The following is a 57,671-nucleotide window of genomic DNA, read 5'->3' on the forward strand; positions in this document are numbered from 1 at the left end:
GCGCCCCGGCATGGCTTTGCGCGGCCGCCTGATGGTCAACCCCGTCATCGTGCCGCTCGCCGTGCGCACCGAGGCGATCCAGCCCTTCCGCGACTTCAAGGTGGTCTATGCCAATTTCGGGCAGGACTATGAGGTCCGGATGCTGAAGCTCGGCCGTTCGTCACCCGAATGGACCGAGGTCCTGTCGGGCATCAAGCCCGGCACCCCCTATGTCACCAAGGGCAGTTTCCTCGTTCGCGCCGACATCGAGAAGTCCGGCGCGGGCCACGACCATTGATCGGGGGGCAGGATAATATGCTAGCCAGAACCATAGGCTTTTCGATCCGGCAGCGATGGCTCGTCCTCGCGGTCGTCGCGCTTTTGTGCGCGATCGGCGCGTGGAGCGCGACCAAATTGCCCATCGACGCCGTTCCCGACATCACCAACGTCCAGGTCCAGATCAACACCAAGGCCGAAGGCTATTCGCCGCTCGAATCCGAGCAGCGCATCACCTATCCGATCGAGACCGCGATCGCGGGGATCCCGAACCTCAACTATACCAGGTCGATCTCGCGCTACGGCCTCAGCCAGGTCACTGTCGTTTTCGAGGACGGGACCGACATCTATTTCGCGCGCCAGCAGGTCAACGAGCGGCTCCAGGCCGCGCGCGGCCAGCTTCCACCCGGAATGGAGCCCGAAATGGGCCCGATCTCGACGGGCCTCGGCGAGATCTTCATGTTCTCGATCGAGGCCGAACCGGGCGCACGAAAACCCGACGGTTCGCCATATACGGCGGAAGACTTGCGGACGATGTCCGACTGGGTCATCCGGCCGCAGATGCGCACGATCCCGGGGGTCGCCGAGATCAACACGATCGGCGGCTATGCTAGGCAATATCATGTGACCCCCAACCCGGCATCGCTCGCCTCGCTCAATCTGTCGCTCAACGATGTCGTCACCGCACTCGAGGCCAACAATGCCAACCGGGGCGCCGGTTACGTCGAGCGCAGCGGCGAACAGATTCTGATCCGCGTGCCGGGTCAGGCCAATAATGAGCGGGACCTGTCGCAGATCATCGTCACCACCCGCGGCGGCGTTCCGATCCGGATCGCCGACGTCGCCGATGTCGCAATCGGCTCGGGGCTTCGCACAGGCGCCGCGACCGAGAATGGCAAGGAAGTCGTCCTCGCAACGGTCTCGATGCTGATCGGCGAGAATCCGCGCGTGGTGGCGCAAGCCTCGGCCGAACGCCTCGTCGAAGCCTCGCGTGCGTTGCCGAAGGGCGTCGTTGCCAAGCCGCTCTACGATCGCACCGCGCTCGTCGAGCGGACGATCTCGACGGTGCAGAAAAACCTCGCCGAGGGCGCGCTGCTCGTCATCGTGATCCTCTTTCTGCTGCTCGGCAATTTCCGGGCGGCGCTGATCACGGCGGCGGTCATTCCGGTCGCGATGCTGATGACGCTGACGGGCATGCTCCAGACGCGGACATCGGCGAACCTCATGAGCCTCGGGGCGCTCGACTTCGGCCTCATCGTCGATGGGGCCGTCATCATCGTCGAGAACTGCCTCCGCAGGCTCGGCGAGGCCCAGCACAGGCTCGGACGCCTGCTCGATCGCGACGAACGCTTTGGTCTCGTCGCCTCGGCGAGCGCAGAGGTGATCAAGCCGAGCATCTTCGGCATCATCATCATCACCGCCGTCTATCTGCCGATCTTCGCGCTCGAGGGCGTCGAGGGTAAAACCTTCCATCCGATGGCGATCACCGTCGTCCTCGCGCTTACCGCCGCTCTGCTGCTGTCGCTCACGCTGGTTCCGGCCGCGGTGGCGCTGTTCGTGACCGGCAAGGTCGAAGAGAAGGAAAATTGGCTGATGCGCGGTCTCGGCAAGGGCTATCGCCCAATGCTCGACCGCGTCCTCAACTGGCCGAAGGCGGCGCTTTCGGGCGCGCTGCTGCTCGTCGCGCTCAGCGGCGTAGCGGCGACCAGTCTCGGGTCCGAGTTCATCCCGGACCTCGACGAAGGCGATATCGCGATGCACGCGATGCGCATTCCGGGAACGAGCCTGACCCAGTCGATCGCGATGCAGGAGGCGCTGGAGAAGAGGATCAGGCAGTTCCCCGAAGTCGAACGGGTGTTCGCGAAGATCGGCACGCCCGAAGTCGCGACCGATCCGATGCCGCCATCGGTCGCCGACAATTTCATCATGCTGAAGGACCGGAAGGAGTGGCCCAATCCCAGAAAGACGCGCGACCGGCTCGTCGCCGAGCTCAACAAGGCGGTGAACGAAGTGCCGGGGAATAATTATGAGTTCACCCAGCCGGTGAAGATGCGGATGAATGAACTCATTGCCGGCGTTCGCGCCGACGTGGCGATCAAGCTGTTCGGCGACGATCTCGATCAATTGCTCGAATCCGGGCAGGCGATCGAAGAAGTGGCCGGCGGGATCGCGGGCGCGCAGGACGTGAAGCTCGAACAAGTCACTGGCCTGCCGATGCTTTCGGTCACGCCCGATCGCGACAAGCTTGCGCGCTATGGCGTGAGCATGGAGACGGTCCAGGATGCGGTATCGACCGCAACCGGGGGCCGGCAGGCGGGCGAACTCTTCGAGGGCGACCGGCGTTTCGACGTCATTGTCCGGCTTCCCGAGGCCATTCGCACCGATCTCGCGTCGCTCGGCAATCTTCCCGTTGCACTTCCGGCTGGCGGTTTCGTGCCGCTTTCGCAGCTGGCGGAGATTTCGCTGGCGGCGGGGCCGAACCAGATCAGCCGCGAAAATGGCAAGCGCCGCGCGGTGATCACGGCGAATGTCCGTGGTCGCGATCTCGGCTCGTTCATCGACGAGCTGACCCAGAAGGTCGAAGCCGATGTCGTGCTGCCCGACGGCTATTATATCGAATATGGCGGGACGTTCGAGCAGCTGCAGTCGGCGACCGAGCGCCTCCAGATCGTGGTGCCGCTCGTTCTGCTGCTGATCTTCGGCCTGCTGTTCATGCTGTTCGGGTCGGTTCGCGATGCTGCGATCGTCTTCTCGGGCGTGCCTCTGGCGCTGACGGGAGGCGTCGCGGCGCTGGCGCTTCGCGATATTCCGCTCTCGATCTCGGCGGGCGTCGGGTTCATCGCGCTCTCCGGGGTCGCGGTGCTCAACGGCGTGGTGATGCTATCCTTCATCAAGGATCTGCGCGAACGCGGAAAAGCGCTCGTCGATGCGATCCGCGAAGGCGCGCTGACCCGCCTCAGGCCGGTGATGATGACCGCGCTGGTGGCGTCGCTCGGGTTCGTACCGATGGCGCTCAATGTCGGGGCTGGATCCGAGGTGCAGCGACCGTTGGCGACCGTCGTCATCGGCGGGATCATCTCGTCGACGATCCTGACGCTCCTGGTGCTGCCTGCGCTTTACCTCCTGGTCCATCGACGGACCGCGAAGGCCGAAGAGGAAGAGTTGGGGCGCCCGAGCGGCGTCCCCAGCCCCGCAGGCTGAGACCCTCCCGGATGGCCGCCATTCCCCCTGTCGGCGGCAACCGGGAGTGCTGACTGAGGCGGAACCCAAGCGGGTTCCGCCTCCTTTTAGGGATGGTGAGGATTGAGGAGCTTGCAATGAAAGAAAAAGCATCCGGGAGCGAACGCGAAAAGCGAACGCTCCAGATCGTTCTCGTCCTGAACGCCGCGATCGCGATCGCCTTCCTTGTAACCGGCGCGCTCGGCGATTCGAGCGCGCTCATCGCCAACGGGCTCGACAATCTGTCCGACGCCGCGGTTTATGCGTTGAGCCTAGTTGCGCTCAGCCATGGCCTGAAATGGAAAACCCGTGCTGCAACGGCATCGGGCGTCATGCTGCTGGTCTTCGCAGCCGGCGTCCTGTTCGATGTGGGACGCCGTTATTTCGAAGGCAGCGAACCGATCGGTCCGACGATGATGATCATGTCGGCCGTCGCTGCGGTGGTGAACTATGCTTGTCTGAAGCTCTTGCAGCGCATTCAGGATCCGGACGTCAACCTCAGAGCCGCGACAACCTTCAGCTACAATGACTTCATCTCGAACGGCGGCATCCTCATCGCGGGTGTCCTCGTCTGGTGGCTCGGTACGAACTGGCCGGACCTTCTGGTTGGATTTGCGACTGCGCTGATCGCGATCAAGGGCGGCATCGAAATTCTTCGCGATGCTCGCGCCGAGACTAAAAAGTCGCCCGTCTAATCGGGTTTTTCCGATGTGATTTGACAGAATGAAACACATCGGATAATTCCGATGAATGAACGTTGACACCGCGCTTCCCGCTCTCGCCGCCCTCGCTCATCCGACGCGTCTCGAGGCCTTCCGTTTGCTCGTCCGGCATGAGCCGGAAGGCCTGTCGACGGGGGAGCTTGTCGACGCATCGGGTCTCACGCAAAGCACTTTCTCGACCCATCTCGCTGTACTGGTCAAGACCGGTCTCGTAAAATCAGAAAAGCTGGGCCGGCAGCAAATACAGCGAGCCGACATCGACACGCTCAGAGAGCTGATGCTCTTTCTGGCGAAGGATTGCTGTCTGGGCCGCGCCGAACTCTGCGAGCCCCTCCTCGCCGAACTTGCCTGCTGCTGAACGCCGCGACCGCACCGAAGGAGATTTTCGATGACCGACAAGATTTATAGCGTGCTGTTCCTATGCACCGGCAACAGCGCCCGTTCGATCCTTGCCGAGGCCTTGCTGAACCGCGACGGCAAAGGACGATTCCGCGCCTACAGCGCGGGCAGCTTCCCCAAAGGCGAGGTCCATCCGCAGGCTCTCGCGCTTCTCGGCGAACTTGGCTTCGAGACCGAGGGCCTTCGCTCGAAGAGCTGGGACGAGTTTTCCGGCCCCGATGCCCCGGTCTTCGATTTCATCTTCACCGTCTGCGACAATGCCGCCGGCGAGACCTGCCCGATCTGGCCGGGCAAGCCGAAGAACGCGCATTGGGGGATCGAGGATCCCGCCGCGGTCGAAGGCCCCGGCCAGCGCGAGGCTTTCGAACATGCGCTCCATTATCTTTCGAACCGCATCGCGCTCTTTCTCGCGCTCCCGCACAAAAGCATCGACGAGATGGCGATGGAGCGGCAGCTGAAGGAAATCGGCCGCACCCAAGGCGCCACTGGCGGACAGGAGGCGGGCGCATGACCGCCGACATCATCATCTACCACAATCCCGAATGCGGGACCTCGCGCAACACGCTCGCGCTGATGCGCAAGGCGGGGATCGAGCCGCATGTCGTCGAATATCTGAAGACGCCGCCGTCGCGCGCGCTGCTCGAACAACTCATCGACCGCGCCGGGATCCCACCGCGAGACCTGCTGCGCGAGAAGGGCACGCCCTATGTTGACCTCGGCCTCGGCGACGAGAGCCTCGGCGACGCCGCGCTCATCGAGGCGATGATGGCCCACCCTATCCTTATCAATCGCCCGCTCGTGGTGTCGCCGCTCGGGGTCAAGCTCTGCCGCCCGTCCGAAGCCGTGCTCGACATTCTTCCGGCCCGCCAACTCGGCGCCTTCGCCAAGGAAGACGGTGAACAGGTCGTCGACGCCGCCGGCAATCGCGTTCAGGCCTAGGAGATCGACGTGACTGCCACAGCAAAACGCGAACGCCTGTCGTTCCTCGACCGCTATCTGACGCTCTGGATCTTCCTTGCCATGGGACTGGGCGTGGTGCTGGGGTCGGTCTTCAAGGGGCTGCCCGCCGCGATCGACGCCTTGTCGGTCGGCACGACCAACATCCCGATCGCGATCGGCCTCATCCTGATGATGTATCCGCCGCTCGCGCGCGTGCGCTATGATGAGCTTCCACGCGTCTTCGAGGACAAGCCCGTACTGGCGATTTCGCTGATCCAGAACTGGGTCATCGGGCCGGTGCTGATGTTCACGCTCGCGGTCACCTTCCTCTCGGACAAGCCCGAATATATGACCGGCCTGATCCTCATCGGCCTCGCGCGCTGCATCGCGATGGTGATCGTCTGGAACCAACTCGCCAAGGGTGACAATCAATATGTCGCCGCGCTCGTCGCCTTCAACTCGATCTTCCAGATTCTCTTTTTCAGCGTCTATGCTTGGTTCTTCCTGTCCGTGCTGCCGCCGCTCTTCGGCCTCGAAGGCAGCGTGATCGACGTGAGCTTCTGGACGATTGCCGAAGCGGTTCTCATTTATCTCGGCATTCCCTTCCTCGCCGGCTACCTCACCCGCAAGTTCCTCGCGAAGGCGAAAGGAAATGAGTGGTACGAGACGCACTTCCTGCCGAAGATCGCGCCGATCACCCTAGTCGCCCTGCTCTTCACCATCGTCGCGATGTTCAGTCTTAAGGGTGGCGAGATCGTCACCATCCCCGGCGATGTCATCCGGATTGCGATCCCGCTCTCCATCTATTTTGTCGTCCAGTTCCTCATCAGCTTCTGGATGGGCAAGCTCATCGAGGCCGACTATCCGCGCACGACCGCGGTCGCCTTCACCGCTGCGGGCAATAATTTCGAGCTCGCGATCGCGGTGGCTATCGCTGCCTTCGGGCTCGCTTCGCCGGTCGCCTTCGCGGCCGTGATCGGCCCGCTCGTGGAGGTTCCCGTCCTCATCCTGCTCGTCAGCGTCGCTTTCCGCCTCGGACGCCGCTGGTTTCCCGCGACCGTTCCTTCACAAGCTCAAGTATCATGACAGAACAGACCCACAGCCGCCTGCGCACGCTTACCGATCCCGACCATCTGCCGGCGCTCAGCCCTGAATATCTCCGCACGCAGCCCGCGCTCGGTCTCGGGCCGCTCGATCCTGCGCCGCGCATCCTTCTCCTCTACGGGTCTTTACGCGAACGGTCCTACTCGCGGCTCGTCGTGGAAGAGACAGCGCGCCTGCTCCAGCTTTTCGGCTGCGAGACGCGCATCTTCGATCCGTCCGACCTCCCGCTGCCCGACCAGATCGTTGACGACGACCATCCGGCGGTCGAGGAACTGAGGCAGCACTCCATCTGGTCCGAAGGTCAGGTCTGGTGCAGCCCCGAGCGGCACGGCCAGATCACCGGCATCATGAAGGCGCAGGTCGATCACCTGCCGCTCGCCTATAAGGGGCTCCGTCCGACGCAGGGTCGGACCCTCGCGGTGATGCAGGTGTCGGCAGGATCGCAATCGTTCAACAGCGTCAACACGCTGCGCATCCTTGGTCGCTGGATGCGGATGATCACCATTCCCAACCAGTCGAGCGTCGCCAAGGCCTATCAGGAGTTCGACGAGGGGGGCCGGATGCTGCCGTCGAGCTATTACGACCGGATCGTTGACGTCGCCGAAGAGCTGGTGCGCTTCACCGTGCTGACGCGCGGCCATGCCGACCAGCTCGTCGACCGCTATTCGGAGCGGAAGGATCGACGGGAACCCGTCATCACGCCCGCCGAACTGGCAGGCATCCCAGGCGCCAGCTGAACAGCTCACTCAAGAATTGGCCGCCTGCCCTGTGTGGCTCTCGGAAGCAGCAAAATATAGCTTATGGCGGACTCAACGCCGCCGTAGCTTCGCCAGAAGGCACCCGCAGCTCGCGCAGAACATATTACGTCCTTATTACGCAGCGCGAAATTCGCGCCCGCGTAACAGACCATATTACGCCGCCTCTCGGCGTAAGTGACTAAAACTATTCGGAAAACTGGAGCGGGCGAAGGGATTCGAACCCTCGACCCCAACCTTGGCAAGGTTGCAAAAACGCGTTTTTGGCTGTTTTCCGTTGATTGCCCCTGATTACACAAATCGCAGTTTTCCGCCAATTAGTGCCGTTTTAGCTGCCTGCAAGCGCCAGCGAACAACTTTTCGGTGGTAGCCCGGTGGTAGCCCGGAAATCCCTAAATTTCAACGAGAACGAGCATTTTTCAGATCGTCGGTGGTAGCCCGGCTGACGGAAATCTGCTAAATTTCGTGTATGAAGACGAAACTCACTAAAACTGTAGCGGATGCCGCCCGACCAAAATCGGGTCGCTACACCCTCTGGGACGCAGAGCTTTCGGGGTTTGGCCTGCGCGTTACGCCCACCGGTGCGAAGTCTTGGGTGATCAAATATCGGACGCGCGAGGGCGGTCGAAATGCCCCCGTCCGGTGGTACATGATCGGCCCGCATCCGGAAGTTTCCGCTAGCGAGGCACGAAAGTCTGCTGAAACGGCTCTCGCGCGTGTTCGCATGGGCGAAGACCCTGAGGGAGAGCGGATCGTGAAGCGGGCCGAGATGACGTTGGCGGCGGCGATCGACTTTTATGAGCAGGAAGGGTGCTTCATTCAGCGCGGTATTCGGCAAGGCGAGCCGATGAAGCCAATGACCAAGGCCTATACGTTGGCGCGTCTCCGCCACCACGCCGTGCGTTTGCTGGGCAAAAGGCATGTGACGGAAATCGACGAGGGGGACATCACGACGTTTGTCCGGGATGTGACTGCGGGCAAGACGGCACGCGACGAGTGGGTTGTCGATTCCGAGACAGGCAAGCGCAAGCGCGTGATCGTGCGGGGCGGCGACGGCGCCGCGCGTAAGGTCGTGCGAGACCTCTCCGCCGTCTATTCTTTTCTAAAAACGCACAAGCGCAAAACGCGCGTCACGCACAATCCTGTCGAGGATGCGGCGGTTCGCAAGACAGACAACAAGCGGACGCGCTTCCTGTCAATGGAAGAAGTGAAGAGGTTGGGCGAAGCGCTTGATGCCGTCGAGCGCGAAGGCGCGAACCCCAAGGCGGTAAACATCGCGCGCCTGTGGGCCCTCTCCGGCTGCCGTCGCAATGAAATCGCGGGTCTGAAATGGTCCGAGGTCGACCTGGAACGCGGATTGCTGATTTTCGATTACTCGAAGACAGGCCGGAGTGTCCGCCCGCTCGGCGCTGCTGCGACCGCCCTCCTCGAAGCGCTGAAGCCTGATCCTGCAGAAGGCTATGTCTTTCCCGCGGAGCGTGGTGACGGCTTTTATCAGGGCACGAAGACGGCGTGGCAGGTTGCGATCAAGAAGGCGGGGTTGCCGGGTGTGACGCCTCACGTCCTGCGTCACACGTTGGGCAGCGCCGCCGCCTCGGCCGGCGAAGCGCTTCTAATGGTCGGTTCGCTCTTGGGACATTCCAATGCGCGCTCGACCGCGATCTACGCACATGTCTCGTACGACCCAGCCCGAATGGCGGCGGATCGCGTGACCGCTCCGATCGCCGCGGCCTTGGGCCGCCCCTCTCCAGTGGAAAAACAGGACGGCGCACCGGTTGCCGTCTGAACTCTGGGCTCCCGAACATTTCTGCAGCCGGAAGAAATCCCGCCCGGCTTACGGGCGGGATCTACCTGTGACGTCATTCCCCGCCGCGCCGGTTCGAGCGCGACCAGATGAGGCTGTAGGTCTCGCCCCCCTTGCCGTCGAACAGGTTCGCGTAGATCGGCGCTGTGAACGAAGGATCGTCGATCTTGAGCCCGAGATAGGCTCGGCCTTCGCTCGACTGCTTGGACCTAGCGGCACCGATTTCGGCGCGGCCGACTAAGATGCGGTGCGACGGGGCATTTTCGCGCGGGGGATTTTCGTCGGGAAGGATACGAACGTCCTTGGCCTGGACGCCGAGGGTCGTGATGTCGCCGACATATTCGCCGTTGGCGGCTTTCTTGAAGTTTCCGATGGTAGCCATTTCATTTGCCTTTTTGTCCTCGACCATGACCGTCATGGCCTCGATGGCTTGCGGCATGACCGGGACGGCCGCGGCCGCAGCCAAAGGCCCGCAAGCGCAGCTGGAGGAGGGAAGAACCGCGCCTTTTTGCCTCGCGAGGAATGACGGCGCTTGTCGCCGGCAGAGGAAAAAGAGCGGACTTGCCGTTGCGGCCCCGAGCGGCAGAGACAAAGCCGGTCACGGTCATCAAGCCATTTCGAGAGGCCGTGGGGGTTCGAGGTCTCGGACATGCCAAAGGCGAGGTGGCGATTCTCGGCGCGTTCCGGAAGGAAACGCCGGCGGCGGCCGCAAGGTCGGCGACGTCGGCGGCCATTGTCACGGAAAAACCGCTCCTCTTCCCGCCCTCCCTTGTCGGCAAAGGCCCCAACCAGTCAGATCGGCTGCGTTGTAAAGCGGCGGCGCGCGATCAGATAGGCGGTCAGCGCCGCGCCCGCTCCGGGCCGATCGACATCGATCCCGGCCTACGCCGCCGTGAGCGCCGCACCAAATAACCCGCGAGGGCGGCAGGCCCGAAGACGAGGGCATGTCGAGCCCTGCCAGCGCGGGCGAGTTGGCAAGAGCAAGCACCGCCGACCATGGCGGTGTCGGCGGCGAGCGTCGCCACGACCAAAGAGCAGCTCGCTGCCTCGACCACGAAAGCGGCGCAGACGGCGGCGCTGATCGACGCCGCGCGTAATGAGGCGACAAGCAGCAGGTGGAACAAGGCGGCAGGCCCGACCGGGACGCAGGGCAGCAGCAACATGGCGGACGTCCATCCAAATCGAACGCCCGCGCCGCCCGCCGGTGTGCGCAGGCGGGCGGCACGGTCCACGTCGCGCGGCCGTGGCTGTCAGGCGCTCGCTTTACCGCGTGGGCGCGGTCTTCGTGGCAGCCGTCTTGGCGGCGGGTTTGCGGCCGCCGCCGCGGCCCTTGGTGCCGAGGCCGAATTCCTTGGCAAGAGCGCGACGCCTCTCGGCATAGGCGGGCGCGACCATCGGGTAATCCTTGGGCAGGTTCCACTTGGCGCGATAGTCTTCGGGGGTCATGCCATAGTGCGTCATCAAGTGACGGCGCAGCATCTTAAGTTTCTTGCCATCCTCGAGACAGACGATGTAGTCGGTTTTCACCGAAGAGCGGATCGACACAGCGGGCTTTAGTTCTTCGACTGGCGCTTCGGTATCGCCGCCAAGTCCCGCGAGCGCGCCATGAACGCGTCCGATCAGATCGGGAAGGTCCGTCATCGAGACACTGTTGTTCGATACATGGGCCGCAACAATATCGGCAGTGAGCGTCAGCAACATATCCTGGGTTTCGTCGGCCATCGAATATCTCCTCTACGCCGCCGCCCTACCAACTGTCCTTGCGTGCTGCCACGATTATTCTTGTCGGGAGGGCATCGCGCCGCTCGTCCCGCGGCGCGGCGATTTCCAAGCTTCCTGATTAGCAAGACTTATCCCGTCGTAAGCCGGCACCCACAGAGACGTTTTCACGGTGTTCGCGCCCCTTTTCGATATGCGCTTATCGAGAAGCATCCACTATTCCGTAGACAGTCCCTTGTCGCGGTATGAAAAGTTATGACTGCGCGCGGCTTCGGCGACGTCCTCTTTTTTTTGGCAAGTCTCCTCGCGCGCGCCTCAGCGCCGCCGCCCGGCGCGCGCTCATATCACGACCGGTTTAAATGGCACCAGGCGGACAGTCGGACGAACATCCAATGTCAGGATCACTTCCTCACCCTTTTCTGCTCGATGGATCAGCTAATCGAGCATGCCGGGCGCGTCGGTCACGCAGATTCTCGTCGGGTCGTCCATAGCTCAAAGTCTCAAAACGGATTCACGATCCTCAACTGTTCACCGATTCCCAGTCCGTCATGCATGTCTTCCGAATATAGTATGTCGCATCCTGCTTGAATTGCGGACGCAACGATAAGCCCATCATAAATTGAGATCCCGTATCGCTCCGCTAGTGCGATCCCCTCGATATAGGTTTCTACGTTGAGGGGATTAACGCGGCTTGCGAGACCCCGAACGATACCCAGCGCTTCGCCGAGGTGTTGCCAATCGAACTGAAGTTTCTTCCGGGCGACGTTCGAGAATTCGTTCAGAACTTGAACGCTGATTTCGCCCCCGTCCGACAAGAGTTTCTCAGCTGTGCTGGTGCGCGGATCGTCGCTGAACGCGTAGATGAGGATATTCGTATCGAGAAAGACGGGCATCGGCTCAGCGTTCGTTGGCGTCGTCGCGATCAAAGCGCCAACCGGCAGGCAAAGGCTTGCGCAACATGCGCATGCGTTCCACCAGCTTCTCGCGAGACCTATCCCGATCGATCTCGAAACGGTGAGTCCCGGCGACATTGACCTCAATATCGTCGCCTTCCTTGAGACCAAGCAATTCGACGATGGATGCCGGTATCCGAAGGGCGAGGCTATTTCCCCAGCGCGCGAGCTGCATTATCAATCTCCTCATGGATATACATGAAATACATGTATATCATTCTGCATGGATGAGCAAGCGAGGGCGGTTTGACAGCCGCCCTCGCCCTCACCAACAGGCAGCCTCCCGAAGGGAAGGCATAATCTCCGCACACATTGCGGACATTAGGGCGCTAATCTCCGCATCCGGTGCAGTCCATCTCTTTGCCTCCCGCCGGGCAGGCCGTACGAGACGCAATGTAACGGCGGCTTCCGCCGCCGTCCCGCCTTGTGGCACTAGGCCGTAAACTCATAAACTGACTTGCGCGGCGCGGGCGCGGTTGATTCAAGGCTTCGGGAAGGAGCTTTGGATGACGCGTCGTAGATTTGAACTGACCGATGATGAGTGGCTGGTGATCGAGCCGTTGTTGCCGAACAAGCCTCGCGGGGTTCCGCGTGTGGATGACCGGCGGGTCATCGACGGGATATTGTGGCGCTTTCGCACGGGCAGTCCTTGGGCTGATATTCCCGAGCGCTATGGCCCACATACCACCTGCTACAACCGTTTCGTGCGCTGGCGCAAAGCCGGTGTGTGGGACCGCCTTCTCGAAGCGGTGAGCCAAGCCTTCGACGGCGAGTTGGTCATGATCGACAGTTCTTCCATCCGGGTCCACCAGCACGGTGCGACCCTAAAAAGGGGGACCCAAATCGCTGCATGGGACGTTCCCGGGGCGGTTTGACAACCAAGATCCATGCCCTGGTTGATGGTCGCGGCCTGCCGATCCAACTGCATCTGTCCGAAGGCCAGGCGAGCGATTGCCGTGAGGCCGAGAGGCTGCTGGCCGCCGTGCCGAACGCCACCACCTTTCTCGCCGATAAGGCTTATGACAGCGATGCCATTCGCAGTCAGATCACCGCGCAGGGTGGCTTCGCCAACATCCCAGCCAAGCGCAATCGTCGCAAAGGCTTCGCGTTCAGCAGCTTCCTGTATCGCTACCGTAATCTGGTCGAGCGTTTCTTCGGGAAACTCAAAAACGCCAGAGGCTTGGCCACCAGATACGACAAACGAAGCGATAACTTCCTCGCTGCCATCAAGCTCTTCTGCACACGCCTATGGATCGCCGCTAATGAGTCTACGCCCTAAGCCGCTTCCCGCTCGGCCTCTGCTTCGGCGGAACGCGCCCAGAAGGAAGCGCCGCCCACTCCCGCGATCGACGGGAGGCCCATGAAAACGCCGCCGCGCCCGGAAGCGCGGCGCCACCTATCAGCCGCTAGGCCATGTCTCCATGGCCCCCGATCCGACACGACGGATCGAGAAGGCAAACGCGCTCTCGGCGCAGCCGCCGGCGGGGCGGCGTCCGTGAGCAAATGTGCTTAGCCGCCGCACCGCCAAGACAGCCGCGACGAGTGCGCAGCGCGGCCAGAACAAAGGTGCGCCCCCTGCCGGCCCTTTTGGCGGCAGCGAGCCCTCATCGGCAACTGCGCTCATTTTCTGGGCGCGTCACAGGGGCGGCCAGCCATGTGGAAGCTCCGACCGGCGAAATAGGGAGAACGTTCAGGTGCAGTGATGCCCTAATGCATCTGCTCCTATGGTTGCCGATAAATTTGCTTTCCCGTGGTTCTCGATCGGCGGGTCAAATAGTCACCCGGCATCAGCAAGCGGATCCGCAACCCACTACTTGTGATCACTCTCCCGAAGCGGGGAAAGAAAAGTGTGGTCTGCCGCCAGGAATATTGGTCGCGATCATCATCCGCCATTGTGCGAATCCCCCTGAAACGACCCCGCATTCGCTGCTCTTATCGCCTCAGAGAGTCAACCATGTTACGGTATCGCAGAGAAAAGGCGCAGATAAAGTTCTGCACGCGCCCCTCATGCTCGACGGCGATCTCGAACGGCATTGGAACGATTCTGTAACGGTTGTTACGGATTGCTCTCCAACCGGTCAATTTTTCTAAAATCAGAAACTCCAGCCACTCCCGTTTAGCACGCTCCACAGATTGGCGGCCATCAACAACGCGACGAGGGCGAAGATCGACCAGAACAAGAATTCACGATACGGGTTCGGCGGCGGTTTTCCTTCGGGCAGACCAGCTGGGCGCTTCAATGCGACAATCCTACATCCCCAAAATCTTGCGCGCCGGCATTTTCATTATTCGCCCGATGCCAGTCAGGAAGCAGACGGAAAACTGGAGCTTTCCTGAACTTTCTGCGTCGCACTATGACTGATTGTCAAAGGCAACGATGCGAAGCTGCGCCTACAGTTCGATATATATTTTCACTCGCTCGGGCGCAACGCCCGCAAGCTGGGCAATTTCCAAACGGACCCGGCTTACCGTCTCGGTCAACGTGCCGGTTCGGGAAGACCCGACAAGATCGCAGCTATTCACGCCCAGCACATCTGCAATCCTCGCGAGGCGCTTTGGCCTAGGGCGGGCATGACCCAGCTCCCAGTTGCAGACAGCTGGAATGCTCACGCCAACGGCCGTCGCGAACTCCGACGCCGTCAACCCGCTCGCGCGGCGCATGCGGCGCAAGCTTGCTCCGAAGCTTTCTTCCGCCCCGTAGACGGCATCCGTGTCAAGGTTGCCTGTCGCCTCACCAGCGACTTCTTTAGCAGGCGAAGCCTGTTTGAGACCTTCCGTGTCGCCGATGCCTGTCATCCTAAGACTTGTCATCCTGAACCAGCAAGCGCTGCTATGCAATCACCAACGCTAGCGAGCTCTTTCAACAGCATTTCGCCGATGCCTCGAGTATTGGTAACCCAACCGCGGCACCGCAGAGGCGCGAGCCGTGAGTTCGCCGAAAATGGACTTGCAGCCGGCTGTACACCAGAGGAAAATGAAGTAGAAAAATAAAAATATAATAGGAATAATTAATCCAAAACGCGCCATTTTAATGAAGTTACAGCGTTACCTAATGAATTACACAAATAATCAACAAATTCTGGATCTAAATCAGATTGAAAATATCTTGACCCATTTTCCCCGTCAATGAAAATCGACAAATTGACAATTCCACTTCCTCTCAACATCGATTATTTGTAATTACTAAATATAATTTCAATATTTCTTTCGGGGTTAGTTTCAAGCCAATGCTCTATCGCAACCGCGGCCAAGGATGATGAATTGTAAATATGCTCCAGTGCGCTGAGAGTTCGGAGATACCAAGCTGAGCCCGGCGCACCGGTAGTCACCGATACGCCGCCGATCGTGAAGCGGCCTGCTACCGTGCTAAACGCCATGCGCTTCTCATCCTTTTCAAGGCGATAAAAGCGTCTTTTGAATAACCGCCATATTAATGGCCTCTCCTCATAGCAGGAAATGCATGGCAAAGGTCATCAATTATCGCCCGAAGCCCGGAAGAATGGAAAGACTCCCTGCTTATCGAGAGCAGATCTCGCGGGCCCTACGTGACACCACTGCGAAGCGCTTCACATCGATCGGTCCGAGTGTTGCAGTACAGGCGCTTCGCCCACAGACAGAAGCTGACAACTAGCACGGTTTAGTGGCGAGTCCCCATGATCAGAAGCGGGCTGGCTGCATCACGCAGACCGCTCGGCGGTTGATGTTGCCGTTAGATCCGGCCGCGCGACCAATGTTTCAGGGCTCGATGCCCCATGTAGCGACGCCAACATGCCGGCAATCTGCCGGCCGAACGTCCGCCATCTTAACGGGCAGCGAAATCTCCATGATCACATGCGTTGCCGGCTGGAGTCATCGCATCTCCGATGGATCTTTCTGCCCCAGCGTGAGTGGTCAGAAACAAGCTGTCGACCGAACTCTCCCCGTCACCCGCCTGAACACTATCGAAGTAATTGCTTCTCATGTCGCGGAGCCAGTCTTCAAAAGATTCTTCACCTGGGATATCGAGACCCTCGAGAAATTCGCCACCATAGGCGGTTTCGCTCACTTCACGCCGAACGTCCGATTCGACAAAAGGGAGGTTAAGCCGCACAGCCCGAAAGTCGCTCTGCAGCAGAGGAATTCCAAAGCCGTTAGTCAGTTTGCGCAAGCGGTGCAGTTCCCGGCGAAGGCCTGCCTGAGCCTGTTGGAGATCGAGGGAGCCCCACAATCTTTCCTGTATCCAAGACCGCCAGCGCTCTCCTGTTTCTGCTGTCGACAGAAGTGCCAACAGCGCAATCGACTTCTTGCTGGTTATTTCCAGACGCTGCCCATCGGGCGCAGTCAGGCGGAAGGCACCCAAAAAGGAAAGGCGATAGCGCGGCGCTGGATGCGTCAGCTTGACGACGTCACCGCGATGGCGTTCGACGAACTGACAATCGTCGACGAATCCTTCAAACTTCTTCCGAGCAATTGAATGCGGCACCAAACACCCCCCAAAGCAATCGAACGAGCACGACAAATGCCCTGCCGGAACGGAATTTCCGTTCCTTCACTCGACCCACTGATGATGCGCCCACCCGCGGAATGACGGATTCGTCTTCCGCATTGTTATCATAGATTATAACGTATTTACCGCGCTTCCACCTAGAAATTCTTTAGGGTTCCAAATCCTTAGCGTCCTCGCGGGCTCAAAATGAGCGCGATCCGGCATCGCCAAGCCTGATCGCGCTCACAATAGGTTCCATTCACGCGCGCGCGGGATAATGGCACTGTCGCTCCGGACCTCGAGCCTTCGCATCAACTCAGAGAGATGGAAGGAGACCGTCGGCGCGGCGATCGCCAAGCGCCCGGAAATTTCCTTGTTGGACGCTCCTTCGGCGAGAAAATGCAGGATTGCCATCTGACGGGCCGACAGGGTGATGGCAGGAGGCGAGAAACCGGAAAGCGACGTCTTCATCGCAGATGATATATAAGTATCTCCCGACAGCGCGGCGTCGCATGCCGCAAGGATTTCCCTTGTCGCATCGGCCTTGCTGACGACGGCCCGTACGCCCAGTCGCATCGCGTAATCAACCTCCGCAAAGCTTGCCGCTCCGGTGAGGATAACCACCGTCATGTCATGCGCTCCGATCAGTTCGGCAACGACATTGACGCCTCTGGTATCCGGCAGTTGCAGATCGAGAATGATGAGGTCCACCGCTTCCGAAGCGAGAAAAGCCCCAACGAGCATACCACGCTGAAGGCAGCCGATGACCTGGTAACGGAGATCGGCGGCAAAGAGAAGGCGCAGGCCGAGATGCGTAACCGCGTGATTATCAACGACGAGAACGCGCGCAGCATCGGGCATATCGCCGATGCGGTCCATATTGATCCCGGCCTCGACCTCAAGCAACTGGACATGCTCCCAATCGCTCGAGCAGGGGAAGGAGCCGTTCTTCGACGTCCGCGCGAATCTTCCTGATTTCTCCGAGATTTTCTTCCTCGGTCTCCAGGACATTGCCCTCGCGCATCAATCTTTCATTCTGCGCCGAAAGCCAATTCCAGACTGCCCCATCGATATCCTTCTCGCCTTCCCAAAGGGCGAGCAGCACAAGCTGCTGGACCCGCCCGACGGTCACAGCCGCCCCAATGCGCGGCGCCGCGAGACTGCTTGCGCCTGCAATATACTTGGATCGACGGCATAATTCGTGGTTCAGGGCCACGGATGCAGCAACATCGCCGTCTGGGTCGGCGGATCGGGTGGCTGGCGCTAAATCGCCCCGTCCGGTGAGCACGAAAAGTGCCTCGGCCAGTTGCGTTCGCGAAATCCCATCGGCGGTGACGGTCTCACAGAGCTTCGAGAAGGAAATGAGTTCGCCAGCCGCCGACCGTATTGCGGTCCATACCGGCTTGTAGATGTCTTCGCGTAACGTCGCCGACCCGGCGGCGGTGGCGAGCGAAAGTGGCAGCTCTTCAGCATCGGCGAGAGCAAGGAAATTATAGGCTTCGAGCCGGTCTGCGACCTCGGCTCCGGTCAGATGTCGCTTGCCTTTGACATAGATATCGCGGCGAAACTGCCGATTGACCAGATAATCTCTCGTCGTCTCGTAAAGCGCGAGGTCCGATATTCCAGCAAGAAGATCCTGGCAGTGCGCGGGCACGCCGAGACCCGGCATATTATCGATCAAGCTCGCCGACGCCGCAAAATCCATCTTCGCCTCGGCAAGCCTCGCCGAGACCTCGGAAAAGGACTCCGGGAGCCAGTGCCGGTTGAAATATTCATGCGAGACATAATTCCGGTCGAGCTTGCCGATCGACTTCACCATTTCACCGATTGCCGGATATTGCGCGAAGTACCCCGAATTGGTGTCGACAAGCCGCTGCGCGAAATCGAGTGACTCGCCGACTCGCGAAATCAATCCGCCAGTCGCGGCTTTCGCCGCATGAAGATTGAGAAGATGCCGCAAGGGCTCGATCGGCGACCAGCCGGGCTTGCAATTGTAGCTGACGTAGAGGATTCCTCCCGGTTTCAGATTTGTCCGTACAACATCGACGATAGCCTGCCTCGCGTCTTCCGAAACCCATGACCAGATTCCGTGCAGAACGATGATGTCGAACTGCGGCAGGTCGCTGCGGCGCGCAAACTCTTCGAAGCTGTCGTCGAATATGCGGATCGGTTTCCCGCCGGCGCGCGCAACTTGAGCGGTATAGGCCGCCTGCGACGGGTTGAAGTCGGTGCCGTAGAACTGTCCAGAAGAGGTTGCCGCATTTATATTGAGCGACAGTCCCTGGCCGAATCCGAGTTCGAGATAATTCGGACGTTCTCCGACATCATGCGAGATACCGCGCGAAAGAAGCGCGAACTCGAGCCGGATCGGGGCAAGTTCGGAGAAATAGCCGTAGATGTAATCGACCTCCGAAACATAGCCGGCGTTCCACATTTCAACTCTCCAAAAAGAAGGGGGCGCGCCACCGACGCGCCCCCGAGGGTTCCCAGTGGATTATTATCGGATTCAGAACTGGAACGTCACACCGCCCCTGAGACCCGTCACCTTGTTGTCGCCGCCGAAGGTCTGGCTCCCGGAGAAGAACAGGTTGAGGCGTTCGGCCATCTTCGCTTCGAATCCGGCTTCGACCGCCCCGAAGCTGTCCGGCTCCACCCCGCGCAGGACGAACGAGTCTCCGCCGCCGACATAACGAACGCTGACGTCGTTCGGGAGATTGCCCTGGAAGGTGTAGGAAGCCCGGGCGAAGGGACGAAGCGTGACGGTATCCGAGAGTTCGGTTTCCGTTCCGATCTTGACGCCGATGACGGGCGAGAAGACCGTCTTCTTGCGACCTTCGACATCGAGGCTGAACGCGCCTGCACCGGTTTCGGTGAAGCCTTCCAGCGACGAACGACGCAGGACGAGCTTGCCGTAGGGCGTAACCGTGAGGCTGCCGGCGCGATAGTCGTAGCCCAATTCGAGGCTGGCATCGAGCTGCTTGGCATTGACCGATGCTTCCGCCGTTCGAGCCAGGAGGCTCATCTTACGGGTCACATCATAGTTGGTCCAGCCGAAGGCGACCTTGGCATTGGCGTAGATCGGTCCGAAGCCCTGCGTGACATAGGCACCGACGGTCCAGGTGCGGCCATCGACCGCTTCCGGCGTGCCGCGCGCGGCGATGTCATGCTCGGCATAGGCACCACCGAAGCCGAAGGCACCGTCGGGCGCATAGGCGAAGTCGAGGCCGCCGGCGAGACCGTAGCTGTTGGCGCGGATATCCGAAGCGCCAAAGGCGTCGCCGTCACCATATTTGCCCCAGCGACCGACCGGGTTGAGCCACAGCTGGGTCGCGAAATCGCCACCGAAGGAACGGCGATTGGTCAGCATGTCAAGCGTCTGGCCGAAGACCCCGTTCTGGTCGACCGCCGCGAGCGAGCCGTAGACCTCGCCCGACGACAGCTCGTTGAAGAGCTGCGCTGCCTGATCCCCCGAGAGGCGGAAGTCGAGCGCCGTCGCGACGTTGGCGATATCCTGGGCATAGCCAAGCTCGGTTACCGAGCCGAAGCCTGCGCCGCCTGCCGCGTCGGTGCGGATGCGGGTCACCGCCGAGGCCAGCGCGGAGTCTAGGCCAGCCGCCGCTGCCTGGGCGTTGGGGTTGGTCGCACCGGCAGTGTAGCTCGACCGGGTCACTTCCAGCCGGACTTCCTTCGTCGCCGCGTCGTGGACGAGTTCGAACCCGACATAGGGCGACGTCAGCGTTGGCGTGGCGTCGGCCGAAACAGCACCCGTCCCGGTGTAGGTGAACAGCGTATAGCCGTCGCCATCGGCATACAGGCTGTCGCGGTAGACGTTGACCGCCACCGTACCTGCGAGATTGAGGTCACCCGTAATGTTCACCTGCGACGGATCGACATCGATCCCCGCCAGTTCCGGGGTGGTGAAGTAGCCGACATAGACGCCGCCGACCACCGGACCCAGGGGCTCGGGCAGGACGGAGCCGTCGCTGACTTCGCTGCGGTATACGCGAACCAGCGTCGGCGTGATCCCGACGACGGTCGTACCCGTCGCGGTCTGGTTGAAATTGCCGACCTGATTGACGGTGATCCCGTCGATCAGCTCGGTCTGTCCGACCAGGTTATTCCCGAAGAGATTCTGTCCCGGCGTGATGCGGCGGCCGATAACCAGCGTTGCGGCGTTATTGACGTTACCGCGGATCCCGAATTCCGCGCCCTCGAAATCGCTCGTGGTGAGCTGGACTTCACCCGCCTTGATGTTGAAGTTGCCCACGTCGAGCGTGTAGATCGGCTCGCCTCCCGGCACGGCCGGGACATATTCGGCGCCGTTGATCACGAAGGTGCCGGCACCTTCCTTGTTCAGCGTTTCGATGCCGATCACCCGGACCTGATAGTTCGAGCCGCCGAAGAGCTCCTGCGCATCCTTGCCCAGGGACAGGACCTGGTTGGGCTTGTCGCTCCCGACCGGCCATTTCTGGTTCGGGTAGAGGATGGCGTCGGCTCCGAGGAAGCCCGAGCCATTCAGATTGACCGTGGTGTTTGTGGTGCGGTTACCATCTTCGTCGATTTCGCCGAAGATGCTGCCGAGCGTCGCCGAACCCGAGTTCAGATTGATCGTCGCGTTGACGTCGCTGGTCTTCACCGCTCCTTCGCCGGTCGGATCGTTGTCGAGACCGCCGGTAACCACGAAGCCGCCCGAAACGCCGTTCTGATTGGCCGTGTAGGTCTGGGCCAGCAATTCCGCGCCCGGCGCATAGCTGGTTTCGGTCGTCGTGTCGGTGCGAACCTCGGTGACGGAAGCGGTATCGATGTTGCGACCGAAGATCGTGGTCCCGCCAATCGTGCCATTGTTCGTCAGCGTACCCTCGCCGCCTTCGATGGCAACATTGCCGACGATGACCGCACCCGGCGCGTTCGTTACGCTGGCCTTGCCGAGCGCGACGACCGGAGTGAAAGTTTCGGTCACCGTCTGCAGCGATGCTTTGCCGAAGTTTGTCGTTTCGCTGCTCGAATTCGAGCCGATCACGATCGCCGAGGCCAAGACGTCATCGACAGAGTCCGCATCGCCGATCCGTCCGGTGTTGGTCACCGTAGCCGACGTCGCGCTGATGGCGCTGACATCTTCAGTAATGATGCCGGCATTGCTGACGACTGCCGGACCGCCGACAATTGTCGTCGTTGTCGTGCTCGACAGATTTACCGTTCCCTTGCCGTCATCGCTCTTGGTGCTGGTCTGGACAGTATTGAAGGCAGCACTCTGCGCTTCGACACTGCCGTCGATGATCGAACCTGCGGTCACCGTGACCGTCGCGCCCTCGATGCCGAAAGCATAGACCGATTCGGTTGCCGAGACGGCCTTGTCCTTGAGCGCCTGCGCCGAATCGACAAGCACGCTTGCCTTGCCGCCGACGGCTGTGGTCTCGGTCGTCACGCTTTCTTCGAGCGTGCGCCCAGCCAGGCTGCCGACCAGCGTCCCGAAGTTATCCGACGCCGAATCGGATTTACCGGTCCATGTCCGCTCGATCTCGACGCTGGTGACACTCCCCGAGGCGACAGCGGAGACATAGTCTTCCGACACACCCGTGAGCGTGACCGTCGCATCGCCGCGACCAGCCGTCACATAGGTGCCGCCTTCGACGGCTCCTGCGATCGTTGCCGACGCATCACCCTGTGCCGCGGAGGCACCGTAGGAAACACTCTGCGTTTCGGTAGCCGTTGCGACACCCGTCTCGGCATCACGTACATAGCTGCGCTCAAGAGTCGTCTGGCTGTCGGTGCCGTTAGCGGCGTTGACAGTCAAGTTACCGCCGACGACCGCCTTGCTGGCGACCTCGGCCGATGCGGATTTGACACCATTCACATCGACGTTGCCGCCAACCGTATCCTGGTTCGCGGTGGCCTTGCCGGTAATCGTAACCGAGCTCGCACCGTCGGTGACCACTGACGTGCTGCTGTATTTCCCGGCCAGCGTGTCGGTCACATAGACGCCCTCGGTGATCGTCTGGGCGACGCTGCCCGATTCCTCGGTCACGTTCGCGGTTGCGCCAGTCGCATTACTGGCCACATCGTCCTCGACCGAGCCGCTGATCGCCACAGTCGACGAGTTGGTTCCCTGCGAGTAGACACCCGCCGAACCGCCAGCGTTGCTGCGCGCAACCTTCCCGGACACTACGACCTTGCTGTCGCCACCGCTGATCGCGGTCGTCTCGGAGCTTTCGCTATACCCACCAGTGAAGGAACCCGTGCCGTCGACGTCAACAATCGTCGTGCCCTTGCCGCTGGTTTCAGACGAAGAACTCGCCACGCCTGCATTACCAGCAACCGAGCTCACATTCCCGAGCACCGCACCGGTGATTGTCACCGTGCTCGCCTGATCGGCGACCTGGGTGACGTTACCGATTGCGGCCGGCGAGAAATTCAGCGTGCCGTTCGCACCGGCATAGGTGCCGGTCACGCTGCCGCCCGTCGACACATAGGAGGTGCTTTGCGTACCCTGCTCGGTGAAGCTGCTACCACCCTTGCCATCGTCGATGCTGGTCGTGCTGTAGGACGAGCTGCTCACCGACTTGCCGCCAGTGCTTTGCGCATAGGTGGCACCGCGGACATCGCCCTGGTTCAGGATCGTGATGTCCCCGCCGGCGGTCAGGTTGACGTTGCCAACGCCATTGAAGCCGACGGTTCCGCCAGCCGAATTGGTAAAGTCGATCGCGCCGGTGGTTGCGGTTGCGGTCGATTCCGAAGTCACCGAATATTGGCTTGTCGTCGTCCCCGCCTTCGCGTCGACCACGGGTGTCGGCGTCTGCTCGGAATAGCTGTAGGTCGTGTCGCTACCCGACGACGAAGCGTTCACGCCGCTGCCGATCATGCCAGCGTTGACGATCGTGACATTTTCCGTCGCCGTAGCATTGACCGCGCCGCCGATCGAGCCGGTCGCGGCGACATCCACGCTTGCGTCACCAGCGAGGTGGGTCGAGCTTTCGCTATAGACGTCGCTGATCTGACTTCCCTTGCCGTCATAGCTGACGAGCCGTTCGTTCGCATAGGCCGAGCCGCCGGTGCCCGCATTGACCGTAGCCGACCCCTCAACGGCGCCGGCGTTGACGACCGATGCGCTGTTCGACGCCGTGGCGACGACATTGCCGCCAACTTTGCCGGTTTCGGTGATATCGATCGACGCATTGCCCGCGGTCCGGGTGCTGGTCGACGTCGTCGCGTTGCTGAGAATGTTGCCCTTGCCGTCGAAGACCAGTTCCTGACTGGACGTCGTGGCGTTGCCGGTGCCCGCGCTTGCGGTCACCGAACCATCGATGGCACCGGCGTTAACCACCGTTGCGTCCTTGGTGCCGCTGGCCTGCACGCCGCCGCCGACCACACCAGTGCCAGCGACACTCACCGATGCGCTACCGATCGCGCTGGTCAGCGAATTTGCCGTCACATTTTTGAGCACGCCGCCAAGCCCGTCCTCGGTCCGGGTGCTGCTATTGCTGCTCGTCAGCCCGCCATTGCCAGCGAATGCGTTAAGCGCGCCTTCTACCTCACCGGCGTTGCTGATCGACGCGTCCCGCGTCGCTACCGCGCGCGCGAAACCTCCGACCTTTCCGGTCGCGGCGATATCGATGGTCGAATTGCCCGCGACGGCGCCGCCGCCGGACGTCTGGACCTCCTCGAGCAAGCCGCCCTTGTCGTCGAGGGTAACGGTGGTCTTGGTTGCGAAGCTGTTATTGCCAAGAGGAACCGCCTGAACATTATTTTCGACGCTTCCAGCCACCGCGACTTCGACATTACCGTTGGCCACCCCGACGATATCGTCCACCGCGCTCGTGCTTGTGGTCGTGAGATTGACGTTCGTCGCACCATAGGTGTCACTATAGTCGTTGGTGACCGTCGTCTTTCCGGCCGGCGGCGCTACGCTCGTAGCTACGACCGTGCGCGTCCCGCCCGAATAGCCGACGATGTTACCAGCCGTGCCCGAGACAGTCGCGTCGACATTGCCATATTCGGAATAGAAAGTCGCATTGCCCTTCGTCTTGCCGTCGGCGCTGGCGATGTTGGCCACTGCCGCGGCCACATCGCCGCTGGCGAAGCCGTTGGTCGTGGTGTCGCCGGCCACGGTCGTCGTCTGCGTGCCCGCAGCTGCGACGAGAACATCGCCTGAACGCACCGACCCTGAAGAGGCGAGCGAAACGTCGCCCTTGCCGGCGAGCGTCACGCCATTGTGGATCGCGCCGCTGTTATCAAGCGACACGGTCCCGCCAAATCCGGTCGCCGAAAAGCCACCGGTAATCAGGCCGGCGTTGCTTGCTGCGAGCTTGTTATCTGCCTTGGAGGAAGACCCGTTCAACACGACCCCGACATTGTCAGTCACGGCCCCGGTCGCGTCGGTCGCGCCGATGCTGCCAGCGTTGCTGAAGCCGATTGCGCCATCGCCTTGCCCAGCGATAGGCGTGATGCCGATCGTTCCAGGACCGGTCACTTCGCCCTTCGAGGTCACCGAGATCGTGATATCGCGATCGGGCGTCGCCTTGGCTGCATCGATCTTGGCCTGAACGCTGACCGCCGCTTCGGCACCATTCACTTCGACCGTCTGCTCGGCGTGGGCGCTGCCCGCGATAACAAGCGCCGAAATCGGGAAGGCCGCGGAAACAAGCAGAGCGCCTTTTGCAAAGCGACGTGCCCGAGAAGTGGATTTGGTCGTCATGATTATTCCTCTACTTATGAGTATGACTGAGTATGACAATTGGCTGACCGCGCATGGAAATGCGCGCGGCAGTTAAATCTGCTGATGATTCATTAGATACTGAAGCATTCCCCCTGATTCAGACCGGTCGCCCGATTGATCAGGAAGCAGATGCCAATCTGTGCGTTCCCGCAGCGTTACTCGAACGTTTTCTGGACGTTTCCACAGCGTTATTAATTCGTCGGGTGGTTATTCGGCGTTGCTCATTCGCGCACCGAGACCCTATCCGGATTTCAGAGGCTTGCTTTTGGCCTGTGGGAGGACCGGAAAAAAAGGGGATTGGGGGGTGAACGGAACGAGTCGCTATCAGCTTCGGCTTTTGGGAGCCTTTCAGCTGACAGCACCGAACGGGCAACGGATCGACGTGACCAGCAAGAAGGGTATTGCGCTGCTTGGACTACTGGCGAGCGCCAATTCCGGCGAGCGATGGCGGGCTTGGATTCAGGCGAAGCTCTGGGGATCGCGGGAACTACGTCAGGCTCAGGCGAGCCTTCGGCGCGAACTTCACGGTCTTCGCAGGCTTACCGCCGATGCGTCGGTCTCGCTGGTCGAGGCGACATCACGTACCGTCCGCCTTAACCTGCAAGCGATCGACGTCGATATACGGAGCCGGGAGGTGATCGCCCGATCGTCGGGGGAGTTTCTCGAGGGAATCGACATCGCCGGTGAGGAATCATTCGAAGAATGGCTGCGCGAAATGCGGATCAGCCTCGCACACCTGGCCAATGAAGGGGCGGTCAACGACACAAGCTTCAACTCAGTCGCTGCGCCGCAACAGCCAAATTGACCTCGATCGACCCGTCTTCCGGACAACGAAAGGGGATCGGCGTCCGCAACGCCTGATCAGCGCTAACAGCTCCACCTCACCGTCCGCTTCTGAGCGCTTAATATTGGCGATCGAAGTAGCAGTCTTCACACTCCGAAACGTCTGGGCCGGTAGCGTTACCGTGTTGGCAGGTTTCAGGGGCAATATTCTTCGCCCGGAACAGCCGGCGCAACAGCGCGCTCAGGGACGGAAGGGGCTCGGAAGAACGGTCAAGGATTGACTGCATCGCTAGGGCCTATTCCGCAATTGGAGACGTTGTCAATTTTGCATCTAAAGCCGGGCGAAATTCCGCAGAAGATCTTAGAACCAAATACGGAAAGTTCTCGCCTGGGCGTCGCCCGATCTATCGGCGCCCTCATCAAATCCCTATGTCCTAATTAGTGCCTGCTCTCATCGTCGTGCCCAGCTTGAACAGAATGACGTAACTTGGACGCCCCAGCCGGCCACTTGCAGCGCGCCAGCCGATTTCCCATATCGCTCCGATGAGCGACCAGAACACGCACCGCGCCGCGCCCTGGCACGGCACCACCATCCTCTCCGCGCGCAGCGACGGCAAAGTCGTCATCATCGGCGACGGCCAAGTCTCGATGGGCCAGACGGTGATGAAACCGAACGCGCGCAAGGTCCGCCGCCTCCACGACGGCAGCGTGATCGGCGGCTTCGCCGGAGCCACTGCCGACGCCTTCACGCTGTTCGAACGGCTCGAGGCGAAGCTGGAACGCCACAATGGCCAACTCCTCCGCGCGGCGGTCGAACTCGCGAAGGACTGGCGCACCGACAAATATCTGCGCAACCTCGAGGCGATGATGATCGTCGCCGACAAGGAGGTCACGCTCGTCATCACCGGCAACGGCGACGTCCTCGAACCCAAGGGCGGGATCGCCGCGATCGGTTCGGGAGGCAATTTCGCGCTGTCGGCGGCGCGGGCGCTGGTCGATTATGAAAAGGATCCCGAGGTGCTGGTGCGCAAGGCGATGGAGGTCGCGGCCGACATCTGCGTCTATACCAACGACCAGTTCACCCACGAAGTCATCGACATAAAGAGCTGACCGCTTATGGTCGGGGTGTGATTCACGCCCTGCCCCGCCGCCATTTCGTCGCCGCCTCCGCGGCGCTCGCCCTCCCCGGCTGCGCAACGACGACGGAGCGCACCGTGGCGGCGAAGCCCGCCTGCCTGCACCCCGTCGATGCCGCACCCGACCGCGTGATTCGCACCGCGGCCGGGCTCCGTCCCTACCGCCGCAGCGGCTTCGTCGTCCGCGCCGATACGCTCGGGACGAAACGGCTTGTTCATAACTACGGCCATGGCGGCTCGGGCATCACGATGAGTTGGGGAACGTCGAAGCTCGCGGTCGACATGGGGATCGCAGGGCATCGCGGCCCGGTCGCGGTCATCGGCGCTGGAATCGTCGGCCTGTCGACCGCGCGGCTGGTGCAGGAAGCCGGTTTCCCGGTGACCGTTTACGCCAAGGCGCTGCCGCCCGACACGACCTCGAACGTCGCCGGAGGACAATTCCACCCCTTCGGCCTGTTCGACAACGATGCCGTCACACCCGAATGGCGGCGGCAGTTCGCCGCCGCACTCGACTATAGCTGGCGGCGCTTCCAGATCATGGTCGGCGGCGATTATGGCGTCCGCTGGCTCACCACCTATGTCGAAGGCATGCCCGAAGAGCCTCTGATGGCTACCTTCCCGCCAGCGGCACGCATCGTCCGCGCGGAAGAGCATCCTTTCCCAGTCGAGCGATTGTGGCGTTACGATACGATGTATGTCGAAACCGGACGCTATCTCCGCCAGATGATCCGCGACATCGAGGGCGCCGCCGGCCGGATCGCCATCCGCAATTTCTCCGCGCCCGCCGAGCTTCAGACGCTCCCCGAAACCCTTGTCTTCAACTGCACCGGACTCGGCTCGCACGGCCTGTTCGGTGACACCGAACTTACCCCGATCCGCGGCCAGCTCGCGATCCTGCTGCCGCAGCCCGAGGTCGATTATGCCTTCAATGGCCGCGCCGGCTATATGTTCCCGCGCGCCGACGGCATCGTTCTCGGCGGCAGTTTCGAGCGCGGCGAATGGCTCGCCGAGCCGCAGCCCGAACGCATCGCCCGGATCGTCGCGGCGCATCAGGCGCTGTTCGGCGGCTTTCGCTGTCCCGCCTGAGCCCGGCGCTTGACTTGCACTGGCCCGCTCCCATCTAGCGGCGACATGACCTTCTCTGTGGAACTCTCCGACATATGAACAAGGATTTGACGCCGAAGGCGATCGTTGCGGCGCTCGACACCCATATCATCGGCCAAGACGCCGCGAAGCGTGCGGTCGCGGTGGCGCTGCGCAATCGCTGGCGCCGCCAGCAACTGTCCCCTGACCTGCGCGACGAAGTGAGCCCGAAGAACATCCTGATGATCGGCCCGACGGGCTGCGGCAAGACCGAGATTTCGCGCCGCCTCGCCAAGCTCGCCGACGCACCGTTCATCAAGGTCGAGGCAACCAAGTTCACGGAGGTCGGCTATGTCGGCCGCGACGTCGAACAGATCGCCCGCGACCTCGTCGAGGAAGCGGTACGGCTCGAAAAGGACCGCCGCCGCGACGCGGTGCGCGCCGCCGCCGAAGAGGCCGCGATGGAACGGCTGCTCGACGCGCTGACCGGCAAGGGCGCGAGCGAGGCGACCCGCCAGAGTTTCCGCCAGCGCATCCGGGAGGGCCATCTCGACGACAGCGAGGTCGAGATCGAGGTCGCCGACGCACCCGGCATGCCGTTCGAGCTGCCCGGGCAGCCGGGCCAGATGAGCATGATCAACCTCTCCGACATGCTCGGCAAGGCGATGGGCGGCATGCCGAAGAAGCGCCGCAAGCTGAAGGTCATCGATGCCGCCACGCGGCTGATCGAGGAAGAACAGGACAAGCGCCTCGACCAGGACGATGTCGCGCGCGTCGCGCTCGCCGACGCCGAAGCCAATGGCATCGTCTTCCTCGACGAGATCGACAAGATCGCGGTCAGCGACGTGCGCGGCGGCTCGATAAGCCGCGAGGGCGTGCAGCGCGATCTGTTGCCGCTGATCGAGGGCACGACGGTCGCAACCAAATATGGCCCGATGAAGACCGACCATATCCTGTTCATCGCGAGCGGCGCCTTCCACGTCGCCAAGCCGAGCGACCTGCTCCCCGAACTGCAGGGCCGCCTGCCGATCCGCGTTGAACTGGGTGCGCTCAGCGAGGCCGATTTCGTGCGCATCCTTTCCGAAACCAAGGCCGGGCTGCCCGAACAATATGTCGCGCTGCTCGGCACCGAGGGGGTGACCCTGAACTTCCGGCCCGATGCGATCGCGCGCGTCGCGAAGCTGGCGGCAGAGGTCAACGAAAAGGTAGAGAATATCGGTGCGCGGCGGCTCCAGACGATCATGGAACGGCTGGTCGAGGAGATCAGCTTCACCGCGGAGGATGCGCCCGGCACGACGCTCGATATCGACGCAGCCTATGTCGACAAGCAGCTTGCCGATGTCGTCGGCGACACCGATCTCAGCAAATATGTGCTATGATCGGCGGTCTGCCGTGCCGGCTTTCGGACGGACCGAATAGCGCCGCGTTATCCGTCGTTCGTTAGCCGAACTCCATTTGACTTTCGCGCATCGTCAGTGCGATGAACAATGAATACACGGCCGAACTGGGTCAAACGGCTGGCACGGAGACAGTAATGGCAGACGAAGAGGTCGCCGAGCAAGGCGAACTGGCGATCACGCGCACCGGCGATCGGCTTCGCCTAGCCCGCGAGGCGGCGGGACTGTCGCTTGCCGACGTCGCGACGCGGACGCGCATCACCCAGCGCCACCTCAAAGCCATTGAAAAATCCGATTTTTCCGAGCTTCCGGGCCGGACTTACGTGACCGGATTCGCGCGCGCCTACGCTCGCGCCGTCGACCTTCCCGAAGCCGAAATCGGTGCCTCGGTCCGCCGCGAGCTCGAAGAGGACGAACATGGTTCGCGGCCGCTTTACGAGGCCTATGAGCCAACCGATCCCGCCCGCCTGCCGACCGCCCGGCTGACCTGGACTTTGGTTATCGTCACCGCCCTCCTCGCTTCGGCCTATGGCGTCTGGCGCTTCCTGTCGGTCGAGCCCGACGAGGCGCTGATTGCCGCGCAGAATCGCGCCGCCGAAGAATCCGAAGCGCCATCGACGGCCGCTGCAGCAACGGTTCCAGCCAAAGCCGGCCCTGCCGGCGCGGCGGTCGCCGCCGATGCGCCGGTGGTCCTGACCGGCGTCTCGGAGGTCTGGATCGGTTTCGACGATGCGACCGGCAAGACCGAGAATTGGCGCACCCTCGATCCGGGCGAAACTTATCAGGTACCGCCTGCCTATATAGAACAGTTCACGCTGCGCACCAGCATCCCGCAGGCGCTCAAGGTCACCGTCGGCGGCCGCGACGTCGGAGCGATCGGCCCCGCCGACACGCTGGTCAAGGGCATCTCGCTGAAGCCCGCCGACCTGGTCGCGCGCGCCGGCGCGAGTGCGCCCGCGACAACGCCCGCACCGAAAACCAACCGCTGACCATAGGAATATTCGTCCGGCGGGAGCGGCAGCGCGCCGAAATGGATTTGCGCAGCCGCGCCTTGCGGCGCTATGAATCGCAGGATAGAATGGTTAATAGGTGGGGGCCGACAGGCAGATGACAAAACGCCATATTATTTTCCTTGGAACCGCCGCGCTGGCGCTGGGCGCCGTCGTGCCCGCCGCGCAGGCGCAGGACGCCGAGATCGGCAAACGCGTCGATCGGTTGGAAAAGGAAATGCGCGCGGTCCAGCGCTCGGTGTTCCCGGGCGGTAGCCCCGCTTTCTTCGAAGGCGAGATCGCGCCCGACAACACGCCCGGCGAGCGCGTCAAGAGCACGGCGCCGGTCGCCGACCTGACCGCGCGCGTCGATGCGCTCGAGGCGCAGCTCCAGACGCTGACTGGTCAGAGCGAGCAAAACAGCTATCAGCTGCGCGAACTCGAAAAACAGTTCGCCGCCTACAAGGCCGAAATGGACAAGAGGTTCGCGGCCCCCGCGGCCGAGGTCGAAGCCACGCCAGCCGGTCTGGCGCCGGTCCCAGGAGCAAGGCCGGCAGCGACGCCGACCACCGCCGCGGCGACGCCGGTCAAAAAACCCGCGACGCCCAAGCCGGCGGCAGCGGCAGCCGCGACCCCCGACGCGGCGCGATTGGCGCTGGTCAAGAAGGTCGAAATTCCCGCAACAGGTAACGAGACCGAAGACGGCTACAACTATGGCTTTCGGCTATGGCAGGCCAAACTCTATCCCGAGGCGCAGGCGCAGCTCAAGCAGGTGGTCACCAAATGGCCGAAGAGCAGCCAGGCGAGCTACGCGCAGAATTTGCTGGGCCGCGCCTATCTCGACGAGGGAAAGCCCAGCCTGGCCGCGGTCGCCTTCTACAATAATTACAAGGATCGCCCGAGCGGCGCGCGCGCGCCGCACAGCCTGATGTATATGGGCGTCGCGCTCGACAAGCTCGGCCGCAAGGCCGATGCATGCAAGGCGTTCCGCGAATTCGACGAAGTGTACGGGGACAAGGCCCCACAGGATGTCCGCACCGATGCTGCCGCCGCAAAAACAAAAGCAGGCTGCTGACACCGACGCCGTCGAACGGCTCGGGCGCGACCTTTCCGCGCTGCTCGGCCCCGACTGGCAACGGCTCGATTATGGCGTCGCCGTTTCGGGCGGTCCCGACAGCATGGCCTTGTTATGGTTGATGGCATCGCTGCTGCCCGGCCAGGTCCGGGCGGCGACGGTCGATCACGGGCTGCGCAAAGGCTCCGACGAGGAAGCACGCATGGTATCGGGCTTCTGCGCACGCGAGCATATTCCGCACGCGACGCTCGCACCGCCGGCACCGCTCAAGGGATCTTTGCAGGCTGCGGCCCGCACCGAACGCTACCGCCTGCTCGAAGAGTGGCGGCAGGCGAACGCGCTCGACCATATCGTGACCGCGCATCATGCCGACGATCAGCTCGAAACGATCGTCATGCGGCTGAACCGCAGCAGCGGGGTCGGCGGGCTCGCCGCGATCCGCGCCCGCAACGGTGTCGTGCTCCGTCCGCTCCTGCACTGGCGCCGCGCGCAGCTTGTCGAACTTGCGCTCGAAAACGACCTGCCCTTCGTCGACGATCCGTCGAATTGCGACAATCGCTTCGACCGTGCCCGGCTCCGCCATGCTTTGCGCTCGCAGACCGCGCTCGATCCCGAAGCGGCGGCACGCTCGGCGGGTTGGCTCGCCGAAGCCGACGACGCGATCGACTGGGCAGTCGAGCGGCTGATCGCTTCCTGGCCCGACGCCTCGGACATCGCGGTGATCCGCGACGAGCGCTATCCGCCCGAAATTTTCCGCCGCATCGTCACCCAGCGGCTGCGTGCCAACGATCCCGGGCTGGCGCTGCGCGGCGCATCGCTCGACGGCGTCATCGCGGCAATGAAAGACGGGCGTCGGGCAATGGTCGGCGCGCTGCTGATCGACGCGGTTCGCGGGCTCGAAGGTACGATTTGGAGAGTTTCGCCTGCGCCGCGTCGACGGCCGCCCGGAGGTGGACAATCGCGAGTTAGCGAAACTTAGTCACTTTCTGCCTTTCATCGCCCGTGCCGCCAGCGGAAGGGCGAGTAAAAGCCATTTCGGGTTATGGCTCCCGAACTTTCCTCCTGGATGTCTTCAATTCGTGCGGCATGGTAATGCGAAACCGGTCACGAAGGCTGCTGCTCCTCTCGCGAAAGACGCTACGTCGCTTTTCGAGCGTGTCGCGGTCACCCGTAAGCGCTGCAAGCAATCCCGACCTTGATCCAGTTATCGATATTTTCTCTTCAGTGACCTTGATCTCGTCGATCGCCAGTTTGGCGAAGCCGCGATATGAGACCGTGTGATCGAGCAAATCACTGCGGATTTGGAGCGCCGTGCGCGCTAGATCATCGAAGCCCATGACCTTCCTCGGGAAGAGGTTCCGCTGTTGTCGGGCATGCTCCGCTCCGCGAAGATGTCCGTCGCGGGAGGTCTGTAGGAAAGGGAGCTGTTTCCGGGCGGAAAGATCGTCGCAGCCTGGCCGCCCATCCTCGATCGCGCCAAGATGGCGCGCAATCTCGATGCTGTCCTTTTCGGCAGCGGCGTGCAATTCACCAACCTGCTGGTCGAAGCTCTCAAACATCGCTTGATATCGAAGTAGCACCTCATCGAGAGTTTTGGCCAGAAAAGCAGGTTGCAACAGCCGTTCCTGGATGAAGTCTTTGATAAATCCTTCGAGACGCAACGCTGATAGTATGAGGCCGCTGCAGACCGCAGCCCCGTGGCGCACACGCGCGGAGCAAACGTAGGTCGCGTCCGTCAAGGTGGTGTAATTTCGGCTGTGGCCGTGGGCCATCGTCAGGCGGCTTTGGCGGTGATGTGTAGGGGCTGATTTTCCTCCTCGATCATGGGTTGGTTGAGTTCGGCCATGCCTTCGATCTGCATGTATCGGTGCTGGAGCTGCCACTCGTCGTTCTGCTCCATCAGCACAGCCCCGACGAGGCGGATGATGCTGTCTTCGTTCGGGAAGATTCCGACGACGTCGGCGCGGCGCTTGACCTCCTTGTTGAGCCGCTCGAGCGGATTGGTTGAGTGTAACTTCGTGCGGTGCTGGGTGGGAAAGCCGGTGTAGGCGAGCACGTCGGTTTCGGCCTCGTCCATGCAGGCGCCGAGCTTGGGCCAACGGGTGCGCAACTGGTCGGCGACCTGTCGCCAGACCTGCGTTGCGCTTTTCTGATCGGGCTGCAGGAAGACCTGGCGGATCGCGGCGGCGACGACAGTGTTCTGGCCCTTGGGCACATAGGACAGGGCATTGCGCATGAAGTGCACCCGGCAGCGCTGCCAGGTGGCGCCCATGACGCGGGTGATCGCGCCCTTGAGGCCCTCGTGAGCATCGGAGATGACCAGCTTCACGCCGGTAAGACCGCGCCGAACAAGGTCCTTCAGGAAGTCGGACCAGAAGACCTCCGCTTCCGAGGGGCCGATATGCAGGCCGACGATCTCGCGCCGGCCCTCGGTGTTGACGGCCATGGCGATTATTGCGGCAACGCTGATGATCCGCCCGCCTTCGCGTACCTTGAGATAGGTGGCATCGAGCCAGAGATACGGCCATTCGCCGGTGAGCGGGCGTTTCAGAAAGGCATGGACGCGCTCGTCAATGTCCTTGCAAAGCTTGGAGACGGTGGACTTGGAGATGCCGGTCATGCCCATGGCCTGGACGAGTTCATCGACCCGCCGGGTGCTGACCCCGCCGATCCACGCTTCCTGGATCACCGCAACCAGCGCTTTCTCGACCATCTTGCGGGGCTCAAGGAAGCCCGGAAAGTAGGACCCAGCACGCAGCTTGGGGATTTTCAGGTTCAGCGTGCCTACCCGGGTATCCAGCGAACGGTCGCGATAGCCGTTGCGCCAGGTCGCGCGCTCGCTGCTGCGTTCGTGGCGACCCGCGCCGATCAGGCCATCAACGTCGGCCTCCATGATCAGCTGCAGCACGTTCTCGGCGATGGTGCGCAAAAAATCCGGTTGGCCGCCCTTCGCAGCAAGCTCTTCGATCAGTAATCTGTCCTCGGTCATCGGGAACTCCTCTTCGTCACGGTTGAAGTGTGCAAACTCCACCATAACGATGAACCCGGTGGCCACCAGCGACGCCGCATTCCGGGGTGGGGCATGCCCCACCCCGGAATACACCATCGCCTACACCGGAAATTACACCACGAGCGCGGACGCTAACGCAAACGTAGGATTTATAGCCGCTGCCGCCCACGGCACCGTATAGCCTCGCCCCGCATTTTCCGCAGTAGACCAAGTCTTTTAGCAGATACTGTGTGCGACGTCCCGGAACCCGCAGCGAAATACCCCCGCGACGATCCAGGAGCGCTTGGACAGCGTCAAATGTTTCGCAATCGATAATGGGCGGCACGGCGGTACGGATAATCTCATCCTTCGCCCCGGCTTGCGCCGCCAAGCCGCGCGAATCATACACAAGCTCGCCGGTATAAAGGCGCCGACGCAAGACGCGGTAGACCGCTGCAAGGCCCCAATATCCGCCGCCGGAGGCTGGAATCTTCCGATCATTCAAATAGGCGGCGATGCGCGCGACACCTAGCGGCCCGGGTCCTCCCCTGCCCAAGGAGAGACGGTAGATGAGCCTGATCGTGTCTGCATGAAGCGGGTCAATCTCCAGCCGCCTCTTGGATGCCAGACCTCGCTTCTCAACAACGACGGCACGATAGCCGACAGGCGGCACCGACCCATTCCAGAAGCCTTGCCGCGCATTCTCTCGTTGCGCCCTGCGCACATGCTTTCCGGTTTCCTTGGACTGATATTCATCGAAAAGCCCGATGATATGCCGCATCATCTCCGCCATCGGGTCATCACCTATCATCTGGGTGATGGATACAAGTTTTACGCCATTTTTCGCTAATGCACGAATATTGGCTTCAAGCTCGAACTGGTCGCGGAAAAAACGAGAGTAGCTGTGCACGATGATGAGGTCGAACGGTGCAGGAGTCCAACTCGCCATTTCCATCATGCGGCGAAACTGTGGTCTGCGGTCCGTCACAGCCGACGCACCGCGCTCTTCGAATATCTCGACCACATGATATCCCTTCAAGACGCAAAAGGCCTCGGCCTGCTTCTTCTGATCAGGGATAGACAGCGGTGGCTCGACTTGGCGGGCGGTGGAAACACGAACATAGATTGCGGCGCGAGACGCGAGCCCAGCAACTCCTTTCACACTTCGCCTTCTTTCACTAGGTTGATGGCCCGCACATGCAATCGTCTAGGGCTTCATTTCCCGATGGCTGAAGCAGCGCGCGCTTTGGATCGGGCGGTTGACGCAGTGGAGCGCGGCGTACCTGTTTCGCGGCCCTGCCCCGGGGCGGGTCTGCGGATGCGATATTGTGCACAATCACCTGTTTTGACGAGCATGGATGATTACAACGCAATCATGGTTTTCATCGTCCGAAATTGACGTCGCACTCGCGACCCCGGGGCGAGAAAAAGTCGTCCGCAACCTTGCCCATCATCATCCCGGCGCCAAACTCTCAAACAGCGGCCGAACGATGTGCCACAGTCCGATCAAGACATGGCTGCCAACGATGAGGAAAGCGAACCACAACTCGATCGCGAACGCGAGCTTGCGCCATTTGCCCGGTTTGTCGCCTCTCATGGGGCGAATATGCCAGCTTCGAGGCGTGCAGAAAAGGCGGATGGCGACACGAATAGAGGCCGCTGGCCGTGCGCGGGAAATGTAGAGGCCGCGAACCAAAATCATGAACGCCCGATCGCAGCGATCGCCTCCATATTGGCAGTATATTGATACCAAAACGGCGCAATTCGGCATGCCGGACAGTCGCCGCGACGCAAAGCTTCCTCCAATAAGCCAGAAAATGCTTTGATATTTGCGCCAGGGTGCCCACGAATCCTTTGGCGCAGCGCGCGCCGTCGAGCCCTGGGGCGATGCGCAACAGAAAAAAGCTTTTTTGCCGCAACGACACTTATGGTTAACTGATCCCTGCGATGCAGACGGACCAAGACTCGAAACCGAAAGTCGGTGAATTCGAATTGCTGACCGCAAAGCAGACTGCCGTATTGCACCTGCTGGCGCAGGGCCGTACGAGCAAGGAGATTGCGGCGCTTCTCGACACCGGCGAGTCAGCCGTCAACCGCCATATCGAGATCAAGAGATCGCGTCTGGGCGGCGTAACTCGCCTCGAACTCGCTCGACGTTACCGTAACGCATGTCCGGATGCCCCGTCTGCGTTACGTGTAGATTCTGCTGAGCAAAAAATTGATCTCGTCGCGCCGCCGCCAACCGACGAAAGACCGGATCGGGACGACGCCGAAGCCGACCCCCTCTTTCAGGACTCGCTCACGATGAAAATCGAAGCGCCCTGGGCGGGACAGGAAGAACCGGTGGTCGTCCCCAGGGTGCTCGACGGCGCAAATGCCACGCTCACCCGTGGTGCGGCGATTACGATCATGGTGACATCGATCCTCGCCAGTCTGGTGCTCGCTATCACGGCGGCCTGGGCGATCACGGAAGCGCTTGGCGGCTAGCCGCCCTGTCCACGAATGATGATGGGCCGGCGATCAGGAGCGATCGGGGTCCGGGGGGTTTGCGATGAATATTCCTGTTCCTGCCTATATGGCACGTATCCGTAGCCAGATCCGTGACGCCGAAACGAAAGCCGACGAAAGTCTGCTCGCAAAACTCACGGTCATGAGCTCGATCCTCCGGGCTCGGCAGGTGGAAGACCTGCCCGCACCGCATGTCGGCCAAGAGGCGATTATTCGTCTCGGGCGCGCCATCCAGTCGGATATCAGCGGCGCGAACGACGTTTTCCGATCGCACAATGCGCTCGTCGACGACAAGACGCTGATTACCGGTATGCCGGGGCATGACGATACCCAGCGGTTCAGCCCCACGACGGGAGAAGGCGGCCGCCAGGCCACAGCCTGACGGTTGACGATGCCGCCGCGCCGGTCCAGTCCGGCGGGGTGAGCATCTTGTGGTCCTTCAATTTCCTTTGGGTCCTCGCCCTTTGCGCAGCAGCGCTGCGCTGGGGCGCGGCTCCCGAGCGGATTTGCGCGGCGACGCTTCTCGGGATGACCGTCGGCGACCGTCTCTACCATATCCTCGTGGGGAGGAACACGATCTACGGTTCGGTCGATATCGGCCACCTGATCATCGATCTTCTCGTCGCGGCGATCTTCACCGGCGTCGCGCTCCGGGCGAACAGGATCTATCCGCTATGGCTCTCGGCATTTCAGCTCGTCTCGGTCGCCTCGCATTTCGCCCGCAAAGCGAGCGGCAAGATGTCGGTTATCGCTTATGTCCTGCTGAATTACGCGCCCTATTACTGCATCCTGCTGATCCTTACCGGAGGGATCTGGGCGCATGCGACCCGGACGAAGCGCTACGGGGCCTACCGGCCGTGGCGCAACTCCTCGAACCCTTCGCGGGCAACCGAGCCGAGGCAGCGGCAGGCCAGCTGATCGCACATTTCGGCAGTCTTGGCCGCGCGATCGCAGCCCCCCGCGAACAGCTCGACCTCGCCCTCGGGGCGAACAGCGACCTCGTCCACGTCATCACCGCAGCGCGCGCACTCGTCACCGGCGGGCTGCTCGAGCAGATAAGTCGCACACCGGTCTCGGTCGGCGATCCCGCGTTCGGCGCCTATCTTCGCGCGCGTATCGGAAAATCTCCCACCGAATGCCTGCACGCAACCTTCGTGACCTATGACTGGCGGTATCTTGGCGACGAAATATTGGCAGAAGGAACGAGCCGGCATGTCGAAGCCAATCTGCGGCGCCTGCTGAGCCGTGCCTTTGACCTTGCGGCGCATGGCGTGATCCTTGCCCACAATCATCCATCGGGGTCCGCAGAGCCGAGCGCGGAGGATATCATGTTGACCCACCGCATTGCATCGATCGTCGGCTCGGTCGGCGTGAAGTTACTCGATCATCTGGTGATCGGTGCTAACGAGATCGCCAGCATGCGGGAAAGGGGGCTGCTGTGATGCAGGAGAAAGAAGCCTTTGCCGCGATTGCACAAAGCGAGTTTCACAGTCGCCGGCGCCGCAACAGCCTCATCCGCCATGACCTCTTCGCGGAGCCGGCCTGGGACATTCTGCTTCTGCTTTACATTGCCCACCACCGCGATCAGACGATGGAGGTCGGGCGTCTCTGCACGGCGGTTTCGGTCGCGCCAACCACTGCACTTCGCTGGATCGGACAACTCCTCGACCGCGGGCTCGCTAAGCATCTCGCTCCCGACTCCGCGCAAGGTGACGTGCATATCCTCCTCAGCCCCTGCGGCATCGAAGAGATGGAGCGCTATTTGCGCGATTTCCTGCACCGGGAACGGCTCGGTGGCGATCTGGACCGCTACTTCCACAAGCCCTGAAGATAGCGGCGCGCAGAAGCAGCACGGCTGGTCAGCGGCGCGTCACCAAGATGGCAGCGCCTTCGCTCCCGTAGGTACCGCGGCGTTCGACGATCGACAGCGTCACAGGAACAGGCAAACCTTCGCGCGAAAGCAGTTCCGACGCCTGTCGTAACGGCGCTCCGGTGCGAAAGAGTGTTTCGATAGCCTCGGCGAACTGATTGCGTGCGGCGAGTGGAAGCAGGGCTGAAAAACGCACGCGGCGGATCGCCTGCTCATTGGTCCCGATCATCTCCGTCAGCGCGGGATTGGCATATTCGACCGTCTCTCGAACCGAAAGCAACGCGTGTCCGATACCGCCATCGATGTCGAGGGCACGGATTACCGCATGCTGCGCATCTGCAGCTTCACGCGCCAGAATCGTTTCGCTAATATCGCGCAGGACGATAGCACCGCCCACCGGCAAGGGGATCAGGTCGGCGCGGAGCCACTGACCAGGACGCAGCAAAGACGGCAACTCTCCCGTAAAGCGCTCGCGATGATCGATCATCCTCAGGATATGAGGAAAAAGGACGCTTGTCTCGAGCGTCGGCAGAGCCGCCACCAGTGGCCGCCCGACGAGACTGCTCGCTGCGATTTCGAACATGTCACTTGCCGCGGGATTGAGCGCAGCGATGCGTTGCTCGCGATCAATCAGTATCACGCAGTCGCGGACAGATTCCATAAGTAGTATCTGCGACTCTTGGAGACGTCCGTTTCCGGACTGGCAACCATCGCTGCCAAGTCGGCGATAGTCGTCGAGCGATATCAGCACATGCGCATCCTTGCCATGATGCGTCACGACCACAGGCCTGCGCGCCGACTGGAGGCGCCAGCTTGCGAAGCCGCGAATGAAGTCTGCCGCCGACACTCGGTCGGGAATCTGCCCGTGCCTCATTATCCCTCCACACGTCCAGTTCCACGGTACTAGGCCGGAAAACAAGTGCCAGATACTATTGCATCCATCCTGTTGTCGAATTGGACCAATCGCTCCGTCGCCAATGCTGCATTCTCCGCTCTGCCATTGGCTTCCGGATTTGCAGTCTGGGCTGAACATCGCTTGATCGCGCTCACAAAATGTTGCGGATATGTGCTGTCACACTGAGGCGCCCTGTTACGCTTCTCGACCAGGCAACCGAAAGTCGGCCCTCCCCTGGCCCATCTGCAGCGAAAAAATCTTCGAAGCTCACTAGGGTTTCCGCTCTCTCGCCGTCTTTCCCCTTTGCCGGCCGTGCAACCCGCGCACGGCCCAACGATGAAGGGGGAAACATGTCCGGAAAATCTCAGTCGCTCGCGGCGCTGATGGCAGGCGCCGCGATGGCGCTGACGCCGGGGACGGCACACGCATTCCAGCGAGAGCAGCAAAGCTTCAACCTGCCGCGGCAGGATCTCGGCGATGCGCTGCGTAGCGTCGCCGCCCAAGCGGGGATCGAACTCTATGTCTCGGCCCGCGATCTCGAGGGTCGCACATCATCATCGCTTGTCGGGAGAATGACTGCACGCGAAGCCATCGACGGGCTAATTCGCGGAACCGGCCTCGTAGCGCGTTACGAAAAGGGCGCGGTCATTATCGCGGGGCGATCCGCGGCCGAAACGCCGGACGAGACTCCTGCCGAGGAGATCATCGTGACCGGCACGCGCATCGTGGGCGCGCCCGCGGCGGTGCCGGTCACCCGCGTCTCGGCCGAGGACATCCGGAACGGGGGGCAGACCGATCTTGGCGAAGTTGCGCGCAGCCTGCCGCAGAACTTCGGCGGCGGCCAGAATCCCGGCATCGGCAACAGCCAAGGCGCACCCAACGAAAATGCCAACGCCAATGGCGCCTCGACCTTCAACCTTCGCGGCATCGGCCCCAACGCGACGCTGACCCTGCTCAACGGCAATCGTTTCGCCTACACCGGCGTCTCCTCGGTCATCGACGTGAGCGCGATCCCGGTGTCGGCGGTCGAGCGGATCGAGATCGTCGCCGACGGCGCCTCGGCAATCTACGGCGCCGATGCAGTCGCGGGTGTCGTCAATATCCTGCTAAAACGCGACTATGATGGTCTGTCGGCGATGGCGCGCGTCGGCGGCTCGACCGACGGGGGCAATGTCCAGCAACAATATGGCCTGCTCGGCGGCAAGAGCTGGGCGTCGGGCGGCCTGCTCGCCGCCTATGACTATAGCCGCTCCACGGCGATCAAGGCCGGAGATCGCGATTATGGCGGTGCCGCCAATCCCGAAACGACGCTCTTCCCGGCGATTTCGCGCCACTCGCTGCTGGTGAGCGGCCATCAGGCCATCGGACCCGACATCACGCTCGCCGCCGACCTTCTCTACAAGAAAAGCCGTCTTCGTTCCGCGACCGGATACAGCCTGACCATCACGCCGGACCAATTCGGACTCGACAATCTCAGCACCTCCGAGATTTTCGGGATCGCGCCGACCCTGACCGCGGAACTCGGCGGCGACTGGCGCTTCAAGGGGAGCGGTTTCTTCGGAACCGATCGCACGGGCGGTTTCACCGATCTCTATTTCGGCGGTGATCTCCTGCAACGCACCGACAAGCATTTCTTCAACCGCAACCTTGCGCTCGAAGCGGGCTTCCAAGGTCCGCTGTTCGCGCTGCCGGCGGGCGATGTGCGCATCGCCTTCGGGGGCGGCGCGCGGCGCAATCATTTCTTCGCCGCATCGCCGACCGGCGACATCGAGCGGCGGCGCGACAATATCTTCGCTTATGGCGAACTCCTCCTTCCCCTTACCTCCCCCTCGCAGGACATCGCCGGACTGCACCGCCTGTCGCTGACCGGAGCGCTGCGTTTCGAGGATTATTCGGACGCCGAGAGCATCATCACGCCGAAGCTCGGGATGGTCTGGGAGCCTGTAGAGATGCTGCGCCTCGGCGCATCCTGGGGCCGCTCGTTCAAGATGCCGACGCTCTATCAGCAATATAGCGGCTATTCGGCGGTGCTCGCACGCGCCGCGCGCTACGGCAGCGGTTATCCGGCCAGCGCGGATATCGTCTTCGCGGCAGGCCCAGACAGCCGGATCGGGCCGGAGCGATCGAAGAACCTCACCCTCAGCGCGCAGTTCACCCCGGCGCGCGGCCTCGAACTGACTGCGGCGTGGTACAGGATCGATTATAGCGACAGGGTCGCTCCGCCGATCCCGTCTCTCCTCGGCGTACTCGACAATCCGCTTTATGCCGGTCTGGTCACGCTGAGCCCCGATGCCGCCGATCTTGCGGCGATTATCGACGGCGCCCTGCTCGGCCTCGAGAATGGGGCGGGACGCCCCTATAATCCCGCGAATGTCGTCGCCTTCATCGACGCCCGCGACCGGAATATCGCACGCCAGCGATATTCGGGAATCGACCTGTCGATGCGCTACCGCATCGAACTCGCGGGCGACGAGGCATTGACGGTCTCGGCTGCTGGAAGCTTCCTCAAGAGCCGTCAGCAACTTCTGCCGGGCGCCGACTGGACGCGCCTCGCGGGCACGCTCTTTCACCCGGCCCGGTTTCGCGGACGCGCCGGGCTGACTTATGGCGGCGAGCGCTTCTCGCTGGCGACCTTCGTCAATCATATGAGCGGGCTCGACGACAACCGGCAGGCCACGGCCGTTCGCATCCCGGCCTATACGACGGTCGATCTGACGGCGCGGGCGCGTGTGTGGAAGGGCAGCGAAGTCTCGCTCGCGGCCCTCAACCTCTTCGATGCCAAGCCTGAAGCGATCTCGACGGCGCTGCCCGCCGACACCTCGTTCGACACGACCAACTATTCCGCGGCGGGCCGCTTCATCGGCATCACCGTCCGGCAGGAGTGGTGATCATGGCGCGGCATATGGCCCTCGCGAGCGTGGCGCTGGTCGGCGCCCTGCTCGCCGCGCCCGCTCTCGGTACCGAAGCGAAACGGCGATGGACGCTCGACGATCAGCTCACCGCGCCCGAAGTCCGCGCTCTTGCCATCTCGGCCGACGGGAAAAGCGCAGCCTATGTCGTTCGCGTTGCCGACCGGGAGAGCGATCGCACTGTTGCGATCCTGCGGCGCGTTGATCTGGCAAGCGGAACGACAAGTGAACTGCTCAGAGCCCGCTGGATCGACCAGCTCAGCCGTGTCCCCGACACGTCGGACTGGAGCGCACGGATCGACAAAGGGGACGGCGTGCAGCTCTACAGGATCGGATCGACCGGGGCGGTAAGCCCGCTTGTCCTCCATCCCGCGACGGCGATCTTCGGCGACAGAGAGGGCGCCGTTTTTCCCGGCTACGGCCATGCACCGCTGTCGACCGGCGTCCGGGCGCATAGCTGGTCACCGGATGGACGGCGCCTCTTCTATGTCACGGTCGATGCCGAACCCAAAGGCAAGGCCGTCCGCTACGACGACGATGTCACGGCCGAACGCGCGAGACGCCGATCGCCCGGTCAGGCAACCGCGTCGATCTATCTGCGCGAGCCGGACGGGAGGGACATCCTTCTCGGCAAGCGTCCCCAGAGCGATCTCACGACCTTCTTCGACCGCAATCACATCCGCTGGCAGAAGAACGAGGTTCAGTATGATGTGATGGAAGTCGGCGCCGACGGCCAACAGGAGGTCGTGACAATGGCTTGGGTCTTTGCCGACCGAAAGGCCCGCTTGCTCGATCCGAAGGTCGAGCGGGTTTACTGGCTCCTGCCGGGACCAGATGGCGGGAGGCTCTCGTCGCAGGGCAATGGAGATGAACGCGAACTCGTCGAAACCCTCCCCGGCGGGAAGGTCCGCAGCTATGGCCGCTTTCCCTTCGCGGTCGGCGACGGCCGTGCCGTCGGCGGCTTCCGCTCGCTCGACGGCAAGCGCGCGATTGCCGGCACGCGCACGATCGACAATCCGCGCTTCGGACTTGCGGTCGTCGGGAATGGCAAGGTCCGCACGATCGGCGGCGAGCATAGCCTCAATATTTGTGACTTCGTGCCGTCGCTCGATCGCGGCGCCTGTATCGTCCAAGGCCAGACTACGCCGCCCGCCGTGGTGACGGTCGACGTCGCGAGTGGCGAGATCTGGCGGGTGGCGCCCGTATCGCAGGCGCATGAGGCGATCGATCCGCTGAACATCGAACCGCGCACATGGGTCAATCGTCACGGCTACAAGGCGACCGGCTACATCGTCTGGCCGCGCGGATATGAGAAGGGCAAACGCTACCCCGCGATCCTCGTCACCCACGGCACCGATGCCGACGACCGCTTCGCGAACCGCGAGAATCAGTGGGAATATCCGGTCCAGCTCTTCGCCGAGCGCGGCTATGTCGTGCTGCTCGTAAACGATCCGAGTTCCCGCCAGAATGCCGAAATCCGCGCGGCCTATGATGCGTGGATCGACGAGACGAAAGACTTGGCGCCCGAGAGACTACAGCAATTGATCTGGCTCAACGGCGTCGCGAGCTATGAGGATGCGGTGAAGGAACTTGTCGATGCGGGTGTCATCGATCCGGCGCGTGTCGGGATCGCAGGCTACAGCCGCGGCTCGCAGATGGTCAATGTCACGATGACCAACTCGCATATGTTCCGGGCCGCATCGAGCGGCGACGGCGGATATCTCGAACCCGCCTTCTACGCCGATGTCTCGGGTTCCTATGATGCGGTGTTCGGCGGCCCGCCGACCGATCCCGCAGCCCTCGCCCACTATCGGCGCCTCTCGCCATCGCTGCGCGCGGGCGAAGTCTGCGGCGCGATCCTGCAACAGGTCGCGGCGCCCTATATCCCGTCGATCGACTTTTACACCGCGCTTCGCAAAGCCGGCGTGCCGGCGCAGCTCAGCCTCTATCCGGGCGAGGATGCGTCTTCGGACGAGACGCATATCTTCCATATCCCGTCGAACCGGGTCGGCGCGATGCAGGAGAATATCGCGTGGTTCGACTATTGGCTGCTTGGCAAACGCGATCCGGGATCGCCCTTCGCCGATCGCTATCCGCTCTGGGACAAAATGGGTGCCGCGGCGCCGCGCTGTGATGGTCCGGGCGGCGAGCCGGGAGGATAAGCCCCCTCCTCCCACCAGCGAACCCACGCCTCGGCGGCCGCGAAGGTCAGGATGCGGTGATCGCGGCCGTCGTCCCGCCATAGACCCTCGCCTGCGCGCTCCAGCCACTCGGGATCGATCAGTCCGGCCTCGACGAGCCGCCCGCCGCGCAGGATCGCGATAGCCGCTTCGCCCTGCGCGTCGAAGACGCGCCGGATGAAACCGCTCGGGCTGCCCTTGGTCCGCCGTTCGAGAATGAGTTCGGGGAGCAGCCCCTCGAAGGCCGTGCGGGCGACCGCGCGGTCACGCCCGCCGCGTACCCAATACCATGTCGGGATCGAGAGGCAGAGTTCGACGATCGGCTGCGACAAGAGAGGCGAAATCTGCGGCGGCGCACTGCTGCGCGGATAGAGTTCGATGCTCTTCTGCGCGCGGGCAAGCATCGCGACATGCGCGGCCTTTCCCGGCAGCGTGCGCGGTGGCGCCGTGATCCATGGATGGTGATCGCCATCGTCCAGCGCCGCAACGCGCCCGGCAGGGCCAAGACCGCTAAGGTCGCGGCGAACGCGATGCCCGGCCTTCCGGCGTCGGACCCGCTCCCAGGCCTTGCCCGCGACCGCCGCCATTCCCGATCCAGTGAGATCGGCGAGATCGCGAGCAGTCTGGAGGAGGCCAGGGCGAAGCCCTTTCGCGAGCAGGCGGTCTGCGAGCGGGACGGCACTGCGCAAACCGCAGAAGATGTTGTCGCCGCCATTGCCCGAGAAATAGGCATCGACGGGCTCGCTAAGCCTCCGATGTTCCGCTTCGATCGCCTGAAAGAAGTGGAGCGCGTAGGGCAATGGTAAATGCGGCAACACCGGTCGCGCAACATCGACGGCATCAAGGTCATAGACCGGCGCCGCAAGGCGCGCCCCGAGCTTCCGGACCATCGCTTCGGCATAGCGTCGTTCGTCGCCATCGGTCCTCGGCTCGACCATCGTCAGGCAACCCAGCCCTGGCGTTCGTGGACGGAGCGCGGCTGCGACGATCGAACTGTCGAGCCCGCCCGACACCCCGACGAGGATTTTGTCGAAGCAGGTCGACCAGGCCCCGATGCTGTCGTTGAGCGTGGTGCGCAAAGCGGCCACCGCCGACGCGAAGTCCATCCCCGGCGTCGGGGCGACATGATGCCATGGCGACCAGGCCTGCTCGATGCGGCTGCCCGACGAGGTTACCGTTAGCCGCTCGCCAGGGAAAAGTTCTTCTATGCCGGCGATACCCGTCCGTCGTCCGATCACGTCGATGCCTGCAAACATGCGAGCGAGCGAAGCAAAGTCGACGACCGCGCTGCCCGGCGCCGCGAGCGCCGTCATGTCGCTCGCCAGCGCGATGTACGCCCCGTCGCGTCGCATATAGCAAGGCATCATTCCGGAGGGGTCGCGCAGGACAGACGGGGTGCCGTCCTCGGCGATCAGCAGTGCGACATATCCGCCCCAGTAATTCGCGAGCAGTGCTCTACCGCCCGTCTTCAATATGCCCCGTCGCTCGGCGGGATCGAGGTCGGTCACGCGCGTCGAGGAAGCTTCACGGCGGAACAATGGCCCGACGATGAAGCCCCGGTCGCCGAGGTCGATGAGCGGGGCTGAACTCCATAGCCTCGCGGCGCGCGCTTCCCATGCCGATGGACCGCGTTCGGCATCATGGTCGGCGGGCGCCGCGAGGCCGGACGGTGCGATATGGAGGCGAAAGGAGAACCTCATCGCACCGTCAGCAAGGGCGTAAAATTGGCGATGCGATCGAGCGGATCGCTGAGCACGGTTGTGCCCGACTGAATCCAGCAATGCGCTGCGAAAGGCAGCATGACGCCGATCACCACATCAGCGGACAGACCGCGGCGTGCCAGCATCGCGCGCATCGCGAGGCCGCGCGCGAGGCATTGGTCGGTCGCGTCGCGGTAGCGCGAGGCGCGCTCGATCGCGGCTGCAATGGGGCGCAACTGGACAGGGTCGGCGTCGGCGCCCGGAACGGCGGAAGCTTCGAGCAGCGCGCCGAGCGAATGATGGGCGAGACTTCGGCGAGCACAGGACTGTCCGGCAATCGCTTCGAGGAGCAGCCACGGCTTTGGTGTCCCGAGATGCCGGTCATGCAGACTGGCAACCGGCGATGGCGCGCTAACGCGCGCCGCCTGCGAGGCACCGGGTTCGATCAGACCCTGCTCAAGGAGCCATGCGAGGCCATCCGCGCTTGATGTTCCTTCGGCAAAGGCCGCCAGATGCTCCGCACCCGCGCCTTCGAGGAGGAAATAGCGACTTGCCGCAAGATCGAGGAAGATCGCGCGCGAGCCGATCATGCAGTAGCTGAGGCCAGGCCGGAGGCGGTGGTCGGTCATGCGGAATAGCTCGACGAGCGCGTGCGTGCGGCACCTCTGGCGGTGCCGCACGCCCATCGCGTCAATCGTCGGCCTGAATGCCGGCATTGTACGTCCGCTGGAACGTCTGGATGTCCAGCGGGCCGAGTTCGCCGGTGCCGCGGGTTTCGACGCGCGCATCGCCAAGATCGACGATGCTGATTTCGCTCTTGTTCATGTTTACTCTCTCTACCATATCGCGACCCGGGATTGAGTCGCAACGAGAGTATATTCCTGAAATCCCATATATTAATTTTATAATCTGATTATAATTGGAATATATTCTGATTATTTTTATTCTCAGAATTACTTTTATAGCCCCTTCAAAAGATCTTCACTAACCCGGTATTATCATTGCTTTTTCTCACCTGGTGTCTCGATCAGATGCAATCTATATTAGAGTCCGACCAAGGCTGCATCTGCGTTTATCTCCGCGCAGACATGAGGCGGAATGGATGAAGCTGCTCGCGCCTCGCTCGTCGCATTCATCAATGTCCTATGGCGTTCGCCCGGAATTCGCGCGCGACTCGAACTTGAAATCGGACCTCTAGAGCATCTCGCAAATCTATACCCCACAGGGTGTATTTGGAAATTATACCCTGCGGGGTATATTGCATTCTTATACCTTAGAGGGTATATCAGCGCGCGGAGACAAGGCATGAGTCAGATGGTACGAACCGCTAAGCAGCTAGGCGCCTATATTCAGGACGCTCGCGCCCGCAAAGGCATCTCACAGCAGCAGCTTGCCGAGGTGATCGGCAAGCAACAAAAAACTATATCGAGTATCGAGCAAGGCAGCGACGGCACAAAGCTCGAGACGCTTCTTCTCGTGCTCGCCGCACTCGATCTCAACATCGAGATCAGCGCCCGAACCAAGGCAAGCCAGAATATCGGCGACATCTTCTGAAATGGCGCGCAAGAAGACGCACATTCCACTCGACATCCTGATAAACGGGCGCCTTGCGGGCCAGCTGGAGCAAGAAGCGAGCGGCGCGATCAGCTTCCGTTACGATGAAAGCTGGCTTGCATGGGAGCATCGCTTTGCGATTTCGCTTTCGCTTCCATTGCGCAGCACTAGCTACCGCGGCGCACCCGTAATCGCGGTGTTCGACAACCTCCTTCCCGACAATCCCAATATCCGGAGACGTGTCGCCGAGCGCACCAGCGCGGCGGGGACAGACGCCTACAGCTTGCTCGAACAGATCGGTCGCGACTGCGTCGGCGCAATGCAATTCCTGCCGCACGACGAAAACGGCGGCGAAGATCGCGTCATCCGGGGCGAGCCGATCAGCGATAAAGCAATCGAGAAGATGCTTGCCAATCTTAGCGGCGTGCCGCTCGGCATCGATCCCGAGCACGAGTTCCGGATTTCGGTGGCGGGCGCCCAAGAAAAGACAGCGCTTCTCAATCTCGAAAAACGGTGGATGACGCCGATCGGCATCACCCCGACGACGCATATTCTCAAGCCCCAGATCGGCGAGATACCAACCGCGAGTGGCGTCATCGACATGGCCTCAAGTGTGGACAACGAGCATTATTGCCTGACGCTGCTCGAGCAGTTTGGACTCGATGTCGCTCAGACGCATATCCAAACCTTCGGCAAGCGCCGCGTGCTCGTCATTGAACGTTTCGATCGCCAATGGCGCGGCGATCGCGAGCTGCTGCGTATTCCTCAAGAGGATTGCTGCCAGGCGCTGGGTATCCCCCCGACCCGCAAATATCAGTCGACCGTCATCGGCCATCAGAACGGGCCAAGCGCCGTCGACATATTGAAACTGCTTGCCGCGAGCGACGAACCAGCAAAGGATCGCGCCGACTTCTTCAAAAGCCAGATCATCTTCTGGCTGATCGGTGCGACCGACGGGCACGGTAAGAATTTCAGCATCTTCCTTCGCCCCGGGGGAGGCTTTGCCCTCACCCCCTTTTACGACGTGCTGTCGGCGCAGCCGGCATTCGACAAGAAGCAGATCCCCAACAACCGCTACAAGCTCGCGATGTCGGTCGGCACCAGCCGCAAGTACAAGATTCTCGACATATCGGGCCGGCACTTTGTCGAGACGGCGCGCGAAGCCGGTTTCGGCAAAACCCAGACAAAGGCGATGATCGACGATATTCTTGCGAAAGCACCAAGCGCCGCCGAACAGGCCCTCGCCCGCATGCCCAAGGATTTTGCGCGCGATATCCATGAAAGCGTCGGGGATGCTATGACGAAGCGGCTGTCGCGCCTTGAAGATGCGTATCGGTAATCGGATCGGCATGGAATATATTGCCGAACTCGAAAAGGCCGCACACGAATGAGCGGCTCACATCTTCAGACCAAATCTGCTAAATACAATTTCCCCCCAACATAAAAGGACATTTTATGCGGAAATTCGTAATCGCTGCGGCTCTCGCCGGAACCGCCTTGACCCTGTCCGCCTGCTCGGGCGGTGCCGATGAGGCTTCGAAAACCGCCGAACAGACGCCAACGGCAGATGTCGGAACGGCGGCGCCCGCAGCGACCGCGACCGTACTGGATGCGAATACCGCAACTGCGGAACAGCTTGCTGGCGTGGAAGGGGTGACGCCCGAACTTGCCGCCGCGATCGTGGCCGGAAAGCCCTATGCCAATGCCTCGGCGCTGAACAAAAAGCTCCTCGAAAAACTGAAAGCGGACGAAGCGGCGAAGGTTCTCGTCGGCGTGTTCGTTCCGGTCAATCTCAACACCGGCAGCGAAGCGGACATCAAGCTCATCCCCGGCATGACCGACAAGATGGTCCACGAATTCCTCGAATACCGTCCCTATGCGGACATGGGCGTGTTCGACCGCGAAATTGGCAAATATGTAGACAAAGCCGAGGTGGCGCGATTCCGCAATTACGTCACTCTTTGACGCCGCTGCAGGCCGACCCTGACCAGTTCGATCACGGTCAGGATCGCTATGTGAATATAGGCGGTGGTGGGATCGAATGCCAGCAGGACCCAATGAAGGAAGACGAGTATCGCCGCGGGATAGACGAGCCGGTGAAGGCGTTTCCATGACCGCTTGAGGGCTCGGGTCGCGAAGTCGTTGGATGTGGCCGCAAGCGGAACGAACAACGCCAGCGCGAACCACCCGACAAGGATATAAGGAGTGGAAAGCTCGGTCAGCAATATATCGAGCGAACCCTTTCGGATCAGATAAATTATGGTGTGGCTGGCGGCATACGCAAAGCTGGCCACACCCAAATCGCGCCGCCGCCGCATCAGCCACTGCGCCCAGTTTTGACGCCGGAACATGAGACGGATCGGCGTGACTGCCAGCGTCAGCATAAGGAGCCACACCGCCCACTCGCCGGTGTCGCCGATGATGTGCCCGTAACCGTAAAGCTCCGGCGTCGCCGCCCAGCGCCCAAGCATCCACAGACCAGGCAGAGCCAGTATCAGCCACAATAGCGGACGGGAGTGTGCGACGGTTTTCATAGTCTCTTTCGATCGGAGGCTAAGCGAGCAATGACGCAGCAGCTGCAAAAAGCGTTATCGGCAAACCGAGGAGTCCTCGCAACCGATGGTTTCAAGTCAGCCGGATTTCGGTTCAAACGGTCAACTTGCCGCGACTTCTGGCTTCCGCACGTTGCGATTTAAACATGAAAACGTGCCGGCCCGTGCCGATCGACACTAACCGGGAGATGGTCGCTGCCACTCCAGCGAATTTTTCCCGCCGACTTTCACCCGCCGCCTGCCGCAATCAAGCTGTTCGTCTTTCGCGGAAAGCTCGCGCCTAATGGGAGCGTCCGGCTCTATTGTTGCCGGTCCCTATTCTGCGCGACACGCCTTGCCGCAGCTCCCAAAATCTTTGCGCCGAAAATATGAAGGGCGCCGCAAAGGCGACGCCCTTCAGGATGCCTTTTAGGGGAAGGCAATCCTACTTCTTCTGCGTGTCGCCAACCCCGGTTTCGGATGGAGCGATTTCGCCATTATCATCCATGGCGTTCGCCTTTTCCTCACCCTGCTCCTCAACGATGTCGGCCTTCTTCTCCATCGCCTCCTTTGCGGGTCCTTCGGGCATCGCATCGGCCTGGTCGTCTATCGCTTCGGCCTTGGCTTCGGCTTGGTCCTCGACCTTGTCAGCGGCCGGGCTCTGACAAGCTCCAAGCAACAATGCGGACGTTGCACCAAGCGTTACGAACAACTTCTTCATGATCATTATCCCTCCGTTCGATCGAAGTGCTAACGCCGCAGCACAGATAGAGTTGCGTGCCGCCGATCAGCGCTTCACCGTCATCAGCCGGGCGGCCCTGCGCTGGTTATCACGGACCGCCGCAACCCTATCGTTACTTTAGCGTTATCCGACCGCGTCCATCCTCCTGTCTTCGAGTGGGCGCGGGCAAACCTGATCCCCGCCGGGCGAACGCTTCTCCGGCGGGGATTTTCTCTGCAACCGATCCCAAGACTGAGCGTTACGCGAACGCTTCTCCAAAGCATTGAGCGGATCGCTGTGACCGTCTTCTCGACAATCCGCTCGTGACCCCGCCGGGCCTGTGCCCGGCGGGGTTTTTGATATATCCGAAGAGGGCGCGGTGGGCCCCAGATTCCTCTCGGTTCACGCGTGTTTAATGGAAGTAGATGCGCTCGTCGCGATCCGCAATGCGTCAACAGCTTTCTAAGAAGGGTGCTTGCCTGAGCCTGTCGGCATGGTGGTGATTTGGACCATGTCGAGGCGGTTGCTGCGCCCTAATGACGATCTCGGGACGCTGCGCAATTTCTCCGAAATACCAAGTTTGCCGCGGCTGGCGCCCGTCGTCAAAAGCTGGGGGCATTTGGCCGTTTGGACAGGGTTCAGCGGGGACGGGAATGGCCGGAATGGGGTGGGGAAATGACGTTGACCATTTCGACGACAGCCCTACTTTCCATTTGCCATGATTCAGCGATCCTACCCGCTACTCGCAGCGCTATTCCTGAGCAGTTGTTCCAGCGTCGACGAGCCTCGCGCCGTCGATCCCGCACCAGTGCTGGGATGCTACGTCGCTGTTGATGCGCCAGCCTTACGCGTTCGGCATACGGGAATTCGGATCGGACAGAACCCGGAAGTACTGCCGTTTAGATACGAGAAGCGCAAAGTGGGTATGGTGCTGGCAATCCCTATGGTCGCGTCGGTTAGCGGAGGAGGCTTGGAATTTAGACCCGCCGCCGAGCATTTCTATCGGGTGCTTTGGAGGGAGGGCAAGCCAGTCATAAATGTGGCGTTCGGCCCGGACGGGATCATCCGAGATTACAAGCGACATCCGGAAAACGACTGCTGATCACATCCGCAATCGCTCGTTTCCGGTCATGGTAGCCGAATCGGCAATGACTGGTAGAATGAAGACTGGTAGAATGGAGGCGGGAAGCGGGCCGACGCTTTGGCGGCGGCGTGGGCATGTAAGCCGGGTTTGGATCCTTCCCCCAACGCACAAATTGAAATCGCCGGCCTCGCGGTCGCGAAAACGCATCGGCCACTCCATCTGAATAACGCAAATGGCGGCGCCTGTGCCGGCCATGGTTAACTGCATTCTAAACTTTCAATGTCATTAATCGTGAATGTCATGGCTCGTCGACAAGATTGCGATTGCGTTAGCGGGCTTGATCATTCTGCTGACCGCTTGCTCTCCCCCAATGGCCGCCGCGCCGACGACGAACATCGGAAGCTCCTGCTGGGCGGCCACATCGCTGTCGGAAGACCCGGTGGCGGCGTACAAGGCAACCCGGCAATGGCATTGCGGAAACCATGAATATTCGATCGAGGCCGAGCGGGTGTTGCTCCGCTTCGAGATCACTCAACATAACGCGCCTCCACGCTACCTTTTCTCGAGAAGGGCAGCTCTGGAAGCAGTCCACATCTTGTCGGTGGAGGCTGGCGGCGCGGTACATCGGAAAACTATCGATGCAGACGCGCTCATCAACTCACGCTACGGCGGATTTTTCAAAGTGGGTCTGCCGAAATTATCGCAGCAAACGCGACAAATCATCGTGGCTTTCGATCGACCAACCCATCGCATGACACTTGAGCAAGCCTATCTGACCTTGGAAGATGATACCCAAAGCCCCGGCCAGACGCGCTTCCTGATCTTGCTGGCCGGCCTGGTCGGAATGTTGCTGATGCCGCTCATCTTCAATGCGGCCTTTTATCGCATACTGCGCGAGCCGTTCGTCCTCTGGCATTCGGCGCTTGCCGTTTCGCTAGTACTCACCATCCTGATATCCTCGGGTCTATCTCCCATCCTCCTCGGCCTTCCGGTCATGACGCTCAGCTGGATGGCTACGATGACGTTCGGCCTCTCGGTCGCAGCAGGTGCGATGTTCACATACAGCTTTGTCGAGCCGGGATGCCTCCACCCAAAGCTACGACACTCCCTGCCTTATTGCGCCGGGGCGGCCATTTTCCTGAGCATGTTCCATGCCGCCTTCCCGTTTGTCGCACGGCCGGTCCAGTCGACCATTTATACTGCCGGATTCGCCCCCATTCTCGCAATTTTCATCTGGTCGATGATCGACGCCCTCCGGCGCGGCAGCCGCGCAGCGAAATATCAGATGGTCGGTTGGGCGCCGATGGTCGCGGTCGGCCTGACACGACTCGTAACAGGTCTCCTGCCCTCGCTGGAAAGCGAGGACGCGATGTTGCTCTTCTATTGTGGCTGCGTGTTCGAAGTCATGTCGACTGCGATGGGCGTTGCCGATCGGTTCATGACCCTCAAGAAACAACGCGACCGCGCGCGCACGGAAGCCGAATTGCTCGAACGCCTCTCCGAACGCGATTCGTTGACCGGATTGTTGAATCGCCGGGCGCTTGAGGAGCGCTACGCCGAACATCGCGCCGAGGGCTTCGACACCTTGGCGGTCCTTGACCTGGATCATTTCAAGCAGATCAACGATACTCACGGGCATGTAGTTGGCGATGCGGTACTCAAGGCGGTCGCCACGGCACTTCAACCCACCGCCGATGTGCTCGCCTACCGCCTCGGAGGCGAGGAATTTGTCCTCCTGCTACGCAGTGACAATGGCTTCGATCTGGCGGAGCGCCGAAGACGGGCGATTCCCGCCATGGTAGCCAAGGCCGTGTCTGGCCTTTCCGGGCCGGTAACGGCCAGTATGGGCGTCAGCGCATTGGCGAGTGCGACTTTGAGCGAACCCGGATTCCGGTCGCAGTTCGAACGCGCGGACAAAATGCTTTACCAAGCCAAGGCGGCGGGCCGAAATAGCGTCAAGTTCGACGGTGTGGGGAAACGCAAGCCTTCGTCCGGACATCCAGAGAATCGTTCCGGCGCATGTCCCGAGCGACTTCAGACGAAAATATTGCGCGACCGGTGAATATTGCGGCCCCGAAAGGGCGATCAGGAGGATGCCCGAACGCCAAGGAAGTGCATCGCGACTTATTCCGTCGCGGTGGCCGAAGATGTCATATTTGGCAGTCACCGCAAGTGATCGGGCCGATCAAGGGCGCCCGTCGATGGAGCTCTCTTCACCGGCACCAACTCGGCCGTCGGGCCATCGCCTCGACGGGCATCTGTCGGCCGCACAACTCTCGGAGGCGTCGTCTATCATCCTGTTATTTCTACCTCGAAAGCGTGCACTTGCAAAGCGCTGAAGAGCTCTTAGGAAGGGCAATCCTGTCGCTGCTTCTGCACTGCGCCGACGGGAAGGGGGGGCGCTGATGACCAATCGGCGCCTCCTAATATCGCGGCTTCTATTTTGCTCTATAGCGATGACCGATGAAGATGAGGGTACAGCACCCCGCGCAGCGGCGGCCCGAAGCAAATATTTCCGTCGCAATACCCCGGTACAGAATCTCCTTATTTTCCGACGGCAGCCGTTGACTGCAAATCCGCGCCTGACCATGCAGGCGGAATGCAATTTATTATCGACTTTTACCGCCCGCTCAGCGGCGAAATAGCAAGCATGACCGGGGCATCGGACAGTCTCGCCCATGTTCACGGCGGCATGGCGATATTGATCCTTGCCAGGATCATCACCCGACGATCGCTTGCTACCTGGGTGCCCTTTCTTTTCGTTTTGACGGCAGCCTTGCTGAAGGAAATTGCCGACAGGATTGCGCACGGCGTGTGGCGGATGCCGGATTCCGCGTTTGACATCATCAACACGATATTCTGGCCGTGGATATTGATGATGGGCCTTCGCTGGCGCCGCGCCCATCCGGATCGCCCGGGAAGCGAATATTAGGCGCAGTTTCTTGCCCACGCGCTTCCCCCTTGCGATATCGCTCGGATTTGACGTCGTACCGACAAGCGAATCCAGGGCCAATGGAACAGTGGGCTGCGGTTTCATAGGAGATCGCTCCTTCGCACTCCTGTCGTACGGCCCGCTTTCAGCACGTTCCGAGCGTCACGAAGCGCACCCTGATCGTTTCAGCAAGGAGGCCTGCACGCTCCACGAGATTGATCATTGCGGTTTTACGGAGCGTTTGCTAGCCGCCCGCCCCGTGACCTCAGGTTCCCCGGCAACGGGGATGAAAAGGGAAGTCCGGTGAAATCCGGCGCTGCCCCCGCAACTGTAAGTCGGCGAGGTGGATGCGACATAGCCACTGGGGCCCACGCCCCGGGAAGGCCGCATTCCCCGGTGACCCGACCAGCCAGGAGACCTGCCCGAGCGTCGCCGTTATCTGTCGCGGGCGGGGTGTACCGGCGGCAGGCGAGGTTCCTCGCGTGACGGCAAAGCCGTTACGTTGGAGGGACTATAATGAATATTGCTGTTTATCGTGCGAGCCTGTCGGCGCTCGCCATCGCCGCGGCATCGCCCGCATTCGCCCAGGCAAACCCCGATCTCGCGACCACCGACGAAGCCGGCGACACAATCGTCGTCACCGCATCGCGTTCGGGCGAAGGCATCCGCATCGACCAGCTCGGCTCGTCGGTCACCGTGCTCGATGCCAAGACGATCGAAAACCGCCAGACGCGGGTGCTTTCGGACGTGCTGCGCGACGTGCCGGGCGTAGCCGTCAGCCGGCTTGGCGCGATCGGCGGGCAGACGCAGCTTCGCATCCGCGGCACCGAGGGCAATCATGTTCTGACGCTGATCGACGGCATCGAGGTGTCCGATCCGTTCAACGGCGAATATGATTTCGGCACGCTGATCGCCTCGCCCGCCGCGCGGATCGAGGTGCTGCGCGGCCAGCAATCGTCGCTTTACGGGTCGGATGCGATCGGCGGGGTCGTTCACTATATCACGCTGACCGGCGCCGAAGCGCCCGGGATCAGCGCCCGCGCCGAAGGCGGTTCGTTCGAGACCTTCTCCGGCGACGTGCGCGTCGCGGGCGTCGCCGGGGATCTCGATTATGCGGTTTCGGGGGCCTATCTCCACACCGGCGGGTCGCCCACCGCACGCTTCGGCACCCGCGACATCGGGTCGGACAATGTCGGGGTGAGCGGCAAGCTGATCTGGTCGCCGTCGGAGAGCTTCAAGCTGACCGGCGTCGCGCGTTACGGCTATACCGATGCCGAGTTCAACAACAGCGAGTTCGACGGCACCAGCCCGCTCTATGGCACCATCGTCGACAGCCCCGGCGCCTATTACACCAGCCAGTCCTTCCATGGGCTGCTACGCGCCGAATTCACCGCGCTCGACGGCCGCTGGACCAACGCGCTGACCGGGCAGGTCACCGACACGGTGCGCAAGAGTTATTCGGCTTTCGGCCGCGACGGCGGCAGCGAAGGGCGCCGTTACAAGGGCTCGTTCGAATCGAGCCTGCGTTTTGGCACCGATACCGTCGTCCACCGGCTGACCGCGGCGGTCGACGTCGAACGCGAGGAATTCCGCAACACCACCCCCTCGCCCTTCGTCTTCCAGGGCAAGCGCGACACCGACAATATCGGCTTCGTCGGGCAATATGAGCTGCTCGCGGGCGACGCCTTCGCCGTAGGCGCCTCGGTGCGTCACGACGAGAACGACCGCTTCGACGACGCAACGACCTTCCGCATCCAGTCGAGCTACAAGCTGCCCACCGGCACGCGCATTCGCGGCGCCTATGGCACCGGCGTCAAGAACCCGGGCTATTACGAGCTTTACGGCTATTCGGACGGCGTGTTCATCGGCAACCCCGACCTCCGCCCCGAAAAATCGAAGGGCTGGGAAGCGGGGATCGAACAGACGATCGGCGACAATCAGGCGACGATCGGCGTCACCTATTTCGACAACAAGCTGAAGGGCGAGATCTACACGACCTACCCCGCCCCCGATTTCATCGCGACGCCGGCCAATCGCACGACGACGTCGAAGCAGCGCGGCGTCGAAGTGTTCGCCTCGGCGCGCCCGATCCCCCAGATCGAGCTCGACCTTGCGTACACCTGGCTGAAAGCGCGCGAGAACGGCGCGGTCGAGGTGCGCCGGCCGAAGCATGTCGCCAGCTTCAACGCGACGATCTTCAGCAACGACGAGCGCTTTTCGACGACGCTGACGCTGCGCTATAACGGCCGCCAGACCGACGTCGCCTTCCTCGACCCGATCTTCTTCGC

At 61.8% G+C, this 57,671-nt stretch carries 50 protein-coding genes and 1 riboswitch (2 of these 51 only partly in view); of the genes, 31 read left to right on the forward strand and 19 right to left on the reverse strand.

Annotated features, from left to right (window positions below):
* The 9 genes from LH19_RS21610 to LH19_RS21650 all read left to right on the forward strand — a co-directional run.
* On the forward strand, nucleotides 1–277 hold the final stretch of the coding sequence (locus tag LH19_RS21610) for an efflux RND transporter periplasmic adaptor subunit (RefSeq protein WP_054731794.1). Its footprint begins 986 nt before the window's first position; only the last 277 of its 1,263 coding nucleotides appear in the window; its start codon lies off the left edge, out of view; the stop codon is at nucleotides 275–277.
* 17 nt (nucleotides 278–294) lie between these two features.
* A complete protein-coding gene (locus tag LH19_RS21615; RefSeq protein WP_054734104.1) occupies nucleotides 295–3,456 on the forward strand; it encodes an efflux RND transporter permease subunit in 3,162 nt (1,053 codons plus the stop codon).
* A gap of 116 nt (nucleotides 3,457–3,572) precedes the next feature.
* Complete coding sequence (locus LH19_RS21620) at nucleotides 3,573–4,169, forward strand: cation transporter (RefSeq protein ID WP_054731795.1); 597 nt, start codon at nucleotides 3,573–3,575, stop codon at nucleotides 4,167–4,169.
* A gap of 55 nt (nucleotides 4,170–4,224) precedes the next feature.
* Complete coding sequence (locus LH19_RS21625) at nucleotides 4,225–4,554, forward strand: ArsR/SmtB family transcription factor (RefSeq protein ID WP_054731796.1); 330 nt, start codon at nucleotides 4,225–4,227, stop codon at nucleotides 4,552–4,554.
* Between the two features lie 30 nt (nucleotides 4,555–4,584).
* The gene (locus tag LH19_RS21630) at nucleotides 4,585–5,106 is read left to right on the forward strand and encodes an arsenate reductase ArsC (RefSeq protein WP_054731797.1); all 522 of its coding nucleotides are present in this window, start codon (nucleotides 4,585–4,587) and stop codon (nucleotides 5,104–5,106) included.
* Nucleotides 5,103–5,534, forward strand: coding sequence for an arsenate reductase (glutaredoxin) (gene arsC, locus LH19_RS21635; RefSeq protein ID WP_054731798.1), 432 nt, complete (start codon nucleotides 5,103–5,105; stop codon nucleotides 5,532–5,534). The genes LH19_RS21630 and arsC overlap by 4 nt, the downstream gene beginning before the upstream one ends.
* 9 nt (nucleotides 5,535–5,543) lie before the next feature.
* Nucleotides 5,544–6,620, forward strand: coding sequence for an ACR3 family arsenite efflux transporter (gene arsB, locus LH19_RS21640; protein ID WP_054731799.1), 1,077 nt, complete (start codon nucleotides 5,544–5,546; stop codon nucleotides 6,618–6,620).
* Nucleotides 6,617–7,375, forward strand: a complete 759-nt coding sequence (gene arsH / locus LH19_RS21645) for an arsenical resistance protein ArsH (RefSeq protein WP_054731800.1) — start codon at nucleotides 6,617–6,619, stop codon at nucleotides 7,373–7,375. Before arsB ends, arsH begins: the two co-directional genes overlap by 4 nt.
* A 487-nt stretch (nucleotides 7,376–7,862) precedes the next feature.
* The gene (locus LH19_RS21650) at nucleotides 7,863–9,179 is read left to right on the forward strand and encodes a site-specific integrase (protein WP_054731801.1); all 1,317 of its coding nucleotides are present in this window, start codon (nucleotides 7,863–7,865) and stop codon (nucleotides 9,177–9,179) included.
* A 73-nt stretch (nucleotides 9,180–9,252) separates the two neighbouring features.
* Here LH19_RS21650 and LH19_RS21655 read toward each other — a convergent pair whose 3' ends face one another.
* Nucleotides 9,253–9,579, reverse strand: coding sequence for a DUF736 domain-containing protein (locus LH19_RS21655; RefSeq protein WP_054734108.1), 327 nt, complete (start codon nucleotides 9,577–9,579; stop codon nucleotides 9,253–9,255).
* A gap of 179 nt (nucleotides 9,580–9,758) precedes the next feature.
* On the opposite strand from LH19_RS21655, the gene LH19_RS28845 reads away from it, so the two are divergent.
* The gene (locus tag LH19_RS28845) at nucleotides 9,759–10,109 is read left to right on the forward strand and encodes a hypothetical protein (RefSeq protein ID WP_145923557.1); all 351 of its coding nucleotides are present in this window, start codon (nucleotides 9,759–9,761) and stop codon (nucleotides 10,107–10,109) included.
* Nucleotides 10,110–10,460: 351 nt separating this feature from the next.
* On the opposite strand, the gene LH19_RS21665 is transcribed toward LH19_RS28845, so the two are convergent.
* The 3 genes from LH19_RS21665 to LH19_RS21675 form a co-directional block, all read right to left on the reverse strand.
* A complete protein-coding gene (locus LH19_RS21665) occupies nucleotides 10,461–10,919 on the reverse strand; it encodes a MucR family transcriptional regulator (protein WP_054731803.1) in 459 nt (152 codons plus the stop codon).
* Between the two features lie 497 nt (nucleotides 10,920–11,416).
* Nucleotides 11,417–11,809: a PIN domain-containing protein gene (locus LH19_RS21670; RefSeq protein ID WP_054731804.1), complete on the reverse strand. Its 393-nt coding sequence runs from the start codon at nucleotides 11,807–11,809 to the stop codon at nucleotides 11,417–11,419.
* A gap of 4 nt (nucleotides 11,810–11,813) precedes the next feature.
* Nucleotides 11,814–12,044 carry an AbrB/MazE/SpoVT family DNA-binding domain-containing protein gene (locus LH19_RS21675; RefSeq protein WP_054589308.1) on the reverse strand — a complete coding sequence of 77 codons (231 nt, stop codon included), beginning with the start codon at nucleotides 12,042–12,044 and terminating at the stop codon, nucleotides 11,814–11,816.
* 331 nt (nucleotides 12,045–12,375) lie between these two features.
* Between LH19_RS21675 and LH19_RS28180 the strand changes: the two genes are divergently transcribed.
* A protein-coding gene (locus LH19_RS28180) for an IS5 family transposase (RefSeq protein ID WP_145923346.1) occupies nucleotides 12,376–13,148 on the forward strand; the annotation gives its coding sequence in 2 pieces (ribosomal slippage) (nucleotides 12,376–12,694 and nucleotides 12,694–13,148; 774 coding nt in all).
* 1,112 nt (nucleotides 13,149–14,260) lie between these two features.
* On the opposite strand, the gene LH19_RS21690 is transcribed toward LH19_RS28180, so the two are convergent.
* The 5 genes from LH19_RS21690 to LH19_RS21710 all read right to left on the reverse strand — a co-directional run bounded on the left by LH19_RS21690 (nucleotide 14,261) and on the right by LH19_RS21710 (nucleotide 25,065).
* Nucleotides 14,261–14,665: a helix-turn-helix domain-containing protein gene (locus LH19_RS21690; protein WP_145923558.1), complete on the reverse strand. Its 405-nt coding sequence runs from the start codon at nucleotides 14,663–14,665 to the stop codon at nucleotides 14,261–14,263.
* A gap of 1,006 nt (nucleotides 14,666–15,671) precedes the next feature.
* Nucleotides 15,672–16,331: an AfsR/SARP family transcriptional regulator gene (locus tag LH19_RS28855; protein WP_145923559.1), complete on the reverse strand. Its 660-nt coding sequence runs from the start codon at nucleotides 16,329–16,331 to the stop codon at nucleotides 15,672–15,674.
* 246 nt (nucleotides 16,332–16,577) lie between these two features.
* A complete protein-coding gene (locus tag LH19_RS21700; RefSeq protein ID WP_054731807.1) occupies nucleotides 16,578–17,240 on the reverse strand; it encodes a LuxR C-terminal-related transcriptional regulator in 663 nt (220 codons plus the stop codon).
* Nucleotides 17,233–18,768 carry a class I SAM-dependent methyltransferase gene (locus tag LH19_RS21705; RefSeq protein WP_054731808.1) on the reverse strand — a complete coding sequence of 512 codons (1,536 nt, stop codon included), beginning with the start codon at nucleotides 18,766–18,768 and terminating at the stop codon, nucleotides 17,233–17,235. The genes LH19_RS21700 and LH19_RS21705 overlap by 8 nt, the downstream gene beginning before the upstream one ends.
* A 72-nt stretch (nucleotides 18,769–18,840) precedes the next feature.
* A complete protein-coding gene (locus LH19_RS21710; RefSeq protein ID WP_145923560.1) occupies nucleotides 18,841–25,065 on the reverse strand; it encodes an autotransporter domain-containing protein in 6,225 nt (2,074 codons plus the stop codon).
* Between the two features lie 364 nt (nucleotides 25,066–25,429).
* Between LH19_RS21710 and LH19_RS21715 the strand changes: the two genes are divergently transcribed.
* The 7 genes from LH19_RS21715 (at nucleotide 25,430) to tilS (ending at nucleotide 32,489) form a co-directional block, all read left to right on the forward strand.
* On the forward strand, nucleotides 25,430–25,852 hold the full coding sequence (locus tag LH19_RS21715; protein WP_145923561.1) for a hypothetical protein: 423 nt from the start codon (nucleotides 25,430–25,432) through the stop codon (nucleotides 25,850–25,852).
* A 521-nt stretch (nucleotides 25,853–26,373) separates the two neighbouring features.
* Nucleotides 26,374–26,940, forward strand: coding sequence for an ATP-dependent protease subunit HslV (hslV, locus tag LH19_RS21720; RefSeq protein ID WP_054731811.1), 567 nt, complete (start codon nucleotides 26,374–26,376; stop codon nucleotides 26,938–26,940).
* A 17-nt stretch (nucleotides 26,941–26,957) separates the two neighbouring features.
* Nucleotides 26,958–28,052, forward strand: coding sequence for an FAD-dependent oxidoreductase (locus LH19_RS21725; RefSeq protein ID WP_234715995.1), 1,095 nt, complete (start codon nucleotides 26,958–26,960; stop codon nucleotides 28,050–28,052).
* Between the two features lie 74 nt (nucleotides 28,053–28,126).
* On the forward strand, nucleotides 28,127–29,428 hold the full coding sequence (gene hslU / locus LH19_RS21730; protein ID WP_054731812.1) for an ATP-dependent protease ATPase subunit HslU: 1,302 nt from the start codon (nucleotides 28,127–28,129) through the stop codon (nucleotides 29,426–29,428).
* Nucleotides 29,429–29,583: 155 nt separating this feature from the next.
* Nucleotides 29,584–30,435, forward strand: a complete 852-nt coding sequence (locus LH19_RS21735; RefSeq protein WP_054734115.1) for a helix-turn-helix domain-containing protein — start codon at nucleotides 29,584–29,586, stop codon at nucleotides 30,433–30,435.
* A 118-nt stretch (nucleotides 30,436–30,553) separates the two neighbouring features.
* Nucleotides 30,554–31,510: a tetratricopeptide repeat protein gene (locus LH19_RS21740; RefSeq protein WP_054731813.1), complete on the forward strand. Its 957-nt coding sequence runs from the start codon at nucleotides 30,554–30,556 to the stop codon at nucleotides 31,508–31,510.
* On the forward strand, nucleotides 31,464–32,489 hold the full coding sequence (gene tilS, locus LH19_RS21745) for a tRNA lysidine(34) synthetase TilS (RefSeq protein ID WP_082396008.1): 1,026 nt from the start codon (nucleotides 31,464–31,466) through the stop codon (nucleotides 32,487–32,489). Before LH19_RS21740 ends, tilS begins: the two co-directional genes overlap by 47 nt.
* Before the next feature lie 61 nt (nucleotides 32,490–32,550).
* On the opposite strand, the gene LH19_RS21750 is transcribed toward tilS, so the two are convergent.
* From LH19_RS21750 to LH19_RS28860, 4 genes are all read right to left on the reverse strand, one after another.
* Entirely contained in the window at nucleotides 32,551–33,282 is a 732-nt protein-coding gene (locus LH19_RS21750; RefSeq protein ID WP_054731814.1) for a hypothetical protein, read from the reverse strand.
* A gap of 2 nt (nucleotides 33,283–33,284) precedes the next feature.
* Entirely contained in the window at nucleotides 33,285–34,499 is a 1,215-nt protein-coding gene (locus LH19_RS21755; RefSeq protein ID WP_006954973.1) for an IS256-like element ISSpma2 family transposase, read from the reverse strand.
* A 16-nt stretch (nucleotides 34,500–34,515) separates the two neighbouring features.
* Nucleotides 34,516–35,661: a recombinase family protein gene (locus tag LH19_RS28185; protein ID WP_082396023.1), complete on the reverse strand. Its 1,146-nt coding sequence runs from the start codon at nucleotides 35,659–35,661 to the stop codon at nucleotides 34,516–34,518.
* Nucleotides 35,662–35,952: 291 nt separating this feature from the next.
* Nucleotides 35,953–36,201, reverse strand: a complete 249-nt coding sequence (locus LH19_RS28860; RefSeq protein WP_145923562.1) for a hypothetical protein — start codon at nucleotides 36,199–36,201, stop codon at nucleotides 35,953–35,955.
* 245 nt (nucleotides 36,202–36,446) lie between these two features.
* On the opposite strand from LH19_RS28860, the gene LH19_RS21765 reads away from it, so the two are divergent.
* The 5 genes from LH19_RS21765 (at nucleotide 36,447) to LH19_RS21785 (ending at nucleotide 38,835) form a co-directional block, all read left to right on the forward strand.
* A complete protein-coding gene (locus tag LH19_RS21765) occupies nucleotides 36,447–36,986 on the forward strand; it encodes a helix-turn-helix domain-containing protein (protein ID WP_054731816.1) in 540 nt (179 codons plus the stop codon).
* A gap of 64 nt (nucleotides 36,987–37,050) precedes the next feature.
* Entirely contained in the window at nucleotides 37,051–37,389 is a 339-nt protein-coding gene (locus LH19_RS21770; RefSeq protein ID WP_145923563.1) for a hypothetical protein, read from the forward strand.
* A gap of 47 nt (nucleotides 37,390–37,436) precedes the next feature.
* Complete coding sequence (locus LH19_RS29115; protein WP_167346292.1) at nucleotides 37,437–37,925, forward strand: hypothetical protein; 489 nt, start codon at nucleotides 37,437–37,439, stop codon at nucleotides 37,923–37,925.
* A complete protein-coding gene (locus tag LH19_RS21780) occupies nucleotides 37,865–38,449 on the forward strand; it encodes a JAB domain-containing protein (RefSeq protein WP_054731819.1) in 585 nt (194 codons plus the stop codon). The genes LH19_RS29115 and LH19_RS21780 overlap by 61 nt, the downstream gene beginning before the upstream one ends.
* Nucleotides 38,449–38,835 (forward strand): hypothetical protein, encoded by a 387-nt coding sequence (locus tag LH19_RS21785; protein ID WP_054731820.1) that lies wholly within the window; start codon nucleotides 38,449–38,451, stop codon nucleotides 38,833–38,835. The genes LH19_RS21780 and LH19_RS21785 overlap by 1 nt, the downstream gene beginning before the upstream one ends.
* Before the next feature lie 31 nt (nucleotides 38,836–38,866).
* Here LH19_RS21785 and LH19_RS21790 read toward each other — a convergent pair whose 3' ends face one another.
* Nucleotides 38,867–39,751, reverse strand: a complete 885-nt coding sequence (locus tag LH19_RS21790) for a PAS domain-containing protein (protein ID WP_054731821.1) — start codon at nucleotides 39,749–39,751, stop codon at nucleotides 38,867–38,869.
* A 371-nt stretch (nucleotides 39,752–40,122) separates the two neighbouring features.
* Between LH19_RS21790 and LH19_RS21795 the strand changes: the two genes are divergently transcribed.
* Nucleotides 40,123–42,660 carry a TonB-dependent receptor gene (locus tag LH19_RS21795; RefSeq protein ID WP_054731822.1) on the forward strand — a complete coding sequence of 846 codons (2,538 nt, stop codon included), beginning with the start codon at nucleotides 40,123–40,125 and terminating at the stop codon, nucleotides 42,658–42,660.
* A 2-nt stretch (nucleotides 42,661–42,662) separates the two neighbouring features.
* Nucleotides 42,663–44,843 carry a prolyl oligopeptidase family serine peptidase gene (locus tag LH19_RS21800; RefSeq protein WP_054731823.1) on the forward strand — a complete coding sequence of 727 codons (2,181 nt, stop codon included), beginning with the start codon at nucleotides 42,663–42,665 and terminating at the stop codon, nucleotides 44,841–44,843.
* Here LH19_RS21800 and LH19_RS21805 read toward each other — a convergent pair.
* From LH19_RS21805 to LH19_RS29695, 3 genes are all read right to left on the reverse strand, one after another.
* Nucleotides 44,771–46,561, reverse strand: a complete 1,791-nt coding sequence (locus LH19_RS21805) for an asparagine synthase-related protein (protein WP_054731824.1) — start codon at nucleotides 46,559–46,561, stop codon at nucleotides 44,771–44,773. The genes LH19_RS21800 and LH19_RS21805 overlap by 73 nt on opposite strands.
* A complete protein-coding gene (locus tag LH19_RS21810; RefSeq protein ID WP_158514470.1) occupies nucleotides 46,558–47,190 on the reverse strand; it encodes a lasso peptide biosynthesis B2 protein in 633 nt (210 codons plus the stop codon). The genes LH19_RS21805 and LH19_RS21810 overlap by 4 nt, the downstream gene beginning before the upstream one ends.
* Nucleotides 47,191–47,251: 61 nt before the next feature.
* On the reverse strand, nucleotides 47,252–47,386 hold the full coding sequence (locus LH19_RS29695; protein WP_257720444.1) for a hypothetical protein: 135 nt from the start codon (nucleotides 47,384–47,386) through the stop codon (nucleotides 47,252–47,254).
* 480 nt (nucleotides 47,387–47,866) lie between these two features.
* Here LH19_RS29695 and LH19_RS21815 point away from each other — a divergent pair, with 480 nt between their 5' ends.
* From LH19_RS21815 to LH19_RS21825, 3 genes are all read left to right on the forward strand, one after another.
* Nucleotides 47,867–48,115, forward strand: a complete 249-nt coding sequence (locus LH19_RS21815; RefSeq protein WP_054731826.1) for a helix-turn-helix domain-containing protein — start codon at nucleotides 47,867–47,869, stop codon at nucleotides 48,113–48,115.
* 1 nt (nucleotide 48,116) lies between these two features.
* Nucleotides 48,117–49,454, forward strand: coding sequence for a type II toxin-antitoxin system HipA family toxin (locus LH19_RS21820; RefSeq protein WP_054731827.1), 1,338 nt, complete (start codon nucleotides 48,117–48,119; stop codon nucleotides 49,452–49,454).
* 116 nt (nucleotides 49,455–49,570) lie between these two features.
* The gene (locus tag LH19_RS21825; RefSeq protein WP_054731828.1) at nucleotides 49,571–50,080 is read left to right on the forward strand and encodes a helix-hairpin-helix domain-containing protein; all 510 of its coding nucleotides are present in this window, start codon (nucleotides 49,571–49,573) and stop codon (nucleotides 50,078–50,080) included.
* Here the strand turns inward: LH19_RS21825 and LH19_RS21830 are convergent.
* Nucleotides 50,065–50,649 carry a protein-methionine-sulfoxide reductase heme-binding subunit MsrQ gene (locus tag LH19_RS21830; RefSeq protein WP_234715996.1) on the reverse strand — a complete coding sequence of 195 codons (585 nt, stop codon included), beginning with the start codon at nucleotides 50,647–50,649 and terminating at the stop codon, nucleotides 50,065–50,067. The genes LH19_RS21825 and LH19_RS21830 overlap by 16 nt on opposite strands.
* Nucleotides 50,650–51,091: 442 nt before the next feature.
* Nucleotides 51,092–51,373: a hypothetical protein gene (locus LH19_RS21835; protein ID WP_234715997.1), complete on the reverse strand. Its 282-nt coding sequence runs from the start codon at nucleotides 51,371–51,373 to the stop codon at nucleotides 51,092–51,094.
* A 1,373-nt stretch (nucleotides 51,374–52,746) separates the two neighbouring features.
* Here LH19_RS21835 and LH19_RS21850 point away from each other — a divergent pair.
* From LH19_RS21850 to LH19_RS21860, 3 genes are all read left to right on the forward strand, one after another.
* Complete coding sequence (locus LH19_RS21850) at nucleotides 52,747–54,513, forward strand: sensor domain-containing diguanylate cyclase (protein WP_201258391.1); 1,767 nt, start codon at nucleotides 52,747–52,749, stop codon at nucleotides 54,511–54,513.
* Nucleotides 54,514–55,143: 630 nt separating this feature from the next.
* Nucleotides 55,144–55,383 carry a hypothetical protein gene (locus LH19_RS21855; RefSeq protein ID WP_234715998.1) on the forward strand — a complete coding sequence of 80 codons (240 nt, stop codon included), beginning with the start codon at nucleotides 55,144–55,146 and terminating at the stop codon, nucleotides 55,381–55,383.
* 251 nt (nucleotides 55,384–55,634) lie between these two features.
* Nucleotides 55,635–55,823, forward strand: a riboswitch (cobalamin riboswitch).
* A gap of 76 nt (nucleotides 55,824–55,899) precedes the next feature.
* Nucleotides 55,900–57,671 carry the 5' portion of a TonB-dependent receptor plug domain-containing protein gene (locus LH19_RS21860; protein WP_054731833.1) on the forward strand. Its footprint extends 181 nt past the window's final position, so 1,772 of the gene's 1,953 nt are visible here — the first part of the coding sequence; it begins with the start codon at nucleotides 55,900–55,902; its stop codon lies beyond the right edge, outside the window.

Origin of the sequence: Sphingopyxis macrogoltabida (assembly GCF_001314325.1) — a bacterium.
Lineage (GTDB): Bacteria > Pseudomonadota > Alphaproteobacteria > Sphingomonadales > Sphingomonadaceae > Sphingopyxis > Sphingopyxis macrogoltabida.

Bases quoted from the DNA above. Each gene is read 5' to 3' on its own strand.
- LH19_RS21615 (WP_054734104.1), top strand. From the start codon at position 295: ATGCTAGCCAGAACCATAGGCTTTTCGATCCGGCAGCGATGGCTCGTC.
- LH19_RS21620 (WP_054731795.1), top strand. From the start codon at position 3,573: ATGAAAGAAAAAGCATCCGGGAGCGAACGCGAAAAGCGAACGCTCCAG.
- LH19_RS21625 (WP_054731796.1), top strand. From the start codon at position 4,225: ATGAACGTTGACACCGCGCTTCCCGCTCTCGCCGCCCTCGCTCATCCG.
- LH19_RS21630 (WP_054731797.1), top strand. From the start codon at position 4,585: ATGACCGACAAGATTTATAGCGTGCTGTTCCTATGCACCGGCAACAGC.
- arsC (WP_054731798.1), top strand. From the start codon at position 5,103: ATGACCGCCGACATCATCATCTACCACAATCCCGAATGCGGGACCTCG.
- arsH (WP_054731800.1), top strand. From the start codon at position 6,617: ATGACAGAACAGACCCACAGCCGCCTGCGCACGCTTACCGATCCCGAC.
- LH19_RS21650 (WP_054731801.1), top strand. From the start codon at position 7,863: ATGAAGACGAAACTCACTAAAACTGTAGCGGATGCCGCCCGACCAAAA.
- LH19_RS21655 (WP_054734108.1), bottom strand. From the start codon at position 9,579: ATGGCTACCATCGGAAACTTCAAGAAAGCCGCCAACGGCGAATATGTC.
- LH19_RS21665 (WP_054731803.1), bottom strand. From the start codon at position 10,919: ATGGCCGACGAAACCCAGGATATGTTGCTGACGCTCACTGCCGATATT.
- LH19_RS21670 (WP_054731804.1), bottom strand. From the start codon at position 11,809: ATGCCCGTCTTTCTCGATACGAATATCCTCATCTACGCGTTCAGCGAC.
- LH19_RS21675 (WP_054589308.1), bottom strand. From the start codon at position 12,044: ATGCAGCTCGCGCGCTGGGGAAATAGCCTCGCCCTTCGGATACCGGCA.
- LH19_RS21690 (WP_145923558.1), bottom strand. From the start codon at position 14,665: ATGACAGGCATCGGCGACACGGAAGGTCTCAAACAGGCTTCGCCTGCT.
- LH19_RS21705 (WP_054731808.1), bottom strand. From the start codon at position 18,768: ATGTGGAACGCCGGCTATGTTTCGGAGGTCGATTACATCTACGGCTAT.
- hslV (WP_054731811.1), top strand. From the start codon at position 26,374: ATGAGCGACCAGAACACGCACCGCGCCGCGCCCTGGCACGGCACCACC.
- hslU (WP_054731812.1), top strand. From the start codon at position 28,127: ATGAACAAGGATTTGACGCCGAAGGCGATCGTTGCGGCGCTCGACACC.
- LH19_RS21735 (WP_054734115.1), top strand. From the start codon at position 29,584: ATGGCAGACGAAGAGGTCGCCGAGCAAGGCGAACTGGCGATCACGCGC.
- LH19_RS21740 (WP_054731813.1), top strand. From the start codon at position 30,554: ATGACAAAACGCCATATTATTTTCCTTGGAACCGCCGCGCTGGCGCTG.
- tilS (WP_082396008.1), top strand. From the start codon at position 31,464: ATGTCCGCACCGATGCTGCCGCCGCAAAAACAAAAGCAGGCTGCTGAC.
- LH19_RS21750 (WP_054731814.1), bottom strand. From the start codon at position 33,282: ATGGCCCACGGCCACAGCCGAAATTACACCACCTTGACGGACGCGACC.
- LH19_RS21755 (WP_006954973.1), bottom strand. From the start codon at position 34,499: ATGACCGAGGACAGATTACTGATCGAAGAGCTTGCTGCGAAGGGCGGC.
- LH19_RS28860 (WP_145923562.1), bottom strand. From the start codon at position 36,201: ATGATTTTGGTTCGCGGCCTCTACATTTCCCGCGCACGGCCAGCGGCC.
- LH19_RS21765 (WP_054731816.1), top strand. From the start codon at position 36,447: ATGCAGACGGACCAAGACTCGAAACCGAAAGTCGGTGAATTCGAATTG.
- LH19_RS21770 (WP_145923563.1), top strand. From the start codon at position 37,051: ATGAATATTCCTGTTCCTGCCTATATGGCACGTATCCGTAGCCAGATC.
- LH19_RS21785 (WP_054731820.1), top strand. From the start codon at position 38,449: ATGCAGGAGAAAGAAGCCTTTGCCGCGATTGCACAAAGCGAGTTTCAC.
- LH19_RS21790 (WP_054731821.1), bottom strand. From the start codon at position 39,751: ATGAGGCACGGGCAGATTCCCGACCGAGTGTCGGCGGCAGACTTCATT.
- LH19_RS21795 (WP_054731822.1), top strand. From the start codon at position 40,123: ATGTCCGGAAAATCTCAGTCGCTCGCGGCGCTGATGGCAGGCGCCGCG.
- LH19_RS21800 (WP_054731823.1), top strand. From the start codon at position 42,663: ATGGCGCGGCATATGGCCCTCGCGAGCGTGGCGCTGGTCGGCGCCCTG.
- LH19_RS21805 (WP_054731824.1), bottom strand. From the start codon at position 46,561: ATGAGGTTCTCCTTTCGCCTCCATATCGCACCGTCCGGCCTCGCGGCG.
- LH19_RS21810 (WP_158514470.1), bottom strand. From the start codon at position 47,190: ATGACCGACCACCGCCTCCGGCCTGGCCTCAGCTACTGCATGATCGGC.
- LH19_RS29695 (WP_257720444.1), bottom strand. From the start codon at position 47,386: ATGAACAAGAGCGAAATCAGCATCGTCGATCTTGGCGATGCGCGCGTC.
- LH19_RS21815 (WP_054731826.1), top strand. From the start codon at position 47,867: ATGAGTCAGATGGTACGAACCGCTAAGCAGCTAGGCGCCTATATTCAG.
- LH19_RS21820 (WP_054731827.1), top strand. From the start codon at position 48,117: ATGGCGCGCAAGAAGACGCACATTCCACTCGACATCCTGATAAACGGG.
- LH19_RS21825 (WP_054731828.1), top strand. From the start codon at position 49,571: ATGCGGAAATTCGTAATCGCTGCGGCTCTCGCCGGAACCGCCTTGACC.
- LH19_RS21830 (WP_234715996.1), bottom strand. From the start codon at position 50,649: ATGAAAACCGTCGCACACTCCCGTCCGCTATTGTGGCTGATACTGGCT.
- LH19_RS21835 (WP_234715997.1), bottom strand. From the start codon at position 51,373: ATGATCATGAAGAAGTTGTTCGTAACGCTTGGTGCAACGTCCGCATTG.
- LH19_RS21850 (WP_201258391.1), top strand. From the start codon at position 52,747: ATGTCATGGCTCGTCGACAAGATTGCGATTGCGTTAGCGGGCTTGATC.
- LH19_RS21855 (WP_234715998.1), top strand. From the start codon at position 55,144: ATGGCGATATTGATCCTTGCCAGGATCATCACCCGACGATCGCTTGCT.